Origin of the sequence: Paraburkholderia panacisoli (assembly GCF_008369935.1) — a bacterium.
Taxonomy (GTDB): Bacteria; Pseudomonadota; Gammaproteobacteria; order Burkholderiales; family Burkholderiaceae; genus Paraburkholderia; species Paraburkholderia panacisoli.
Genome location: NZ_VTUZ01000041.1, coordinates 1 through 57671, shown reverse-complemented (window position 1 = coordinate 57671; position 57671 = coordinate 1). Strand labels below are relative to the sequence as shown.

The 57671-nt window shown below is 61.3% G+C and carries 48 protein-coding genes and 4 pseudogenes (1 of these 52 running past the window's edge); 27 read left to right on the top strand and 25 right to left on the bottom strand.

Annotated elements, in window-relative coordinates:
- The 3 genes from FVF58_RS39105 to FVF58_RS39095 all read left to right on the top strand — a co-directional run.
- On the top strand, window positions 1-1464 hold the 3' portion of the coding sequence (locus tag FVF58_RS39105; RefSeq protein WP_149675020.1) for a B12-binding domain-containing radical SAM protein. 75 nt of this gene lie to the left of the window's left edge; the window shows 1464 of its 1539 coding nt (coding positions 76-1539); the start codon falls outside the window, past its left edge; the stop codon is at window positions 1462-1464.
- 68 nt (window positions 1465-1532) lie between these two features.
- On the top strand, window positions 1533-2957 hold the full coding sequence (locus FVF58_RS39100; RefSeq protein ID WP_149675019.1) for a tryptophanase: 1425 nt from the start codon (window positions 1533-1535) through the stop codon (window positions 2955-2957).
- A 9-nt stretch (window positions 2958-2966) separates the two neighbouring features.
- Entirely contained in the window at window positions 2967-3719 is a 753-nt protein-coding gene (locus FVF58_RS39095) for a dTMP kinase (protein WP_149675018.1), read from the top strand.
- Between the two features lie 26 nt (window positions 3720-3745).
- On the opposite strand, the gene FVF58_RS39090 is transcribed toward FVF58_RS39095, so the two are convergent.
- Window positions 3746-3991 (bottom strand): hypothetical protein, encoded by a 246-nt coding sequence (locus FVF58_RS39090; RefSeq protein ID WP_149675017.1) that lies wholly within the window; start codon window positions 3989-3991, stop codon window positions 3746-3748.
- A 159-nt stretch (window positions 3992-4150) separates the two neighbouring features.
- Complete coding sequence (locus tag FVF58_RS39085) at window positions 4151-5092, bottom strand: hypothetical protein (RefSeq protein WP_149675042.1); 942 nt, start codon at window positions 5090-5092, stop codon at window positions 4151-4153.
- A gap of 545 nt (window positions 5093-5637) precedes the next feature.
- Here FVF58_RS39085 and FVF58_RS39080 point away from each other — a divergent pair.
- The gene (locus FVF58_RS39080) at window positions 5638-9594 is read left to right on the top strand and encodes an AfsR/SARP family transcriptional regulator (RefSeq protein WP_149675016.1); all 3957 of its coding nucleotides are present in this window, start codon (window positions 5638-5640) and stop codon (window positions 9592-9594) included.
- Window positions 9595-9758: 164 nt separating this feature from the next.
- Here the strand turns inward: FVF58_RS39080 and FVF58_RS39075 are convergent, their stop codons facing one another.
- From FVF58_RS39075 to FVF58_RS39065, 3 genes are all read right to left on the bottom strand, one after another.
- Window positions 9759-10739, bottom strand: coding sequence for an NAD(P)H-dependent flavin oxidoreductase (locus FVF58_RS39075; protein ID WP_149675015.1), 981 nt, complete (start codon window positions 10737-10739; stop codon window positions 9759-9761).
- 142 nt (window positions 10740-10881) lie between these two features.
- Complete coding sequence (locus tag FVF58_RS39070) at window positions 10882-11670, bottom strand: crotonase/enoyl-CoA hydratase family protein (RefSeq protein ID WP_149675014.1); 789 nt, start codon at window positions 11668-11670, stop codon at window positions 10882-10884.
- A gap of 61 nt (window positions 11671-11731) precedes the next feature.
- A complete protein-coding gene (locus FVF58_RS39065; RefSeq protein ID WP_149675013.1) occupies window positions 11732-12514 on the bottom strand; it encodes an SDR family oxidoreductase in 783 nt (260 codons plus the stop codon).
- A 224-nt stretch (window positions 12515-12738) separates the two neighbouring features.
- Between FVF58_RS39065 and FVF58_RS39060 the strand changes: the two genes are divergently transcribed.
- Window positions 12739-13173, top strand: a complete 435-nt coding sequence (locus tag FVF58_RS39060) for a MarR family winged helix-turn-helix transcriptional regulator (RefSeq protein WP_149675012.1) — start codon at window positions 12739-12741, stop codon at window positions 13171-13173.
- Between the two features lie 35 nt (window positions 13174-13208).
- On the opposite strand, the gene FVF58_RS39055 is transcribed toward FVF58_RS39060, so the two are convergent.
- Window positions 13209-13988, bottom strand: coding sequence for an enoyl-CoA hydratase-related protein (locus tag FVF58_RS39055; RefSeq protein ID WP_149675011.1), 780 nt, complete (start codon window positions 13986-13988; stop codon window positions 13209-13211).
- Between the two features lie 1543 nt (window positions 13989-15531).
- On the opposite strand from FVF58_RS39055, the gene FVF58_RS39040 reads away from it, so the two are divergent.
- The 11 genes from FVF58_RS39040 (at window position 15532) to FVF58_RS38990 (ending at window position 27431) form a co-directional block, all read left to right on the top strand.
- Complete coding sequence (locus FVF58_RS39040; protein ID WP_149675010.1) at window positions 15532-16857, top strand: epoxide hydrolase family protein; 1326 nt, start codon at window positions 15532-15534, stop codon at window positions 16855-16857.
- Between the two features lie 440 nt (window positions 16858-17297).
- A complete protein-coding gene (locus FVF58_RS39035) occupies window positions 17298-18209 on the top strand; it encodes a LysR family transcriptional regulator (RefSeq protein ID WP_149675009.1) in 912 nt (303 codons plus the stop codon).
- A gap of 134 nt (window positions 18210-18343) precedes the next feature.
- On the top strand, window positions 18344-18538 hold the full coding sequence (locus FVF58_RS39030; RefSeq protein ID WP_149675008.1) for a hypothetical protein: 195 nt from the start codon (window positions 18344-18346) through the stop codon (window positions 18536-18538).
- A gap of 46 nt (window positions 18539-18584) precedes the next feature.
- Window positions 18585-19766 carry an acetyl-CoA C-acyltransferase gene (locus FVF58_RS39025; RefSeq protein WP_149675007.1) on the top strand — a complete coding sequence of 394 codons (1182 nt, stop codon included), beginning with the start codon at window positions 18585-18587 and terminating at the stop codon, window positions 19764-19766.
- Window positions 19767-19779: 13 nt separating this feature from the next.
- Window positions 19780-20988 carry an acyl-CoA dehydrogenase family protein gene (locus tag FVF58_RS39020; RefSeq protein WP_149675006.1) on the top strand — a complete coding sequence of 403 codons (1209 nt, stop codon included), beginning with the start codon at window positions 19780-19782 and terminating at the stop codon, window positions 20986-20988.
- A 10-nt stretch (window positions 20989-20998) separates the two neighbouring features.
- Window positions 20999-22141 carry an acyl-CoA dehydrogenase family protein gene (locus FVF58_RS39015; protein ID WP_149675005.1) on the top strand — a complete coding sequence of 381 codons (1143 nt, stop codon included), beginning with the start codon at window positions 20999-21001 and terminating at the stop codon, window positions 22139-22141.
- A complete protein-coding gene (locus FVF58_RS39010; RefSeq protein WP_149675004.1) occupies window positions 22134-22946 on the top strand; it encodes an oxepin-CoA hydrolase, alternative type in 813 nt (270 codons plus the stop codon). The genes FVF58_RS39015 and FVF58_RS39010 overlap by 8 nt, the downstream gene beginning before the upstream one ends.
- 42 nt (window positions 22947-22988) lie before the next feature.
- The gene (locus FVF58_RS39005) at window positions 22989-24197 is read left to right on the top strand and encodes a CaiB/BaiF CoA transferase family protein (RefSeq protein WP_149675003.1); all 1209 of its coding nucleotides are present in this window, start codon (window positions 22989-22991) and stop codon (window positions 24195-24197) included.
- Window positions 24198-24232: 35 nt separating this feature from the next.
- A complete protein-coding gene (locus tag FVF58_RS39000; RefSeq protein WP_149675002.1) occupies window positions 24233-25219 on the top strand; it encodes an NAD(P)H-dependent flavin oxidoreductase in 987 nt (328 codons plus the stop codon).
- Between the two features lie 206 nt (window positions 25220-25425).
- Window positions 25426-25743, top strand: coding sequence for a DUF485 domain-containing protein (locus FVF58_RS38995; protein WP_149675001.1), 318 nt, complete (start codon window positions 25426-25428; stop codon window positions 25741-25743).
- Window positions 25744-25745: 2 nt separating this feature from the next.
- Window positions 25746-27431, top strand: coding sequence for a cation acetate symporter (locus FVF58_RS38990; RefSeq protein ID WP_149675000.1), 1686 nt, complete (start codon window positions 25746-25748; stop codon window positions 27429-27431).
- Here the strand turns inward: FVF58_RS38990 and FVF58_RS51850 are convergent.
- Entirely contained in the window at window positions 27425-27787 is a 363-nt protein-coding gene (locus FVF58_RS51850) for a hypothetical protein (protein ID WP_188131072.1), read from the bottom strand. The genes FVF58_RS38990 and FVF58_RS51850 overlap by 7 nt on opposite strands.
- Window positions 27788-28331: 544 nt before the next feature.
- Between FVF58_RS51850 and FVF58_RS38980 the strand changes: the two genes are divergently transcribed.
- Window positions 28332-29213, top strand: a complete 882-nt coding sequence (locus tag FVF58_RS38980; RefSeq protein ID WP_149674999.1) for a hypothetical protein — start codon at window positions 28332-28334, stop codon at window positions 29211-29213.
- Window positions 29214-29448: 235 nt separating this feature from the next.
- Here the strand turns inward: FVF58_RS38980 and FVF58_RS38975 are convergent, their stop codons facing one another.
- From FVF58_RS38975 to FVF58_RS38950, 6 genes are all read right to left on the bottom strand, one after another.
- Complete coding sequence (locus FVF58_RS38975; protein WP_149674998.1) at window positions 29449-29940, bottom strand: lytic transglycosylase domain-containing protein; 492 nt, start codon at window positions 29938-29940, stop codon at window positions 29449-29451.
- Between the two features lie 23 nt (window positions 29941-29963).
- Window positions 29964-30320 carry a hypothetical protein gene (locus tag FVF58_RS38970; protein WP_149675041.1) on the bottom strand — a complete coding sequence of 119 codons (357 nt, stop codon included), beginning with the start codon at window positions 30318-30320 and terminating at the stop codon, window positions 29964-29966.
- Window positions 30321-30324: 4 nt separating this feature from the next.
- Window positions 30325-30699: a hypothetical protein gene (locus tag FVF58_RS38965; RefSeq protein ID WP_149674997.1), complete on the bottom strand. Its 375-nt coding sequence runs from the start codon at window positions 30697-30699 to the stop codon at window positions 30325-30327.
- A gap of 402 nt (window positions 30700-31101) precedes the next feature.
- Window positions 31102-32391: an IS110 family RNA-guided transposase gene (locus FVF58_RS38960; RefSeq protein WP_149675040.1), complete on the bottom strand. Its 1290-nt coding sequence runs from the start codon at window positions 32389-32391 to the stop codon at window positions 31102-31104.
- A gap of 770 nt (window positions 32392-33161) precedes the next feature.
- A complete protein-coding gene (locus FVF58_RS38955; protein ID WP_149674996.1) occupies window positions 33162-33941 on the bottom strand; it encodes an SDR family oxidoreductase in 780 nt (259 codons plus the stop codon).
- Entirely contained in the window at window positions 33941-34267 is a 327-nt protein-coding gene (locus FVF58_RS38950) for a nuclear transport factor 2 family protein (RefSeq protein ID WP_149674995.1), read from the bottom strand. Before FVF58_RS38950 ends, FVF58_RS38955 begins: the two co-directional genes overlap by 1 nt.
- 89 nt (window positions 34268-34356) lie before the next feature.
- Between FVF58_RS38950 and FVF58_RS38945 the strand changes: the two genes are divergently transcribed.
- The gene (locus tag FVF58_RS38945) at window positions 34357-34719 is read left to right on the top strand and encodes a winged helix-turn-helix transcriptional regulator (protein WP_149674994.1); all 363 of its coding nucleotides are present in this window, start codon (window positions 34357-34359) and stop codon (window positions 34717-34719) included.
- Window positions 34720-35475: 756 nt separating this feature from the next.
- A complete protein-coding gene (locus tag FVF58_RS38940; RefSeq protein WP_149674993.1) occupies window positions 35476-36099 on the top strand; it encodes an MlaC/ttg2D family ABC transporter substrate-binding protein in 624 nt (207 codons plus the stop codon).
- Between the two features lie 430 nt (window positions 36100-36529).
- On the opposite strand, the gene FVF58_RS38935 is transcribed toward FVF58_RS38940, so the two are convergent.
- Window positions 36530-37603 (bottom strand): NHL repeat-containing protein, encoded by a 1074-nt coding sequence (locus FVF58_RS38935; RefSeq protein ID WP_149674992.1) that lies wholly within the window; start codon window positions 37601-37603, stop codon window positions 36530-36532.
- A 1079-nt stretch (window positions 37604-38682) separates the two neighbouring features.
- Between FVF58_RS38935 and FVF58_RS38930 the strand changes: the two genes are divergently transcribed.
- Together FVF58_RS38930 and FVF58_RS38925 are read left to right on the top strand one after the other, a co-directional pair.
- A complete protein-coding gene (locus FVF58_RS38930) occupies window positions 38683-39561 on the top strand; it encodes an ATP-grasp fold amidoligase family protein (protein ID WP_149674991.1) in 879 nt (292 codons plus the stop codon).
- A gap of 68 nt (window positions 39562-39629) precedes the next feature.
- Window positions 39630-40158: pseudogene (locus FVF58_RS38925) on the top strand (tyrosine-type recombinase/integrase).
- Between the two features lie 341 nt (window positions 40159-40499).
- Here the strand turns inward: FVF58_RS38925 and FVF58_RS38920 are convergent.
- The 5 genes from FVF58_RS38920 to FVF58_RS38900 all read right to left on the bottom strand — a co-directional run bounded on the left by FVF58_RS38920 (window position 40500) and on the right by FVF58_RS38900 (window position 44213).
- The gene (locus FVF58_RS38920) at window positions 40500-41240 is read right to left on the bottom strand and encodes an SDR family NAD(P)-dependent oxidoreductase (protein ID WP_149674990.1); all 741 of its coding nucleotides are present in this window, start codon (window positions 41238-41240) and stop codon (window positions 40500-40502) included.
- A 224-nt stretch (window positions 41241-41464) separates the two neighbouring features.
- The gene (locus FVF58_RS38915; protein WP_149674989.1) at window positions 41465-41878 is read right to left on the bottom strand and encodes a DUF427 domain-containing protein; all 414 of its coding nucleotides are present in this window, start codon (window positions 41876-41878) and stop codon (window positions 41465-41467) included.
- Between the two features lie 69 nt (window positions 41879-41947).
- Window positions 41948-42595 carry a glutathione S-transferase family protein gene (locus tag FVF58_RS38910; protein WP_149674988.1) on the bottom strand — a complete coding sequence of 216 codons (648 nt, stop codon included), beginning with the start codon at window positions 42593-42595 and terminating at the stop codon, window positions 41948-41950.
- 93 nt (window positions 42596-42688) lie between these two features.
- Window positions 42689-43435, bottom strand: a complete 747-nt coding sequence (locus tag FVF58_RS38905) for an SDR family NAD(P)-dependent oxidoreductase (RefSeq protein ID WP_149674987.1) — start codon at window positions 43433-43435, stop codon at window positions 42689-42691.
- 31 nt (window positions 43436-43466) lie between these two features.
- A complete protein-coding gene (locus FVF58_RS38900) occupies window positions 43467-44213 on the bottom strand; it encodes an SDR family NAD(P)-dependent oxidoreductase (RefSeq protein WP_149674986.1) in 747 nt (248 codons plus the stop codon).
- A gap of 183 nt (window positions 44214-44396) precedes the next feature.
- Here FVF58_RS38900 and FVF58_RS38895 point away from each other — a divergent pair, with 183 nt between their 5' ends.
- On the top strand, window positions 44397-45296 hold the full coding sequence (locus FVF58_RS38895) for a LysR substrate-binding domain-containing protein (RefSeq protein ID WP_149674985.1): 900 nt from the start codon (window positions 44397-44399) through the stop codon (window positions 45294-45296).
- Between the two features lie 225 nt (window positions 45297-45521).
- On the opposite strand, the gene FVF58_RS38890 is transcribed toward FVF58_RS38895, so the two are convergent.
- Window positions 45522-47453 carry an SMP-30/gluconolactonase/LRE family protein gene (locus FVF58_RS38890; RefSeq protein WP_149674984.1) on the bottom strand — a complete coding sequence of 644 codons (1932 nt, stop codon included), beginning with the start codon at window positions 47451-47453 and terminating at the stop codon, window positions 45522-45524.
- Window positions 47454-47931: 478 nt separating this feature from the next.
- Here FVF58_RS38890 and FVF58_RS38885 point away from each other — a divergent pair, with 478 nt between their 5' ends.
- Window positions 47932-49896 carry a beta-galactosidase gene (locus tag FVF58_RS38885; protein WP_149674983.1) on the top strand — a complete coding sequence of 655 codons (1965 nt, stop codon included), beginning with the start codon at window positions 47932-47934 and terminating at the stop codon, window positions 49894-49896.
- A 44-nt stretch (window positions 49897-49940) separates the two neighbouring features.
- Here FVF58_RS38885 and FVF58_RS38880 read toward each other — a convergent pair whose 3' ends face one another.
- The gene (locus FVF58_RS38880; protein WP_149674982.1) at window positions 49941-51902 is read right to left on the bottom strand and encodes an alpha-galactosidase; all 1962 of its coding nucleotides are present in this window, start codon (window positions 51900-51902) and stop codon (window positions 49941-49943) included.
- Between the two features lie 85 nt (window positions 51903-51987).
- On the opposite strand from FVF58_RS38880, the pseudogene FVF58_RS38875 reads away from it, so the two are divergent.
- Window positions 51988-52095 (top strand): annotated as a pseudogene (locus tag FVF58_RS38875) (IS6 family transposase); the annotation flags it as partial.
- 215 nt (window positions 52096-52310) lie between these two features.
- On the opposite strand, the gene FVF58_RS38870 reads toward FVF58_RS38875, so the two are convergent.
- Window positions 52311-53330, bottom strand: a complete 1020-nt coding sequence (locus FVF58_RS38870) for an SDR family NAD(P)-dependent oxidoreductase (RefSeq protein WP_246217387.1) — start codon at window positions 53328-53330, stop codon at window positions 52311-52313.
- Between FVF58_RS38870 and FVF58_RS38865 the strand changes: the two genes are divergently transcribed.
- A complete protein-coding gene (locus tag FVF58_RS38865; protein ID WP_149674981.1) occupies window positions 53310-53891 on the top strand; it encodes a TetR/AcrR family transcriptional regulator in 582 nt (193 codons plus the stop codon). The genes FVF58_RS38870 and FVF58_RS38865 overlap by 21 nt on opposite strands.
- Window positions 53892-53940: 49 nt before the next feature.
- On the opposite strand, the pseudogene FVF58_RS53415 reads toward FVF58_RS38865, so the two are convergent.
- Window positions 53941-54138 (bottom strand): annotated as a pseudogene (locus FVF58_RS53415) (RES family NAD+ phosphorylase); the annotation flags it as partial.
- Window positions 54135-54338, bottom strand: a pseudogene (locus FVF58_RS38855) (antitoxin Xre/MbcA/ParS toxin-binding domain-containing protein); the annotation flags it as partial. The pseudogenes FVF58_RS53415 and FVF58_RS38855, both read right to left, overlap by 4 nt.
- A 410-nt stretch (window positions 54339-54748) precedes the next feature.
- Between FVF58_RS38855 and FVF58_RS38850 the strand changes: the two are divergent.
- Window positions 54749-55198 (top strand): hypothetical protein, encoded by a 450-nt coding sequence (locus FVF58_RS38850; RefSeq protein WP_149674978.1) that lies wholly within the window; start codon window positions 54749-54751, stop codon window positions 55196-55198.
- A 228-nt stretch (window positions 55199-55426) separates the two neighbouring features.
- Here the strand turns inward: FVF58_RS38850 and FVF58_RS38845 are convergent, their stop codons facing one another.
- Window positions 55427-56392 (bottom strand): homocysteine S-methyltransferase family protein, encoded by a 966-nt coding sequence (locus FVF58_RS38845; RefSeq protein ID WP_149674977.1) that lies wholly within the window; start codon window positions 56390-56392, stop codon window positions 55427-55429.
- Between the two features lie 233 nt (window positions 56393-56625).
- Between FVF58_RS38845 and FVF58_RS38840 the strand changes: the two genes are divergently transcribed.
- On the top strand, window positions 56626-57671 hold a 1046-nt coding region (locus FVF58_RS38840; RefSeq protein WP_149674976.1), incomplete at its 3' end, for a GlxA family transcriptional regulator.

Here is a 57671-nt window from a genome sequence, read left to right as displayed (position 1 = left end):
TCGGCGCCGATGGAGCGAGCGGGGTTCGAGCTCAATTTGCTCGACCTCTGCTTCTCCGACGACTGCGAGGCGGCCATTGCCGCGCACTGCCGCACGGCCGCACCGGATTTCTGGGGGGTGACGCTGCGAAATACCGACGACGTCTACTTTTCCAGCGGCTACAGCTTTCTTGAGAGAATCAGGGACATCGTCGCGCTGCTTCGGCGTGCGCGCGCGGTCCCGATCGTGATGGGGGGGGCGGGTTACTCGGTGATGCCGGAAAAATTGCTCGCCTACCTCGACGCCGACTTCGGCATCGTCAGGGAAGGCGAATTCAGCTTTCCCGAACTGCTGACCTGCCTCGAAGAAGGCAGGAGTTTCACGCATATACCCGGTGTGGTCTACCGCGATACGGCTGGCGTGCACGCTACGCCGCTCGCCCCGAACGGGTGCGGACCGCTAGCCACGCTAGGGCCCCACAAACGTGAGCTGGTCAACAACGAGCACTATTTCGCCAAAGGCGGCCAGATCGGCATCGAAACGAAGCGCGGCTGCAACCGCTCGTGCATCTATTGCGTCGAGCCGCTGATCAAAGGCCGCACGGTGCGCATGCGCGAACCCGATGATGTCGTCGCTGAGATGGCATCGCTGGTCGAGCGTGGGGTCAACGTCTTTCACATCAACGACTCGGAATTCAATCTGAGCGTCGCGCATCCTCTTGCGCTGTGCGCGGCCATCATTCGACACGGGCTCGCCGGCAAAATCCAGTGGTATGCATACGGTATGCCGCGGCCGTTTCCCGATGAGCTGGCGGCCGCGATGAAAGCAGCCGGTTGTGTCGGCATGAACTTCGGCGTCGACAGCGCCAGCGAAACGATGCTGAAGATACTCCGCCGCACTTTTGGCGCCCCCGACATCGAAGCTGCGGTCAATACGGCGAAGCGCCACGGCCTCGAGCACATCATCGAGCTGCTGTTCGGCGCGCCCGGCGAGACCCAGGAAACCGCGCGGGAGTCGATCGAGTTCATCAAGCGGGTCGATCCGGAGCGCGTTTCGGTGACGGTCGGGCTGAGGATTTTCCCGGGGACCGAACTCGAGCAGATGATCCGCAGCGAAGGCCTGAACGTCGGGAATCCGAATCTTCACGGCCATATCGAAGGGAACGACGATCTTTTGCATCCGGTGTTCTATCTGCCGACCTCATTGGGCCCGGATCCGCAGAAATTCATTGCCGATCTGATCGGCAATGACCGGCGGTTCTTCGGGACCAATGCGAGTCTCTTCAACTACAACGCGAATGACGCGCTGGTCGAAGCGATCGCGCAAGGCGAGCGCGGCGCGTATTGGTCGATTCTGAACCGGATCGAGAAGCGCTTCGAAGCGGCCCATGCCCACAACGGTCGCGGCCTTCACGGCGCAGGCGCGGATGGCGGCGCCCCGGAGCGGACCCCGATCGCGGTTTTGCCGATCGAGCAAACCGTCTGATGCGGTGTGCGATGCCCGAAGCGGCCAGTCATCCGATGGCCCGCGTACTTTCAACGCAGGAGGAGTGCATGCTTTCAGAAAGCCAACCTGAGCCGTACAGGATCAAGATGGTCGAGCCGATCAGGCTGATCGACCGCGATCAACGGCAAGCGCGGCTTGCCGCTGCCGGGTACAACGTGTTTCGCCTCGAAGCAGACGATGTCTACATCGATCTGATGACGGACAGCGGTACCTCGGCGATGAGCGCGAACCAGTGGGCAGGCATCATGACCGGCGATGAGTCGTATGCCGGTTCCCGCAGTTTTACGAAGTTGACGCAGGCCGTGCGGGACATGCTCGGCTTCGACTACGTATTGCCGACCCACCAGGGCCGGCCGGCCGAGCACTTCCTGTTTCGGACCCTCGTGCGCCCGGGGCAGGTGGTGCCGTTCAACGCGCCGTTCGATTCGACCGAAGCACATGTATCGATTGCCGGCGGTACCTCAATATCGTGCGTCGCCGAAATCAGCTACCAACCCGCTGTCGAGCACCCGTTCAAGGGCGACGTGGATGTGCAAAAGCTACGCAACGTGATCGAGAGCGAAGGGCGCGACAACGTTCCGCTGATCATGGTCTCGCTGACGAACAACGCGGGCGGCGGCCAGCCGGTATCGATGGCGAACCTGCGCGCGGTGAGGGCGTTGGCCGATGAGTTTGCGATTCCGGTGTACTTCGATGCGGCGCGCTGCGCAGAGAATGCCTACTTCATCCAGCAGCGCGAAAGCGGCTATGCGAACCGGTCGGTGGCAGACATTCTCAAGGAGCAGTTTTCCTATGCCGAGGGCTGCACGTTCAGTTGCAAAAAGGATGCGCTAGTCAACATCGGCGGCTTGCTCGCGACACGGTCGCGGACGCTTTACGAGCAGGTCGTGCCGCTCCTTGTGCTGCACGAAGGCTTCATCACCTACGGAGGGATGGCAGGCCGCGATCTTGAGGCGCTCGCGATCGGTCTGCGCGAGATGGTCGACGACGAATACCTTCAGCACCGCGTGCGTCAGGTCGAACGGCTAGGGGAGCGACTGCTTGCCGGTGGCGTTCCGATACTGAGGCCGACTGGTGGACACGGGGTGTATGTCGATGCGGCCGCCTTCCTGCCGCACCTGACGCGCTCGGAATTCCCGGCCGAGGCGCTGGCTGCCGAGCTTTATCTCGAGGGTGGTGTGCGCGCTGTCGGTCTGGGCTCATTGGCGTTCCTGAAAGAAGATCCGTCGACGGGGACGGTCAACCCCCCGAGGCTGGAACTGCTGAGGCTGGCTATTCCTCGCCGCGTTTACACCGATAGCCACCTCGCTGCGGTTGCCGCAGCGTTGATCCGGGTCTACGAGCGACGCGATGCGATTCGGGGCATGCGCATCGTCTCCGCACCACCGATGCTCAAGCACTTCACAGCGGTCCTCGCGCCGATCGAGGCGCGTGACGAGATGCTCGCGGAGTCACGCGAAGTTTTGGTCTGAGGTGATCACATGTCGACTGGTGTCTTCGAAGCGCTGAAGCTCAAACCGCACGTTTATCCGGGCGTGCTAATCACGTTGTGCGGTGTGGATGGAGCGGGGAAATCTTCACTCATGGAAAGCCTCGAAGGCGCGTGCACGCGTGCGGGACTCAACTGCGTGACGACGTTTACGCCGACCCGTCGGATCCGCAAAGATGCGGTGTTCCGACATCTGGTCGACAGCAGTTGGCATAGATCGGGCTCCGGTTCCGGACCCGACGGAGGCGGACGGCGCGTCGACATGCTGGGCATTCTGCTGTCCATCATGGGAGACCTCGTCCAGCATATGACCGACACGGTCATACCGGCACTGGAACGCGGCGACGTCGTTTTTTGCGACCGCTACGTGTTCACGTCTCAGGCTGAAATCGGTACGCGTTCCGATCCCGCTGAGACTGCACCTGTACTCCACAGCATCGCTGGCCATCTGTTGCGTCCCGACGTCGCCTTCGGCCTGAACGTTTCCGGCGCGACTTCACATCGCCGCGTGCGGGCAAGGAACGATGAGAACGACCAGCCGCCGCCGATGAGCTTTCTGATGCGTCAAGTGGCGGCCTATCGCGACGTGTTCGAGGTCAACGGCGTTGTCGCGCTGGATGCGGAGCGCAGTATCGACGAGACGTTCTGCACGGCACTCAGCCATATCGTGGCTATCGAACGTGTTGCGAGGCGGTCGGACTCCATCGCGGTGGGGCGCTTGACGCGAACGGTCGCGGCATGCTGACCTCTACTGTGGGTGTCTACGGGAGTTCATCGTCCGACGGGGTCCAGCCAGCACGAGACGCTCGCCGATGACTCATCGGCCTCGGGCTTCGTCGCAGCGTGTTCGGGAACGACGTCGACAACCTGATACGGGGACCCAGTTTCGACAGGTTCGATGATGGCCGAGAGGCCCGCTTCTGCCCTGGCATGGCGTTCGAACAAGGCGAGCAGTTCGGGGCGCAGCCCATCGCCGCGTTGGGCTGCGAGAGCGTGAAGGGAAAGAAATGGCAACATGATTAAACTCCATTTTGAGCGCCTCGCACGTCGCGCCGACTTGCGTCCATTGCGCTCAGGTTGACAAGGCTCGGTGCCGATTCGTCGAAAGCAATACATCGTCTCTGCGCTGGCGAGCGACCGCGACAAATGCAGGTCCCGGTCACTCGCGTGTCTGCGTCAACTCATGATTGGCGCCATCGCGGTTTCGATGCGAGCCGCCTGGCTTTCGGTGATCATGCTGCCGAGGATCTGTCTGAAGCGGGGTTCCTGCACGCCGGAAATAATGTATTGCCATCTATAGGCCGCAAGCAGACTTGTGCGCACGCATTCCTCGTCGCACTGCGAGAACGATCTTCCGCAGACTTTGAGGAAGTAGTCCGCGTCGGCGCGAGCCTGCATCTGCAGCAATCCATCGACGGCACCTACCAGTTCAATCAGATCAGTCACCGCCCGGTCGCGTTCCTCAGGAGAGAGTTGGGCGTGTTCGCGCCGCCACTCCATTTCGTCGAGAATCGCGTGCTGCGATTCCTCTCGCCAGTGGTATAGAAAGACGTCCTTCCACAATCCGGACGAATTTGCGCCAGCGCCGATGCTCTCGCGATAATGCGCCAGCACGAAGAGCTCGATATGACAGGTCAGGGCGAGCACGGCCCATGTGGACTTGGCGAGCACAACCGATGCGACGCTATTGGGCTCCGGTAAAAAGGCGTAGCCGTCCGGCATCCCCTCTGCGCACATGCGCTCGATGCGGCGAAACAGCTCCTGGTGCTTGAGCTCTTCATCACCGAACCGTACGAGTGCTTCCAGCGCGTTCTGGTCGCCCAGCCGGTAGTTGCCGCTCACCTCGAGTACTTTGGCCGCGATGAAGCGTTCCACCAGGCCGAACATGTTGGCGTAGGTCCGGCCCTGAATCTGACTGAGCAGGCGTTGCTCGTCAGCGGTCAGGACGAGGAGACGATCGACCTTCGAAAGACTGTCTGGCAGGAACTTCTCGGTAAAGTCAAAGGTTCGGCCGCGAATCACGTCGCGGTCGATGTCCCAGCGAACTCGCCTGGACGCTGCGATGCACCTGGCGTATCGGTCGGTGTCGATTTGATGCCAATCAGTTAGAACTTCCATTTCAACATCTCCAGTCATTTGAGTTTCAAGTACGGCTGACACGTTCGATGCGCCCCGGACATCAAACACTCGCCTTCCGGTCGGATACGTATAGGGCAGCCAGGCGACGAGCCTTCGGCCCGTAGGGTGCGCGCGGCGCGGTGCCTGGCTGGTCGCGTCGCAAAACTGCAAAAATTGATGTCCGCCCTCGGATTCGGGCTCGACGCGCGTCGCCATTCACCGACGTCATGCATGGTCACCGTGGTAACGCCGAAACCGTTCGCCGCAGCGAGTTCATCGCGTACAGCCTGGCTCGCATCGAGCTGATCATTTTCGGAAAACACGGCGCGCCATCCTTTCGCGCTGCGGAACATCTATTTGATGTGTGAAGTGTCCGTAGCCGACGTGATTGATCCGTGAATTGCGTGCTGAAACGCGTAAAAAAGCCGTCAAAAAACAAGGCAAGGCACGCGACACCACCGTGGGAGAACCGGCGCCGGGCTCGAATCCGGTGCGTCCGCGAGTAGTAGACTGTTTATGCCGCGACACTTCACCTCACACTTGACATGACCCGGCTCACGATCGCAGTCCTCGGTGGTCTGAACATTCAGGTCGCCGGGGCTGATACGCCGCTGGATTTTCCGACCCGGAAGAGCAAGGCCTTCCTGGCCTACCTCGCCCTGTCGCCCGGCATGCTGCGCTCACGCGAGCAACTGGCTGCAACGTTCTGGGACCGCAGCGCAGAAGAACAGGCGCGTGCGAGCCTGCGCCAGACCCTTTCGAGCCTGCGCAGGACGCTTTCGAGCGTGCTCGCCCTGCTCAATGCAGACTCAAATACTGTCTGGCTCGACGCGCGAGCTGTGGAAGTCGACGCGTTGCAATTCGCGCAACTCGCGGTTGAACGCTCCAGAGAATCCCTGGAGCAGGCAGTTGCACTCTACCGAGGTCAATTGCTCGACGGGTTCAGCCTGCGTGAAGAACACTTCGAGCAGTGGATGACGGCTGAGCGGCGGCGTTATCACGAGTGTGCGGTGCAGGCCTTTTCTGACCTCGTCAGCCACTACGAGCGAGTGGACCAATTCGATAGCGCGATCCCGGTTGCAGCGAGATTGCTGGCACTCGACCCCTTGCTCGAATGGGCTCATGCCGCGCTCATTCGCCTGTATTCGCGAACTGGACGACGAGATGCCGCCCTTCGTCAGTATCAGGAGTGCGCTCACATCCTGAGCGCCGAACTCGGGATTGCCCCAGCCGAGGAAACACGACGACTGGCGGCGGAAATCCCCCGCGCATTCGCCCTTCGCGGCGCGCCTCGCGCGACAACCGCTCCCCCGGCCGACCAGCGTCTCGCCGGACCATCAGAGACCGCCTTGGCCAGGGGCGACGGACCAGACGACCGTGTCCCGGTGCTTCCCGCCGAGCGCAAGCAGCTCACTGTGCTCTGCGCGCACATCCGTGAAGCCGTCGACGATCAGGACATCGAGGCGGCGCTCGAACGTATCGATCCTGTTCTTGAGGTCATGGTCGAGGCGGTCAAGCGTTTCGACGGCACGATCACCCATGTTCGAGGCGATGGGGTGACGGCATTGTTCGGCGCTCCTCTGGCACACGAGGACCATGCGGTTCGGGCTTGCTACGCGGCGCTCGCGATGCGGGAGAAGATCCCGTCGCGCGCTCATCGGCCCCTGGATGTACGGATCGGCATTCATTCTGGCGAGGCGGTCGTCCGCACGATCGACGACGGTCGGTCGCGCCACTACGACGCCGTCGGTCCCGTGCCGCAGCTCGCGAGCCACATCGACGCTGCACTCGCCGCCGGCGAGATTGGCCTTACTGCAGATGCCGTCCGATGCGCGGAGGGATTCGTCGAACTCTCGGGGCACGCGGCGAAGCTGCTCGAGGGCGGGCCGACTCCGGTGGAGCTCTTCACACTTCGCACTAAGTCCGCGCTGCGTCTGCGCTGGGACGCGCGCATTGCACGGGGCCTCACGCGGTTCGTCGGCCGCGACGCCGAAATGGCTCAACTCAGAGAGCTGCTCAGCTACGCCGCGCGCGGCTCTGGGCAGGTGAGCGCGATCGTCGGTGAACCGGGGATGGGAAAGTCGCGCCTCGTGCATGAGTTTGTCCATACCCGGTGCGCGGCCGGGTGGACGATACTGGAGACGGGCGCGACATCATTCGATTCGAGGGCGACCTACGGTCCCATTGCGAATCTGCTACGCACGCGGTTCAGGATCGGGGAACGCGACACGCAGGCGGAAGCGGGCGAAAAACTGCGTCGTGGCGTCGAAGTCCTCGACCGCGCGCTTGCACCCGCTCTTCCTGCGTTGGCTGCGCTGCTGGATCTCCCGCCGGACGACCCTCAGTGGTCGATGTTGAGCCCGCCGCAAAAGCGTAAGCGCACCCTGGAGGCGGTGACAGCGCTGATGATGCGCGAGAGCGAGGTGCAGCCCCTGATCCTGGTCGTGGAAGACATGCACTGGAGCGATGCCGGCACGCAGGCCGTGCTCGATCATCTGGTCGACACGCTCGCTGTCTCTCGCGTGCTGCTCCTCGTTACCCATCGACCAGAGTATCGGCACGAGTGGTTCTCGAAGAGCTACTTCTCCCAGCTGCGCATGAACGCTCTCAGCGCGGAAAATGCCGACCTTTTGCTGCGCACGTTGCTGGGTGACGATCGCCAGCTCGTTGAGCTTCGCAGACAACTGATCGAGCGCACGGGAACGACGCCGCTTTTCCTTGAAGAGTCGGTCCGTGCGCTCGCGGACACCGGTGCGCTTGCGGGCAGCCCCGGTGCATACCGCGCAGTCCGATCGTTCGAAACATTTGAGATTCCTTCCACGGTGCACGCGGTTCTCGCGTCGCGGATCGATCGCTTGCCGGCCGAGCAGAAGGCGCTGCTACAGATGGCAGCCGTGATTGGCCAGGACGTTCCTGTAGAGCTTTTGGAGCCGATCTCCAATCTTGATCGGGATCGACTTCTCGAACTCCTCGCCGACCTGCAGGCCGCGGAGTTCCTCTATCAGACCCGTTTGCTGCCGGAGCCGCAATACACGTTCAAGCATGCCCTCACGCATCGGGTCGCGTACGCGAGTGTGCTCAAGGAGCGGCGGCGCACGGTACATGTGCAGCTCGTCGAGACGCTCGAGGGGCTCTATGGGGAACGCCTGGACGAGCATGTGGAGCGCCTCGCACATCACGCCCTCGGCGGTGAGCAATGGGACAAGGCCGTTCCCTATCTCTATCGGTCAGCCGTCAAGGCGATTCAGCGCTCTGCATATCAGCAGGCGATCCAGTATTTGAACAAGGGGCTAGACATCATCGGAACCTTGCCCAGATCGCACGCGCGGCTCAGGCAGGAGCTCGACTATCAGAAAGCCATGGGCGTGACGATGATGGCGGCGAAGGGTTGGGCAGCCACGGAGGTTCTGAACGCGTACACGCGAGCGCGAGTGCTATGCGAAGAGCTGAAAGACCAGCGCGAGCTGTTCGCCGTCTTGCGCGGTGAGGGTCAATATCGCATGATCCGGGGCGAGTCGAAGATCGCGCGCGAACTTGGCGAACGGTGTGTCGAGCTGACCGCAGGCTCGAAGGATTTTGGCGCGCGCATCGAGACGCATCACCTCTTCTGGACGAACAGCTTCTTCATGGGCGAATACGCCAGTGCCCATTTCCACTCCACAGAGGGGATATCGCTTTACGAACGCGAGCGGGATCACGCACTGACCTACACCTATTCAGGCCACGATCCGGGCGTGTGCTGCCGGTGCTTCTCGGCCCTGACCCAGTGCCTCTGCGGGTATCCCGACCGGTCGCTCCTGATTTGCGAAGACGCTCTGACGCTCGCGCAGCAACTCGAGCACCCGCTCACGACCGCACTGGCACACTGGGCGTACAGTTTCGCGCACATGCTGCGCCGTGAACCGGAGCCCGCGAAGCATTGGGCGCAGCGCGAGATCGCGGTCTGCGAGGAGTATCTTTTGCCACTGCTCCTTTCCCAAGGGACTTTTCAGCTCGGCTGGGCTCTCGCGGAACTCGGCGATCTCGACGAAGGAATTGAGCGGATGCGCGAAGGCATCGCGGCAATCAGCGCGACCGGCGCGGAAATGGGACTGCCGTACTTCGTCGCGCTGCTCGGCGAAGCACTCGGCAAGGCAGGTAAACCCGACGCCGGACTCAAGGAGATCGACCGGGCACTGGTCACCGCAAACGAGCGCGGCGGACGGTTCCAGCTTCCCGAGATGCTGCGCCTGAAAGGCGAGCTTCTGGCGATGCTCGCGCGCTCCAGGCTCCCTGAAGCCGAAACGTGCTTTCGCGAGGCGATCGCGGCTGCCGATAAGCAAGGCTCGAAACTGCCGAAGCTCCGGGCGGCCATGAGCCTTGCGCGGCTGCTCGCCGACAGCGGCGAACCAGGAAAGGCGTGCTGCGTGTTGCAACCCGCCTACGAGGTGATCACGCAAGGCCGCGATTTGGCGGATCTCAAGGCGGCAAGAGCGCTGCTGGCAAATTTGAAGAATCAGTAGCCCGACGCTTACAACGGCCGATGAGTCGCCCATTGCCGTCCCCGCGCCGAATGTCCGCCCTCCTGATTGGACATTCCCGAGGACATCATGAGGGGCCGTTCATGGCCGGTTGTCCGCGTTCAGTCTCCCGCACCGTAAGCCTTCCTTGTCGGTATCACCCATGTTCATGCCTGCGACAGCATCCCGTGAAGCCGTTTCGCGACAATCTCTTCGGCCTGGTGCATGATTCGTTCGACCAGCTCGCCGACCTTGGGGATGTCATGAATGAGTCCGGCAACCATGCCGCACGACCAGGCGCCGGCGTCCAGGTCGCCGTCCTTCATGACACGCGGATAGACGCCACCTACCTCGTCCGCGATGTCCGGGAAGGCGATGTCGGCGCCGAGCCGCCTTTCCTTTTCCAGCAGGCGCTCGACCCCAGCGTTGTTCAGCACGCGTTCGGTATTGCGCAGCGGGCGCATGACGAGCCGCGTATCCAGTTCCGTTGCCGCGACGATGGCCTGCTTGACCTTCTGGTGGACCGGCGCTTCGTGGGTCGCCACGAAGCGCGTGCCCATGTTGATGCCGCCCGCGCCCATGGCAAGTGCCGCCACAAGCGAGCGACCATCGGCCATGCCGCCCGAGGCGACGAAAGGTACCTTGAGCTCGTCCGCGGCACGGGGCAGCAGGATGAAGTTGGGGACATCATCCTCGCCGGGATGGCCCCCGCATTCAAAGCCGTCCACGCTGACCGCATCGCAGCCGATGCTCTCGGCCTTCAGTGCATGCCGCACCGATGTGCATTTGTGAATCACCTTGATGCCGGCTTCCTGCAGCATGGGCAGCCACTTCTGCGGATTGTTCCCAGCGGTCTCGACGATTTTCACGCCGCCATCGATGATCGCGCGCACATAGCCGGGGTAGTCCGGCGGATTGCGTGCCGGAAGGAAAGTCAGGTTGACGCCGAATGGCTTGTCGGTCATGTCCCGGCAGCGCCGGATCTCGCCCGCCAGCGCCTCCGGGGTGGGCTGTGTCAGCGCCGTAATGACGCCCAGGCCGCCCGCATTGGACACCGCAGCCGCCAGTTCCGCGAATCCTACGTAGTGCATGCCGCCTTGGATGATGGGATGCTCGATGCCGAACAATTCCGTGATCTGCGTCTTCATTGCGAATCTCTCTTGAATGGATGGATAGTGGTACGGTGGGATACCCGTCCGAACCGGGCCGGCAATGCCATTAAGCCGCGCCCGTTGCCACGCGCTGCAGCAGGACCGGAACCAGTGGCAATTCACGTATGAACCATTAGGATCACCGCCCCGTGAAGCTCGCCTCGCGACGCTCGACAAAGGACTGGATCCCTTCCCTGAAGTCCTCCGACGCGAAGACCTCCTCTCGAATCTGCGGGATGACGGCAATCGCTGCCTGCTCGCCGTGCTCGATATAGGTCAGAGCCGCGGCCTTGGTCGCACGCAGGCCGATCGGCGCGACCTTGCTGATCGCCCGGGCGATCTCCATCGCACGCTCGCGGTGCCGCCCGTAGGGATGCACTTCCTGGACGAAGCCGCAGCGGTATGCCTCCTCGGCGGAGAATTCGTCACACAGGAACAGGTGGTACATCGCATTGCCCCAGCCCGTGCGGGTAAGGTAACGGTAGTGCGCGCCACCCAGCGGCGCGATGCCGCGTTTCGATTCCATCTGGCAGAAGCGAGCGGTGTCGGCTGCAATCACGATGTCCGAGGCCAGCATCTGCTCGAGGCCGATCGTGTAGGTAATGCCATGGACGACCGAGATCACCGGCTTGCGGCAGCGTTTGCCCAGACCGAACGGATCGACCTGGTCGTCGGGGATCGGCTTTGCCGTGGCGGTCGGGCCGAAGAACTTAGGCATGTCGAGGCCGGCAGTGGTGTGTTCGCCGGCGGGGTCGAGAACTGCCACCCACAGGTTGTCGTCGTCGTCGAACTCGGTCAGCCGCTGCGAGAGCTGCTGCATCATCTCCGGGGTGAAGGCGTTCTTCCTGGCCGTGTTATCGACCGAGATGATCGCGATATGATCCTCGATCGACATGCGGACTTCGGGCGTCGTTGCTGCGTTGCTCATGATCGTCTCCTTCGCTTAGGTGGATTGGCACTTCGGATGGATTGGATATAGCCGGATGAAATCAGACGGCAGTCACGCCGCCGTCCACGGCAAGAATCTGGCCGGTAATGTGCTTGCCTGCGTCACTGGCGAATAGCAGGGCTGCGCCCTTGAGATCGTCGTCATCACCGATGCGTTGCAGGGGCGCGCGCTCCGACAGTTTCTCGATGCCGACCTTCTCGATCGTTGCCCTGGTCATCTTCGACGGGAACATGCCCGGCGCGAGCGCATTGACGGTGATACCGTACGGCCCCCACTCGCCGGCGAGCGCACGGGTGAAATTGACGACCGCACCCTTGCTCGTGTTGTAAGCGATGGTCGGCTGGCCCCAGGGACCGTTGCCCTTGAGGCCGGCAATTGAGGCGAGGTTGATGACGCGGCCATAGCGATTGGGGATCATCGACAGCTTCCCGATCTGCTGCGTGAGCAGGAAGATCGCCCGTACGTTCAAGTTCATGACCTTGTCCCAGGCGGAAAGCGGATGGTTAGCCGTGGTTGCGCCCCACGTGGCGCCGGCATTGTTGACGAGGATGTCGACCTTGCCCAGTCGTTCCATCGCTTCGTTGGCAAGGCGCTCGACTTTATCCTCGCTGGCGTTGTCTGCCGCGATCCAGCTTGCGTCCACACCCAGGCCGGCCAGATGCGCCTGTGCGGACTGAAGCGCGTCCGCCTTGCGCGCCGAGATCACCACGCGGGCACCTTGCGTGCCAAGCGCCTCGGCAATCTGCAGGCCCAGGCCGCTGGACCCGCCGGTGACGAGGGCCGTTCGGCCCTTCAGGTTGAAAAGATCCGCCACAGCAGTCATTGCAGTTTCCTTGTTGATGGATGGAACGAACATCCTGCGGGATGTAGATGCCGGAGAAGGGCACCTCGTAGTCCCCCAGATCAATGCCAGGTTCGTCCGGTTCGGGCATTGCCGCCGTCGCTTCGCGCACGGGAATCCGGGGGTACGGCCCATGTTATATTTCGCACGCGAATTATTAATTTATTGACGCTCCTGCGACGGGAACGAAGAACGAGGTTTCGGAAATGGATCATCGGCTTGTCTATCTACTGAATGTGGGGCAGCGGCGCCTACATCGGTGGTCGCAGGCGAGGACAGCCGCCGGTGGAGTGACAGCAGCGCAGGCTGGTCTGCTCTTTTTTCTGGCAAAGAACGACGGTGCCCTCATGAATGAAGCGGCGGCAGCCCTTGACCTCAAGGCGCCGGGCATGAGTGGGTTGGTTGATCGAGCCGAACGGGCTGGTCTCATCGAGCGCCATGCGGATGAGTTCGATCGACGCGCGTCGCGGCTGTGGCTGACGGAAGACGGGCGCGCTGCACTCAAGCGTTCGAAGGCAGTTCTCGCTCGCTTGAATGCCCGGCTGACCGAAGGGTTTACAGCGTCCGAGATCGACATCGTAGTGCGATGGCTGACAAGTTTGCAGGAGAAGTTCCCGGCCATTGACGAGGACCCGCACTAGGGGACACCGACGGTGCCCCCTGGTGCGTACCGTTCCTATTGTCGAACGATTTTGGTGAAATCCGGCTGGCGCTTTTGGGCAAACGCCGCGAAGGCTTCTTTCGCTTCAGCGCTGGCTAGTCGTTCCACGAAGATGGCGCTTTCGCAATCCATCTGAGCGACCAGCTTCTCAGCGTCTCGCATTAGTCGCTTCATCGCGGTCAGCGATCCAATGGGCTTGGCAGCAATTTTCTCGGCAACACGGCGTGCCTCTGCACGGAGTTCCGCGTTGGAGACAGCCTTATTTGCAATACCCCATGCAACGGCAGCGTTTGCAGGAACGGCGTCCCCGAGGGCGAACATTTCGAATGCCTTGACATGCCCAATTCGCAAGGGAAGCAGGCAGCTTGAGGCAGCTTCGGGAACGAGTGCCAGATTCACGAAGGGGGTGATCAATTGCGCCTCTTCGGAGAGAAGCACATAGTCACAATGGAGCAACATGGTCGTTCCAACTCCGACGGCCTTGCCCTGGACTGCGGCAATGATCGGTTTCGTGGCATTCGCCAGGCTTCGCAGAAAGCGGGTGACGTTGCGTTCTTTCGGGCCGTTGCCTGTCGCCTGCGCTGCGAATTCCGAGACGTCGTTGCCGGCCGTGAATGTGTCTCCATCGGCCTGAATCAACAACACACGGATCTCGTCGTCGTCACTAGCTCTCGTGATGGCATCTGCAAGTGCGCCATACATATCGTTAGTGAGCGCGTTTTTCTTATCTGGTCGCGCAATCGTGACGGCCAGTACACCACTAACTGATAGTTCAACTTTGATTTCCGGGGTCATTAGCTTGTCTCCTAAAATTGGCGGCGTCGAGAGGTACCTCCTCTGGAACGCCATCGCGTTGAAATGTTCGCATGCGAAGTATAAATCCATTCGCGTGCGAGACGCATCCGTGAAGAGTTGACGAGCTGTCAACTGAAACTTGACATCAACGCGGCTGCGACACCTTGCCAGGTTGCACGAGCGATGGTATTTCGCGCACTCGCGCGTCATGGCGAGAGCCGCATAACCAAGGCGGTGCTGATCAGCGCTGTGCCGCCGCTCACGGTGCAGACAGCCGGCAACCCGGAAGGCCTGCCCAAGGACGTTTTTGGCGGGTTTCAGGCGCAGGTTGCCAACAACCGGTCACAGTTTTATCGGGACGTCATCAACGCGCCGATGGCAAGCGCGCAGCGGCAGCGCCACCGGTGTCGTCCCGACTCTGCGCCCGTCATGAGAGAAGGCCACGGGCGCACCGCTTGTCGCGTCGAGCTTCAGCCTGCCGGCACGGCCCGACCGTCACGCTGGCCGGCGACGCAGTGTTCGCAGGCTTGGGCGGCGTCGCGGGCAGGTTGCGCCTGTTGGCGCACTCACGACGTCGGGGAAGACGAGTGACTTAGCGAAGCACACGTCTCGTGCTCCTTATTGTCCTTATTTAGCACCCGACAGCGTTTGTTGCTATTGGATTGTTGACGCATGCTGCGCAACTGAATTTCAAAAAGTTGACCGCGAACTGGTTTGACCACGTGCATATGCACATGTAGACTGTGCCACATGGAGAAGCCGATATCTCACGACGATTGCAACTGGGTCGCGTTGCGTGACGCCGTCCGGTACGTCACGCAGATCCGCGAGCGCCGTCTCGTCAAGTAGCACCTCACGGCGGCCTGGTTCACGATCATCGCGAAGCTTGCGCGAAAGCCGGGACCGTCGATGATGGACCTGCCGATACGATGGTGATGGAGCACGCGATGAGATAGGGCGCAGACGTGATTCAACCAAAGGGGCGCGTGACCACATCGGACGTACCGAGGACGATAGATTGTCAAGTTCCAGTTAACCGTCCGTCAACTACTGATGAGATTGTCAATATCGTCGCTGTGACTAACAATCGATCGTCACGCGTTACATCAAAGCGGCTTGCAGCTGGCTAGATTGCTCATGAGTCGTCAGGCGGGAATGTTCAGTCATGTCCTTACTGTAGTCGTCGACGGCACCGGTTTGGAAAACTAGCCTCAACTTGCGGCGCGCGGCTCGCGCCGGCATCGAAGGCGCAAAGACGCATTCGTCCGTCGACGTGATCTTGGCCGTAGCCTCGTAGTGGAACCGGTGAGTTGGGGTTCCTGCAAGCTTTTTGAACAATCTGATAATCACCGCACCGAGCGACCACGCTTGCGCTGGACAACTGGCTGCGGAAAGACGCGTGCCGCTGCTCGTGCCACACGTCGTCTATCGCAAAGCAATCAGCAAAGATTAGTACCACCAAGGTCATTCGAGGTTGGTTGGTGAACGAGCAATCGCACCCGTATATCAAGGGTGCCCACGTGTAACTTCAGCAGGAGCTCGTATGCCAGACCTCAATCCTCCCCAGATTCCGTCGCGCCGCCGTTTCGTAGGTGTGGCGGCGGCGACCATAGCGGTGGCCTCACTAAGTCAGCTCGTTTTTGCGGAAGCGAGTCAAACGATCACTGAAGTTTCACACCCCAAGGGCGGTGACAAGAATGCTATTCGTGAACTTCATGTGCGCGTGCCGGAGTCCCAACTCGTCGATCTACGAAGGCGCATCAACGCGACAAGGTGGCCTGAACGCGAAACGGTAACGGATGCATCGCAAGGTGTTCAACTAGCGACGATGCAGAAGCTCGCGCGTTATTGGGCGACGGACTACGACTGGCGCAAGGTGGAAGCGAGGCTGAACGCATTGCCACAATTCGTCACTGAGATTGATGGACTCGACATCCATTTCATTCACGTTCGTTCGAAGCATCCGAATGCGTTGCCGATCATTGTCACGCATGGATGGCCCGGCTCGATCATCGAGCAGTTGAAGATCATCGATCCGCTGACCAATCCGACGGCTCATGGCGGAAGTGCATCGGACGCTTTCGATGTCGTGATTCCGTCGCTGCCCGGCTACGGGTTTTCAGGCAAGCCGAGCACGACCGGCTGGGATCCCGCGCGCATCGCACGCGCCTGGGTCTTACTGATGGAACGCCTTGGATACACGCGGTATGTAGCGCAAGGTGGCGATTGGGGGAACGCTGTCACGGAGCAGATGGCGCTCCTCACGCCACCGGGAATGCTCGGCATCCACACCAACATGCCGGCAACCGTGCCGGATAACGTCGCGAAGGCACTGAAGTTCGGCGATCCCGCTCCAGCCGGCCTTTCGCCTGATGAGAAGCACGCGTTCGATCAACTCGACTTCTTCTACAAGCACGGCCTCGGCTATGCGCAGGAAATGGCGAACCGGCCGCAGACGTTGTACGGTATCGAAGATTCTCCTATCGGCCTCGCGGCATGGATGCTCGACCACGATGCGTCCAGTGAGGCGCTGATCGCACGCGTGTTCGACGGACAGTCCGAAGGCCTTTCGCGCGACGACGTCCTCGACAACGTCACGCTCTATTGGCTGACCAATACGGGCATTTCATCGGCTCGCCTGTATTGGGAGAACAAGTTGCAGTTCTTCGCGCCTAAGCACGTCACCATCCCCGTCGCCGTCAGCGTCTTTCCTGACGAGTTGTACGCCGCGCCGCGAAGCTGGGCAGAGCGCGCGTATCCGAAGTTGATTCACTACAACCGTCTTCCGGAAGGCGGACATTTCGCCGCCTGGGAGCAGCCGCAAGCTTTCACGGAAGAGCTTCGCGCGAGCTTCAGGTCCCTGCGCTGAACTCGATCGGCGTCGGTCGCATCGCGTGCGATGACCATTTCGCGCGCCGCACGGCAGTCGCCGGCTCGCGAAACATGACAGCGATGCGCCGTTCCTTCAGGACGTTTGATCCGTGGCGGTTGAGGACATCGGCGTTCGACACTCCGCAGCGTGCGTCGATCTCGCCGTGCAACTCACGTGCGCGCGTGTTCTTGAAGCACTTCGCTACATCCCATCGTGCGTGGCTCCACGCGAGTACCGAAGCAGTTGACAGATTGACCATCACTACAATGCCAATTCGGCTAGAGTTGGCAGTGACACAATGCGCGAATCCGTATCAATGGCTCCCGCAATTTCGCTGCGTCGCGCAGACACCAACTCTGACTGGAGGGGCCGCGGCATTGAAGCGCTGCACGCACGTGTCGCATGCCCGCAAAACTTGAACAGCCCGGACACGGACCATGGACCTTAACCTCATCGGCCTGTTCGTCGAGATCGTCGAATCGCGCAGCCTCAGCGCCGCAGCGCGCAAGCTGGGCATGACGCGCGCGAACATCAGTCAGCGGCTAAAGTTGCTGGAACGTGAAACGGGCGCCCAACTACTGCGTCGCTCGACACGAAGCTTCGAACTCACGCAAGCCGGTCACATGCTGTACGACTGCGGCCAGCGCATGCTGGAAGACCTGAGCACGGCTCGGGCATCGATCGACAGCCTCGGGCAGACCTTGACCGGTCGTGTTCGCATCAGCGTGCCGACTGGTTTCGGCAGGATGTTCATCGGAGCGAAACTCCTCGAATTCGCGCACATGCATCCGGGTATCACGCTCAATGTCACGTTCAATAACCGGATCGAAGATCTGATCGAGGCGGAAGTCGACGTCGCGCTGAGAATCACTCGGACACCGCCGCTGGATTGTGTGGCACGCAATATCTGCGCAATCGACTGGCAACTGTATGCGTCCGCCGACTACGTGGAAAAACACGGCCCGATCGATTGCCCGGCGGACCTCGAAAGACAGACGCTGGTGGCATCGCCGCATCCTGACCGGCGCATCACGATGACGCTCACGCATCGACACGACGAGGCCGAGGTCCACGCCATCACGTTACGACCCGCGCTGCAGTCTTCGGACTATCCGTTTCTCACCGAGGCGGTATGTGACGGCATAGGAATTGGGCTTCTCCCTGCTTATGTGGCGTATGCGCCCACGAGCCCTCGACTGCTGCGTGTCCTGCCGCAATATCGTGTCGCGGGACCACAGAACGTGTTGTATATCGTGACACTGCCCAATCGCTATCCGTCGCCGGCGACGCAAGCACTCATCGACTATCTGCGCGCTGAGATTGTCTCGCTCGCGCAAACCTGGGCATGAAGAGGCCGTTGCTGAGCTTCATAGCCGATTGATCGTCAACTTATAGTTAACAGGTCGTCAAGCGCCACCTGGATTGTCAGCGCGATCGCTGCCTTCCACAATCGCCCTACACCAGACAGATGGAGACAAGGGCGATGACCCCAGAAATTTCCCGCGACGTGAATCGCGGCGGACCGATGAAGTATGCCCACACAATCGGCGTCGCGAAGATGCTCGCGGACATCCGCCAATTCGCACAAGACGATCGGGTCTCCTCGCGTCCGTCGCCGCTCATCGTCGATCTCGTGGAACCGGGCGTGACACTCCAAAGCCTCAACCTGGCCGCCTGAACCGTTCGACTCTTCCATCCCCCGTTTCAGCTTGAGGACCCAGATCATGCGAGAAGCCGTCATCGTTTCCACCGCACGCACGCCGATGACCAAAGCGCATCGCGGCGAATTCAACATCACACCCGGTCCCACGCTTGCGTCGTTCGCCGTGCGCGCCGCCGTGGAACGCTCGGGCATCGACCCGCAACTGATCGAGGACGCGATCCTCGGCTGCGGCTATCCGGAAGGCACTACCGGGCGCAACGTCGCGCGCCAGACTGTGATCCGTGCGGGCTTGCCGCTGTCGATCGCGGGTACCACCGTCAACCGCTTCTGCGCTTCGGGCCTTCAGGCCATCGCGATGGCTGCAGGTCGCATCGTTGTCGACGGTGCGCCTGCGATGATCGCTGGTGGCGTCGAGAGCATCTCGGGCATCCGCACGCGTGAAGACGGCGTGAGCGGGCTCGACCCGTGGATCGTCGAACACAAGCCGGCGCTCTACATGACGATGATCGACACCGCCGACATCGTCGCCAGGCGCTACGGCATTAGCCGCGAGGCGCAGGACAGTTTCTCGGTGGAAAGCCAGCGGCGGACCGCGGACGCGCAGCGCGCCGGCCGCTACACCGACGAGATCGTGCCGGTCACGACGACGATGGCCGTCACCGACAAGGAAACGGGCGTCGCGACATACCGCGAGGTGACGGTCTCTGCCGACACCTGCAATCGTCCCGGCACGACGTACGAAGCGCTCGCGAATCTTGTTCCGGTGAAGGGACCCGACCAGTTCATCACGGCGGGCAACTCATCGCAGAACTCAGATGGCGCCTCCGCCTGCGTGATGATGGAAGCGAGAGCCGCCGAACGGGCCAACGTTTCTCCCCTTGGTGCGTTTCGCGGCCTCGCGGTCGCGGGCTGCGAGCCGGATGAGATGGGCATCGGTCCGGTGCTCGCCGTGCCGAGGCTGCTCGCGCGTCATGGACTCACGATCGACGACATTGGCCTGTGGGAACTGAACGAAGCGTTCGCATCGCAGGCGGTCTATTGCCAGCGGCGTCTCGAGATTCCGACCGAGCGGCTCAACGTGAACGGCGGCGCGATCTCGATCGGGCATCCGTTTGGCATGACGGGTTCACGGCTCGCGGGACATGTCCTTATCGAAGGACGGCGGCGAGGGGTGAAGTACGCCGTCGTCACGATGTGCATGGCCGGCGGCATGGGCGCCGCCGGGCTCTTCGAAATCTATTGAGAGAAATGCAGTCATGGATCTGAAATTCACTTCTGAGGAAGAAGCCTTTCGCGCGTGCGTCGTGCGCTTCCTGAAAGAGAAGCTTCCCGAGAGGCTTTCCCGCAAGGTCCGCAGCGGCTTGCGCCTCACACGCGCCGACATGACCGAATGGCACGCCATCCTGAACGAACAGGGCTGGCTCGCGAATCACTGGCCCGAACAATATGGCGGTCCAGGATGGAATGCCGTGCAGAAGTTCATCTTCGAAAATGAATGCGCGCTTGCGGGCGCACCGCGCATCGTGCCGTTCGGCGTGAACATGCTTGGGCCTGTGCTCATCAAGTACGGCAGCGAAGCGCAGAGGCGCTACTGGCTGCCGCGCATCCTCGATGGCTCCGATTGGTGGTGCCAGGGCTATTCGGAGCCGGGTTCGGGTTCCGACCTCGCGTCGGTGAAGACGACCGCAGTGCGCGGCATCGACGGAGAAGGGGAGCACTACATCGTCAACGGCCAGAAGACATGGACCACGCTGGGCCAGCACGCGAACATGATCTTCTGCCTCGTGCGCACCGCAACCGACGTGCGCAAGCAGGAGGGCATCAGCTTCCTGCTCGTGGACATGAACAGCCCGGGCGTCGAAGTGCGTCCGATCATCACGCTCGAAGGCGAGCACGAGATCAACGAAGTGTTCTTCACCGATGTCCGCGTGCCGGCGGCCAATCTCGTGGGTGAGGAGAACAAGGGCTGGACGGTCGCGAAATATCTGCTCACGTATGAGCGCACGAACATCGCGGGCGTCGGGTTCTCGGTCGCGACGCTGGCGCGTTTGCGCCGGGCCGCGACAAAGGTCACGCGCGACGGCCGTCCGCTTGCCGACGATCCGCTTTTTTCGGCGCGCCTTGCCCGCGTCGAAATCGACCTGGAAAACATGAAGACGACGAATTTGCGCGTGATCGCCGCGGTGGCGGGTGGTGGCGTGCCGGGTGCGGAAAGTTCGATGCTCAAGATTCGCGGCACTGAGATTCGCCAGGAGCTCTCGTCGCTGATGCGCCGCGCGATGGGACCGCACGCGCAGCCGTTCATCGAGGAAGCACTGCACGAGGGCTATGACGAGGCGAGCGTCGGCCCCGAGGAAGCCGCGAGCGCCGCCGCGCTTTACTTCAACAACCGCAAGCTGTCGATCTTCGGCGGCTCCAACGAAATCCAGAAGAACATCATCTCGAAGATGATCCTGGGACTGTAAGAGGATCGCGATGAATTTCCAGCATACAGAAGACCGCCGCATGCTCGCGGATACGCTGAACCGGTTTGTGCATGAGCAGTATGGCTTCGCGACGCGTGACACGCTCGCGCGCAGCGACTCGGGTTTCAGCCGCGAACTGTGGGTCCGCTTTGCGGAACTGGGCATCGTCGGCGCGCTCTTCAAGGAGGCTGATGGCGGCTTCGGTGGAGCGGGCTTCGATATCGCCGTCGTTTTCGAGAGCCTCGGACGTGGCCTCGTCATCGAGCCGTTCCTGGGTGCGCTGGTGGTCGGACATGCGCTTGCCCATGCAGGCGGCGACGCGCAGAAGGCCCTCATTGCGAGTCTGATCGAGGGTCATGCCGTCACTGCACTCGCACATGACGAACCCGGCTCTCACTACGAACTGGCGAGGGTGTCGACGCGCGCAGTGCGCGGCTCGAACGGTTGGGTGCTGACGGGGGCCAAGAGCGTCGTGCAGCAGGGCGCTGAGGCCGACTTCTTCCTCGTCTCGGCGCGTACAAGTGGTACGTGCGACGCTGAAGAAGGGATCTCGCTTTTTGTCGTTCCGCGCGAGACAGCGGGCCTCGGTGTGCACGGCTATCGGAAGATCGACGGCGGACGGGCCGCGGAAATCTGTCTGAATGAAGTGTGTGTCGCCGACGACGCCTTGCTCGGCGAACGGGATGCGGGATTCGCGACGCTCGAAGCCAGCATCGGCGCCGGCGTGCTGGCGTTGTGCGCGGAGGCGCTTGGCGCGATGGAGGTGGCGAAGGAGCACACGCTCGAGTATCTGCGCACGCGTAAGCAGTTCGGCGTCGTCATTGGCAGCTTCCAGGCGCTGCAGCATCGCATGGCCGACCTGCTGCTGGAGGTCGAACAGGCTCGCTCGGCGGTGATCAACGCCGCCGCCGCGCTGAGCGCGGGCCGCGTTGCACGTGAACGCGCACTGTCAGCGGCAAAGTACACGATCGGGCGCATCGGTGCGCGCGTTGCTGAGGAATGCATTCAGATGCACGGCGGCATCGGCATGACGTGGGAGCTGCCGCTTGCCCACTACGCGAAGCGCCTTGTGATGATCGATCATCAACTCGGCGACGAAGATCACCATCTCGAACGCTATATCGCTCTGGGCAGGAGCCAACGTCATGAATGAACCGATCCTTGCGCACCGCGACGGCGCGGTGCAGGTGCTGTCGTTCAACAACCCGGCCGCGCGCAATGCGCTCACGCCCGAGGTGTATAAGGCTCTTCCGGCTGCGCTCGACGACGCGCAGCGCGATGCCGGCGTAGGCGCGATCGTGCTGACGGGCGTGGGCGGAGCCTTCTGCGCAGGCGGCGATCTGAACCGGCTCGCGCAACGGCGCGCCATGACACCACCCGAGCGGCGCGCGGGCATCGAAGGTCTGCATGACTTGATTCGCGCGATCCGCGACTGCAGCAAGCCCGTGATCGCGGCAGTCGAAGGACCGGCGGCCGGCGCGGGCCTGTCGATCGCACTGGCGTGCGACATGCTGTTCGCCGCTCCCAATGCGTCGTTCTCGGTGGCGTACGTCAAGGTCGGCCTTTCGCCCGATGGCGGCGCCACCGCGTTTCTGTCCGGGTTTGTCTCCCGGCAGCTGTTGACCGAATTCTGCCTGACGGGCAGACCGGTCACGGGCGAACGCATGCATACGCTCGGCGTTGTAAATCGCCTCGTCGAGCGAGGCAACGTACTCGTGGAGGCAATCGCCATGGCACAGTCGCTCGCGACCGGCCCGGAGCGCGCGATCGCCCGGATCAAGACCTTATGCCGTCACGCCGGTGAGAACACCCTCGAAGCCCAACTGGACCTTGAGGCCCGGTACATGACCGAGTCGCTCGGTGACGATGAGGCGGCCGAAGGCATTAGCGCCTTCTTCGAGAAACGCCCCGCCGATTTCTCCACCTTGCGTCGCACGCCGGCCGTGCATTCGCAGTAGACGTGCCGCGCTCGTCACTACCCTTGTCATTCTGGATTTGCCATGTCGAACCTGAATTCCTCTTTGCCGCTCGCCGGCGTTCGTGTTCTCGATCTATCCCGCGTGCTTGCCGGACCCTGGTGCGGCATGGTGCTCGGCGATTTCGGCGCGGAAGTCATCAAGGTCGAGCATCCAAAGCGCGGTGACGACACACGCGATTGGGGCTTGCGCGTCGGCGCCACCGAAACGACCTATTTCAACAGTGTGAACCGCAACAAGCGTTCGGTATGCCTCGACCTGCAAACCGCCGAGGGGCAGCAAATTGCACGGGAGCTGGCGCAGCAGAGCGATGTCGTGATTCAGAACTTCAAGTTCGGCGGCGCGGAAAAGCTCGGCCTCGGCTATGAGCGGCTCAAGGAAGGGCGCGAGGATCTGATCTACTGTTCGATCTCCGGCTACGACCGCCGCGGACCAGAAGCGGCACGTCCCGGCTACGATGTCGTCCTGCAGGGCGAGGCGGGGCTGATGGCGCTCAACGGCGAACGCGATCAGCCGCCGCTCAAATTCGGCGTGGCTGCGGTCGACCTGTTCACCGGCATGTACTCCGCGCAGGCAGTGCTCGCTGCGCTCTTCGAGCGTCGGAAGACCGGCAAGGGACGCCACATCGAGATGGCGCTCTTCGATTGCGGCTTGATGATCACGTCGTACTACGGGCTGGAGTCGATGATCATGGGCGAGGACCCGCCGCGCTACGGCAATGCGCATCCTTCGATCGTGCCCTACGGTGTATTCGACGCAGAGGACGGACCGCTCGTCATCGCGGTCGGCACCAACCGGCAGTACGAGCGCTTCTGTCGCGAAGTGATCGAACGCCCCGATCTGGTCGACGAGGACCGGTTCCGTACGAACATCGTGCGGGCCGCCAACCGCGAGGTACTCGTGCCGGAACTCAAGCGCGAGATTGCCAAAAGAAAACGCGAGGTCCTGCTGGAGCGTCTGGCCCGGGCCGGCATTCCCTGTGGCGAGGTGCTAGGCCTTCATGAGGCGCTCACTTCGCAGCGCGCGGCAGAGGCCGGGCTCGTGACGACTTACGCGCATCCCGAGGCCGGCAGCACGCACGTGCTCGCTCCGCCTTACCGCTTCGACGGCGCACGCTTGCCTGTGCGAAGCGCCCCGCCGCAGCTCGGGGAAGGCACGAACGAGGTTCTCCACTCGCTGCTCGGGTTGTCCCACGAACGACTTTCACAACTGAAGGCCGAAGGCGTCGTCTGACGGGGCGTAGCGCCTCACGATTAGAGGATCGTTTCATGAGCCAGAGTGTTTTTTCCAATGCCGTCACCGAGCTCTTCGGCACGCGTCTGCCGATTGTCGCCGGCGGCCTGATGTGGCTCGCCAATGCGGACTATGTCGCCGCCGCGGCGCGCGCCGGCATCATCGGCTTCATCACGGCCGCGAGCTTTCCGGAGCCGCACGCGCTGCGCGCCGAGATCCGGCGCTGCCGCGACCTGTGCGAAGGCGGCCCGTTCGGCGTCAACGTCTCGATGCTGCCAAAGCTCGTCCCCGGCGAGAAGACGCGGGAAGTGTTCGAGCTCGTCGTCGATGAAGGCGTGAAGTTTGTCGAGACCTCGGGGCGCAATCCCGAGGAGTTCATGCCGCTGCTGAAGCAGGCCGGCGTGAAGGTGCTCCACAAGGTGCCGTCGGTACGGTTTGCTGTCAAGGCGGCCTCGATCGGTGTCGATGCGGTCGCGATGGTCGGCGCCGAATGCGGAGGACATCCGGGGCTGGACATGGTGGGATCTTTTGTCAATGCCGCGTGGGCCGAAAGCCAGCTGGACATTCCTTATCTCATCGGCGGCGGCGTCGGTCGCGGTTCGCAACTCGCCGCGGCGCTCGCGATGGGCGCCTCGGGCGTGGTCGTCGGTACCCGCTTCGTCGTGGCCGAGGAGATCTGGGCACACGCCGACTACAAGCGCCGGCTGGTCGAAGCCGGCCCGACGGACACGGATCTGTGCATGCAGTCTGTGCGTAACACCGTGCGGACGCTGCGCAACGAGACCACAGCCGCCGTGAAGGAGTTCGAGGCACGGAACCCGGAGGTGACCATTCAGGATCTGATGCCTATGGTCGCCGGGAAGATCGGCCGCAATGCGTACGTCACGGGCGACTGGTCGAAGGGACTGCTCGCTGCAGGACAGTCGCTAGCGTTCGTCGACCGCATCGAACCGCTTGCCGACATCGTGAGCCGCTTCGAGAGCGACATGCGGCGGGCGCTGGCGCGGGTGGCGATCGCCTGATCGGGGCTCGTTGACGCCGTACGGCTCGTGCAGGCGTTGATCATTCATTCACGCAGCGTGAGGCGAAGGCTCCCGCGCCTGACGAACACCGCCCCAATCCAGAACAAGCGCGGCCTGAAGCAGCGCGCAACGCAGTTGCATCGAGCCGCAGGCTCGTTTCATTCTTCACCGAAGACGTCAGCAGACAACAGGCAGGAGACAAACCCATGCAGCAGGCCCACATCGATTCAATCAAGGCGAGCCCCGCGTTCCGGCGGCTCATCACGTCACGCCGCCGCATCAGTTTCACGCTGACAGCGCTGATGATCACCACCTACTACGGCTTTATCCTGTTCGTCGCCCTCGCACCGCAAGTGTTGGCCCGTCCGCTGTATGCGGGGGCCACGACGAGCATCGGCATCGTCGCAGGTGTCAGCATCATCCTGATCGCGATTGGGATGACCGGCTGGTACGTGCTGCACGCGAACCGCACGCTTGATCGGTCGATGAGTGCGCTTCTCGCCAACGCCTTGCAAGGAGACTGAAGATGAAACTCGTTCGCTTCATCTCCTGCGCGAGCCTTATTTCGATGGCCGCGCTCGCTCACGCCTCCTCCGTCGAAGGCCCGGTGCCGGATCATGTCGAACTGAATCCCGTCGCGATTGGCATGTTCCTGGTGTTCGTTCTCATCACACTCGGTATCACGCGCTGGGCGTCGCGCAGGACCCGCACGACCAGGGATTTCTACAGCGCGGGCGGCGGTATTACCGGCTTTCAGAACGGGCTCGCCATCGCCGGAGACTACATGTCCGCGGCCTCGTTTCTGGGTCTCTCCGGCATGGTGTTCATGTTCGGGTTCGATGGTCTGATCTACTCGATCGGTTTTCTCGTCGGCTGGCCGTTTGTGATGTTCCTGCTCGCTGAACCCTTGCGAAACCTCGGTAAGTTTACTTTCGTCGACGTGGTCGCCTACCGTTTCGAGCAGGCGCCGATTCGCCTTCTGACTGCGAGCGCGTCGCTCGTTGTCGTGATTTTCTATCTGGTCGTACAGATGGTTGGCGCGGGCAAGCTGATCCAGTTGCTGTTCGGATTGCAGTACTGGATGGCCGAAGTCATCGTCGGCGCGCTGATGGTGATCTACGTTTTTTTTGGGGGTATGACGGCAACCACCTGGGTGCAGATCATTAAAGCCGTGCTGCTGCTATGCGGCGCGACGTTCATGGCCGTCACCGCGCTTGCGCAATTTGGCTTCAGTCCCGAGGAGATGTTTCGACGCGCGGTCGACGCTCACCCCGGCGCACTCAGCATCATGGGCCCCGGCAAGCTGCTGAAGGATCCTCTCAACGCGCTTTCGCTTGGCATCGCGTTAATGTTCGGCACCGCGGGGTTCCCCCATATCCTGATGCGCTTCTTCACGGTGCCCAGTGCGAAGGAGGCGCGCAAGTCCGTGTTCGTGGCGACAGGATTTATTGGCTATTTCTATCTGCTGACCTTTATCATCGGCTTTTCTGCGATCGCACTGCTCGCCCAGCATCCTGAGTTCTTCAAGACTGCTGCCGACGGGCAGTTCAATCTCACGCGCGACCTGCTCGGTGGTTCGAACATGGTCGCCGTCAAGCTGGCGCAGGCGGTGGGCGGCAACCTTTTCTATGGCTTCATCGCCGCGGTGACCTTCGCGACGATCCTGGCCGTCGTGGCAGGTCTCACGCTGTCCGGCGCGACCACGGTTTCGCATGATCTCTACGCCTGCTGGCTCGCACACGGCAAAGCCGACGAAGCCCACGAAATGCGCATATCACGCATCGCGACATTGATCCTGAGCATGGTCGCGATCGGACTCGGCGTTCTCTTCGAACACGTCAACGTGGCGTTCCTGGTCGGCCTCGTCGCGGCGGTCGCGGCGAGCGCGAATTTTCCGGTGCTGGTATCGTCGATTTTCTGGCGTGGGATGACGACCCGCGGCGCTGTGATGGGCGGCAGTCTCGGGCTGATTTCCTCAGTGCTGCTGACGCTGTTTTCGAAATCGGTATGGGTCGACGTGCTGCATCGGGCGCACGCGCTGGTGTCTCTCGACAACCCCGCGCTGGTTTCAGTGCCGCTCGCGTTCGGAGGCATCTGGGTCTTCTCGATGCTGGATCGCGGTGCCCGTGCGCACCGAGAGCGGGAAGCGTTTGCGCTGCAGGAGTTTTATGGGCAGACAGGTATCCTGTCGGTGAAGGCAGTCGATCACTGAACACGATTCACGCAGACAACCAGAACGAATGCTTTCGCGGCTTGCACGCGCGAGCCGCGCCGCGTTTTGCGTAAATCGAAACGCGACTGGTCAGCGGTCTCCGAGGATACGACGGCGGCAGTTGCGAATGCTTCTGCATCGGTTGGTCCAAGATGCGCCATACAGGCAACGATTTCTATGTTCGGCAGTTGCGCGACATGTAGGGCACATTCGACTTCACTACTTTCGACGTTGAAGATCCCGGCGAATACGCGGTTTCCTGTGCCCCACGCGCTGGCCCATTCGATGGCGAAAGCGGGCGATCCCGCATTGCTTGGCGGATAGGTTGGAAAGTCGGGTGCGTTCGACGAAGCCATCGAGCGATTCGCGCTCGCTTATGCGGAACAGAATGAGGCTGACTGGACGGTTTTGAAAGCGGCAGTCACGGCGGGGCGCTTCCAGGTCATTCGTCAATTAGTTTGGAGCGCACCATCGGTTGTGCGCATCCGCATTTACTGATTCTCGATGGCATCGGCAGAAAAAAAGAAGCACCGCTGGTGCGGTCCGCCGCTGCGCACCAAACCGACCCGTATCGAAGGTGAAGAGGCTGCGACGCTCGCGGGTCCTTGCCGTTTGTTGTTGCGATAGCTGTCCGGGCCGACCGTGGCTCTATCGTTCGACGTTTCCTCGATCCCCCGTTTCGGGGATGGTCGTAGACCGCGTTTGTCCCGATGATTGACATATCGGGACGGCACTGCAGCCGAACGCAACGGTGAGCCTGTGTTCACCCGTCACGACGGTCTCGTCCATTGCGGCCTATGGCCAGCCTGTTTTGACCAACAGGACGTATGTCAAGGCCAATCGGTGGATCGCATTCGTCGGGATTGGATACCGGTTCGAATTGTCGGAGGAAATACGGTTATGAATATCGACGCCTCAAATCGTCACCTAAGAACAGCGAGGGAGCAAGGTGCGCTGCGATTCCTGCGCAACGTGAGCCTGAGGTTGCAGCTCCGGAGGGTGGCTACAGACAGGGACGCCTTCGCGGACACGCTTACTCCCGTCGAGGAGGCAGATGTCGCGGGTATTCCAGGGAAGCGTGGCTATCCTGACGGGCGGCAGATCTTGGGTCAAGAACTGGCTTTTCCCCAGGTGGTCACCATCCGCGAAGATGATGCTCGCGAAATCATATCCGCCTTGCTTGGCTGCTGGCCGGAACCGTCGCTTGCAGTTGCGAAACGCGTAGGCATGGCAAAAATTGAGCTCGATTCCTACCTTGCCGGGCAGGCGACTTTGTCCGACGCGGCATTGTCGCGTCTGATGGCAGTCTTCGGGCTTACGTCCGTACACCATGAGCGTTTGACCGGCGCGAAGCGCCCCGTGACGACCGTCGAGCACTACGTCCTCCTGGCGGGCAATGCGCCGGAGCGGGTTTCAACGGTCTACGACTTTCTGGTTGGAGAAGATCCGATCAGATCAAGCGTCGAGCTCGTGCCGGCTGGACATGCACCTGGCCACCGTTGGCGATACCTGCTCATCATGCGACAGCCGGACATTCCAAGTCTGATCTGTTTCTCGCGGATTGGGCGCAGTGCCCGGATGTTGGACGAAGGGCAACTGCCGCAGTTTCGCGGACAACTCGCAGTAGGTCTGGCCTTCTACGATGCTGTCGAGGCACTGCGCGCCGATGTCGAACAGCGGCCCGCTCGCGTTCTGGAAGCGATGCGCGGGTTGCATGGGACGTGGGAAGCCGATATTGGACAGATAGGCGCCCGGCTGCAACGTATCGGCAAGAAGCTGTGACGGATGTACCAGGAAGACAAAGGACGCGGCCATGTCCCACTAGCCGCCGCTCGCCATCTCCGTCAGGTGACTATTCGAGCGGTGGCTCCGCACTCGGAAGGGGCCACTGGCGCAATGTCGGTTCGAATGACGGCTCGAGGTCGCATTATGCCCTGTGCATAACTTGCGCCGTCAAGCTGCGCGGCTAGCGAGGCCGTTGCGCCGGCAACGACCTTGCCGGGGCTGCGCTTGAACCTCACCGCTGCGGCTGCAACTGCCCCCAGCTCACGAGAATCGCCTGGATGCTGCGCGCGTAGGCGTCGCGCTCGTGCGGCGATTCCGAGTGATACGCGCCGATTGCGCGCCATGTGTTGCCGAACCGCACCATCTTCTGCTTGAGCAGCCAAGCGGCCACAAAGATATTCACGCACGGGTCGGTGAGCGCGCGGTGCGGGATGCCCCGGCTCTTGAGTTCCGGAAAGTGGATCGAATTGATCTGCAATTGCCCCACGTCGATCGAACCGTTGGCGTTGCGGTTGATGGCGGTCGCGTCGCCTTTCGATTCGCGCCATGCGACGGCGCGCAGCACGAGCGGATTGACGCCCTGGTAAGCGCCGGCCTTGTCGAAGCAGTCGTCGGCGGGCGGGGTGGCTTGCGCGGCCGAACTGCCGAGCGCCAGCAGCGCCGCCAGGGCGCAGATGGCCCACGACCGCAAAGGGCGGAAGGCGTTGGTCTTGTGCTGGTGCATGGGTCGAGGCTCCAGATCCTGCTTTACTGCGCCAGCGCGGAATCGAGCTGCCGCTCGATGTCCTTGAGATAGGTGCGCGACGCATCGGAGACGACGAGGCGCGGCGTCGGCATCGCGCAGCGGCAATCGTGCTGGTGCGTCTTCTTCTTGTTGTGCGACGTCGAGCGTGGCGCGGGAAGGTCGTCGTCGTCGCCGGTGGAGGGCGGCAGCATGGCGAGCGTGGGCAGCGGCGGGTAGACCTTGTCCGCAGAGGCTGTGGTAGCAGCGGTAGCAGTGGCGGCAGTAGCAGCCGCAGTGGCAGGCGCGCTGGCCGCGGGCTGGCCCGCCCATGCGGCCGAACTTAAGCATAGCGATGCCGCGGCGAAAGCAATCAGGCGCATCGTGTCAGCTCCCCGCATGTAGCGTCTCGATCGAGACGCTGTACGTCTGGTTAGCGCCGGACGTAAGGTTTTCGAGCGTGGGTTTGAGCCCCTGCTGCGGCACGCCCCGCCAGATCGCCTGGTTGATGTACTTGAAGTCCTGGCCCAGCGCCGTCGTGCGGATCACGGTGGGCTGCTTTTGCGCGGCCGCGAGCGCGCCTGCCTTGGCGAGCACCGCAGTCAGTTGCGGATCGCGCGCGCCGAGTGCATCGGCGGGAATGTCGAACTTCATGATCACGTTCGACACCGCAGGTTTCTCGGCTTGAGCCGTATTGGGCTGCTGCAGTTGTGCGCAGCCTGTCACAAACATTACGGCAAGTAAGAGCACAACGCGCGTCACGTCGGATCTCCAAAGTTCCGTGGCGATGTACGCGTTTTCGGCTTGGGAAGCTGAGACTTGATACCGGGGTGGCAAACGTTTGCGAAAAAGAAAGAGTTCGCTCTCGCGGCGCCACTTCCCGGAAAGTCGCTGCGCACACCGCCGCCTTCGAGCAAAGAACTTCTTGCCCTGTCGGGTAAAGCCATAGTCATGAAGGCTCGTGAGACTGCAAGTGGCGAGCTTGGCTGTCATTTCGCTTCGTTTGCGGCGCCGACTCGTCCGATGACCTTTTAACTGCACTAAATAAGGAAGGCGCTAAGTGCGCAGTTGACCCCGGACATATGATTCGCGCAGAAGTAGTCATTCGTCGAAGGTGGTGAGCAATATGTGGCGGATAACCGCAACATGCCCTGAGCCACTCCGTCAAGTCGTTTCAGCTGAAAGCGCAACACTTCCAGGAAGCGTCGCGCTCCCGAGAAGCGGCGAGCCACGTCTCCTCAACGCGTTCAGATAGGCGCTCTCATTGTAGGGTTGTCCAGTCTGCCAGCAGCGGTAAAGGATGCGTATCCATTTGAATGCCAGCGCCCGCACCGCAGCCTGGTAGGAACTGCCTTTGGCACGCTGCTGCCGGTAGTACGCGCCGGCCCAGAACGATTTGTTGATCGTCTGGCCGGCCCATTCGACAAAGGTCTGGCGCAGGAAGGTCGGACATTGCCAGCGCCAGTGCACCCAGCTCTTCTTGCCGCTGCGCTCGGTGACCGGCGCGATGCCGGTGTACTGCTGCACTTCGAGCGCGCTGCGAAAGCGCTCGCGTTGCTCGCCGAAAGCCGCGAGCAGGCGCGGTGCCAGATGAGGGCCCGCGCCTGGCAGCGAGTCAAACAGCGCGAAGTCCGGTAGCGTGCGTGCGAGCGCGGCGATCTCTTCATCGAGCATGTCGATCGCGGCGAGTGTCGCGCGCAACTGTGCGACCAGCGCTACCGCCTGCAGCCGGTAGGGCATCACGATGCCGGGATCATCAGTCAGCGCCACTGCGCTGCGAATCGACTTCAGCCGCTGGTCAATCAGCCTGGCGCGACCGCAGTGGTGCGCACGGAAGAACGCTTCCAGCGTCTTGCTGCTGGCCCGCCTGAGCGCCGGCAGCGTCGGCCACCGGGTCAGGAAGTCACAGAACAGCATCGTGTCGATATGCTCGAACCAGTCGAGCGTCTGTGGAAAATACTGTTTGAGCGCACTGCGCAGGCGATTGGTGAAGCGGATCCTGTCGCCCACCAGCTCCCGACGCTGCTCGTTCAGACTCGTCAGCGACCGCATGGCTGCGCTCTGCGGCCTCAGCGGCGCAAACCGCTCGGGGTGACGCAACAGCAGGTCCAGCGCCAGCTCCGCGTCCGAGGGATCGTCCTTGGCGCGACCCGGCCTGAAGGCCTGGCGGTATTTGGCAAGGGTCGACGGGTTGATGGGAAACAGGGTGAAGAAATCATACTTCTGCAGGGCCGAGACGATCGGGCCTTTGGCCAGTTCGAGCGCGAGGGCAATCGGCCCCCCGAAGCGCTGATGCAACGCCCGGGCCCATTCGTCGATGCACTCCACCCGATGAGGGATGCAGCCGGACTCCACCCTATCCGCGCCGCTCGCCTGCAGGCAGAAGTCGTGTTTCGTATCCCCCCAGTCAATGCCGACAAAGGCAGCGAAGTACTGAGTCGTTAGCGTTGCCATCTGAACCTCCCCAGGTGGTAGATTAGCCAGCAGGGGCATGCATGCTTGAGCTCAGCGAAGTCATTATAGTGAGCCGGTGCCACGGCGAACCCTGAGAATTCGTCATTGAGCGCAAGCGCACCCGTGGGCTCGAAGATATTGCGGTAATCGTCCCGCCGATTGGCCGACTTATTCGTAGCCTACGGGTGCATGTCCCGCCACTGTCGGACTGGCAGCGAGCTGCCAGTCCGACAGTATCTATCGATAAAAGGCCAGGACGGACTATCTATAATGGCCGATCACTTGTCCGTGAGTGAACGTACCGAGCGACCGCTCGACTCTGATACCGTCCTTGCAACCCAAACGGCTCGACCGGCAGCAACGGGGCGCATTCTGCCTTGTGTATAACTCCCACCGGGAGCTCGCCTGAGGACTCAACTTGTGAGGCAGAGCGCGGCCAGTTTGAGCCATTCAGAGGGAGCTTTCGCGGGTCCGCTCCTGGCTCGACATGAGACGGTCGCTGATCACGCTCTGAGCTTGCCGTCCGCCATTCCAGGGCATCGCGAATTGCGGAAGAAGGGTGACCTGCTGTGTGACCTGACGTCCAGGTGCGATGACGCCCGTGAATAATGCCCGGCCCACCACAGGGGGCCGGGCTGCAGAAAAGCAGGTCCATTGGGCGGGCACACCACGTGAAGGCCGGCGCCTGAACGGGAACCGCGAACAGCTGCCTGCGAAACGCGCTTCGCGTACGCCGAAGCACGTCGACGTCCACCGACAAGCGGCTCAGATCACGCAGTCGGAACAGTTCCGCCGTCGATGACGTACTCAGTGCCGGTGATGGCGCTGGCCCGCGCGGAGACGAGGAAACCGATGAGTTCTGCCACTTCCTGGGGAGAGCATGGCCGGCCGAGAGGAATGCCCCCGAGCGAATCCATGATGATCTTGCGGGCGCCTTCCGTGTCGATGCCGTTCTGCCGGGCGATCTCAGCAACGAGACTCGCGGCGGCATCCGTCTCGACCCAGCCCGGGGAGACACGCACGACCCGAACGCCTTTCGGACTGACTTCCCTGGACAAGGCTTTACTGTAGTTCGACAGGGCAGCCTTGGCGGCGGCATAGGCAATCGTGGCTTCCGGCAACGGTATCTGCCGCTGGATCGACGTGACGTGGATGATGACGCCCGAGCGCTGCTCGACCATCGAGGGCAACAGCGCGCGATCGATCCGTACTGCCGGGAACAGGTTCAGGCTCAATGCCTTGTTCCATTCGTCGTCGTCGAGCACCCTGAAGCCACCCGCCGGCGCAGATGAGCCACCCACCACGTGCACGATTATATCGACGCCGCCGAGCCGGTCGAGCACGGCGTCGACAATGGTTTTACAGCCCTCTGCGGTCGTGATGTCCGCACCGATGAACCTTTCTTCTGCAAGGTCATCGGAACGCGAACGTGCCGTCGCGAGGACATTCGCGCCCGCCTCGCAAAGGTGTGCGACAACGGCTTTACCGACGCCTTTGGTCCCGCCTGTGACGAGCGCCCGAAGCCCCTGAAGTTCGGGTGCGGCGCTCATCAGCGAATCTCCAGAGACGCGATCTTGCCGCCGGCCAGGAGGAACGTGTAGGTCAGCTCGACCGGGCTACCGGGGAAGGTGCCGGTGAGCCTGGCGCGCATCGTCACGGCGGCGCCATCCTGGGAGAAGTCCAACGGCTCGACGTTGTACTGGTACCTGGCTTTGGCGTCTTTCTTCCAGGCCTGGATGGCTTCGAGGCCCTCGATAGTACGGCCCTCGTCGCGCACGACGGCATCGGCAGCGAAGCAGTTCGCCAGAGGAGCGGTGTCGCTGGTGGTTTCCGCGTTCAGATAGGCATCCAGTGGCGGCGGCAGGGTCATGTTCATCGGATTTTTCCTGAACGTCACGTTTGCATGTCCCAATGATGGCGCTATAGTTACCACATCGCAAGAACGCACTAAAAAGTAAGTAAGCCGTGCCCAACCGAAAAGCCTACACTCCCACGACCGCCGCGATCGACGTCGAAGCCGCATTCAAGCTGCTGGAAGGACGTTGGAAGCTGGTCATCCTGTTTCACCTATTCGGTGGTCAGGTACGACGCTTTTCGGACCTCGAGAGGCTAATTCCCGGCATCACGCAAAAGATGCTTGCCCAGCAGCTACGCCGCCTCGAAGAGGACGGCATTGTTACGCGCACGGTCTATCACCAGGTGCCGCCGAAGGTGGACTACCGCCTGACCGATTGGGGGCAGGCCCTGTGCCCGGCACTGGATGCGATCCTGAAATGGGCGGAGCGCCGTGAAGACTTTCCATCGGCTGCGTCGAGCATGCGTACCTAAGGCTGACTGACCTGTTTTCCTGAATTCGAATTCTGTGGATCGTCGACGAGGTGGCTGCTGCAAGTCAACGGATGCGTCTGCATCGGTTTGGGGTGCTCTCCCAACGTTTTCGGAGTCACGCCGTCGGGTCGCGGTATGGTCGGACCGCGTCAGCGATCCGCCACTTTCCGTGATGGCCGACGAGATAAAGGCCGACGCGTTATCCGCGGTCGTCTCATGTCGCTCCCGGAGCGGACGGTGGTAAATCCTGTCCGAGCGGCTCCATCGGGTCGCCAGGTGACCTCTGCCGGAGACGGCCATCCGTTGGCCGCATCGTGTTGGCGCGCGAACGTGGTGGAAGAGGCGCTATTGTGATAATCCGTTTTCACTGAGCGTTCATCCCAAGCGGGTCGCACCCGCGCCTCTCCTGTCGCAATACATTCACTCCGGGTCACCCACGTCGTAATGATTCGGGATGCTCATCCAGTCTGGCTCAACGTCGCTCAACTCAACGGGGTGTGTTCGCGGGTGAATCTGGTTCGCCTCAATCTCCCAACGTGGTGGTGACGTTCCAGAAACCAACTGCAGGGTCCGATCGGGTTGACTTGTGCCGCACTCGGACCAACGACCTTCGAACGACCTCGCCGATCGAACATCGGTCCTTGCTCGGCCAGTTTCGGGCTCGAAACAGCGATGAGTGCTGCCGCGACGCGTTCGGGCGAAGATGGAGGATACTTGCGTAGCAGCAAGCCAACCTATCCAGCCAGGATTCTGCACATGAAGACACTTTCTCTACTGACTCTTTGCGCTGCGTTGTTCTCGTTTGGCGGCGCGGCGTACGCGCAAGTCGACCAATCGGAGCCTCAGCTTCTGATCAAGACCGCGACGCAACAGATACTCGACGAGGTGCGCACCCAAGCGATCGCGCCAGACGATATTCCCCGCATCATGGATATCGTAAACCGGGACATTCTTCCCTACACCGATTTTCGCCGCACCACGTCACTGGCGATGGGCCGTTACTGGCGCACGACTACGCCCGCGCAGCAGCAGCAACTGGTCGAACAGTTCAAGATGCTCCTAATCCACACATATTCGGGCGCTATCGGTCAGCTCCGTCCAGACCAACGGATCGACTACCCGCCGATACACATCGCTCCAACCGATACGGACGTGGTGGTGCGCACGATTGCAACCAGGAACGGCGAACCAGCAGAGATCGACTACCGGCTGTACCGCACGCCGCAGGGCTGGCGGTTGTATGACCTGAATGTGCTCGGCGTCTGGCTAATCCAGACATACCGGCAGCAGTTCAGTGACAAGATCCACGAAAGTGGCGTTGACGGTTTGATCCAGTTTCTCGCTGAGCGCAACCAGCAGCTCGCTTCGGGCAAGCAGTAAGTGACCGCTGGGTATGATGGCGGCGGACGCCTGCAGCAGAATGCCGGTCGCGCAATGAACGTTGCGCGGACGTGGCCGAAAGTGGCTTGAGAGGCGCGCCGGCGAGAGCAGGGAGCCGGCGGATATACCCAGGGGCTGTGAAAGGCCGGAATCCGGCCACGAACTGTCGTTCGCGGTCGCATGACGAACGTCTGTTGATGAGCGGCACTCCGCCATTTGGCGAAGAGAAGACGCACGCAGTCGCATGCGCGCCCGGCATTGCGGCGACGTTGGCACACAGCAGCACGCTTTTCGCGTGACTTGCTCCGGCGACGCCCTGATGCCTTGCACGAAGGCACAAGGGCGACACAGACGTTCCGACGTATCAGTTGCCTGCGCCATGTCCACGAGCGCCTCCGATCGGCGTGATCAAGCATGCCGGAAGCGATGATCAGTCATTTGGGAACGTGATCTTTAAAATCTGCGCTCCGATTTCTCGCGTACCGGCATAAAGATTGCCACTGCTGTCGGTGACCAGTGAGGTAATAAAGTCCGTCGTGTTCGTGAGCGGATACGAAACAACGCTGCCGTCGCTAGTAATACGGTTGACCACCTGAAGACCCGACGTGTAGATGTTTCCCGACTTGTCTACGGCGATCGTGCCGGCTGTTTGCAACTGGCTGGCGATCGTTGTGACTGTGCCGTCCGGTGCGATTTTGCGAATGGTGTCGAGACTTCTTACATACAGGTTGTCGTTGCTGTCGATTGCAAGATCGGGCGTCGCATTGAACGTGAATGTGGCGGCAGTGCCTACCCCATCCTGATTGCCGCTGATGCCGCTGCCTGCAAAAACCGCCCAGGTGTTGCTGCCGACGTTAAACTCCACAATACGGTTGTTCACCGCGTCCGCTAGAAACAGAGCCCCTTTGCTGTTCATCACGAGACCGCCGTCGCCGTCTGACGGATTGGTGCTCGAGCTTTCCCAGTTCGCAAACAATTGCTGGTACGCGCCAGAAGCCGAGAACTCTTGCAGCAACGCTCCCCATGTGGCTGGCGAGGATGGAATTCTCAGGACGTCTCCCGATCCATAAATGTTGCCAGACGGATCGATTGCAACGCCGTCCCAGGAGCCTTGAGTCGTCAATGTGGTGACCACCCCTGACTGAGAGACCTTCCGAAGGGCGCCTCGATCGGACAGGATAACGTTGCCAGTCGAGTCCATCGCAAGATGGCCACCGCCCCAGAAAATGGCGGCTGCTCCCGCCCCGTCGACAGGATTCAGGTTTGTGGTGGCCGAACCGGCGAGGCTGGTAACCGACAACCTGGACGTCGACAGACCTGTGCCGGATGCCTGCCCGGTTGTGACAACATCGTTCGCCGGGCCTGTTGCACTGGCGGGTACGTGAACGAATGCACCTGCCTGCGTAATGACGGTATCTGATGACCCGCTAAGCGTAATGATCGTGCCGTTCGGTGCAGTAACGGTAGTCCCGGAAGGCACGTACACGGAGGTGTTTGCTGTCATGGTCGTGCTCGAGCCTGCCGCCAAGGTAGTAGGCGATGTCGAAGGTGGGGTCGAACTCGAACTGCCCGATCCGCCTCCGCAAGCACTTAAAAATAGGCCGCACCCCACCACCAAAATTGCGCGTGGAAAAAGCCGCATGTGTTGTCCCCTTTTATGATAATTCTGGACTCGGCGACGAGCCGTGTCGGCTTCGGTCGCTACAGCCTATGGTTCTTTGACGTGCAAAGCGCGCGTTTAACAATGTGGCAAGCCCCGCCATTCTGAATAACTGTCGCATTCACAACAAGCCACCAATTATTACGTCCTATGAAAATGGCCGCGTGTTAGCGGCGTGCTCTCGCGCTCGATAGAAGCACATTGATATGTGCGGATCAGATACGTACCTTACGTCTCCCTTTAGCACGGTTGATGTCGCGGATTTGTTGCTGGTGAACGCGACAAACAAAATGAGAGTGTCGCGGCGACGTTGACGATGCCTATGTTGATTGACGCTGGCAAGCGGTTGTTGATTGACTGGGGAGTGTCGCATCTGTTTGCGCGTCAGCCGATGTAGTCATGATTCGTTCTCCTGAGTCGGCGGCACGCCGACATTGTTCGGCGTGGCGAACATCTGGAATTTTTCTGAGCCGGCTGACACTGCACACCGACATCTGTCCGTTCGCCGGCAAGAGCGGGGCGAGTCCCGGAGCGCACAACAAAGCACTACTTGTCTCCGCGGTCCCGATGGCCGCGACGAAAGAAATCCTCAGCGGTCGGAATATCCAACCCACGTGGTCCGTTATCACGTCCATGTGCCACGTCGATCGAGCCTGGTTTTTCGTGCCTGGCTTGTATCGACTGGCCAGATCTTCTAGCGTCAAATATGAGGATTTCGCGGATGGGAAATGACAATACACACGCCGCACGTTATCGCTGACTGGCGGCGTGGCTATATTGATCACGCAGTCAGCCACTTGAAAACCTCTGACGTTATCTCCTTACGGAAGGATCGTAACCTCTGATGCCTGCGTCGAACATCTGTCAGTCGCGGCTTCAGGAATGCATAATACCCACGCGTAGTCATTGTTGGGAGACGTGCAATGCCTTATCCGTCTCACGCCATTGTTCAATGGACGAAAGACAGCGCGAAACAGCTTCTTCCCGATGCGGTTTTCCTCAGCTTGCTACATTGGAAGCGCATTGGGCGCTTCCCCAAACTCTTTCGCCCGACAACCTACAACGAGAAAATCCTGCTACGTTGCTTACGACCAGACCCACGATACAGCGCTTTGACCGACAAGCTGACCGCGCGCGATTACGTCAGAGACAAAATCGGTGAGAAATTCCTTATCCCCATGATCTCAGCGCCCTGCAACTTTACGCAAACGATCTTCGACATGCTGCCGAATTCCTTTGTTATGAAGGCAAATCATGGAAGCAGTTTTGTGGAGATCGTCCGGGACAAGTCGCAGTGTACTTTCGAACATCTTCAGTTTCTGGTCAGCCGATGGCTATCCACCAATTTCTACAGAAATGCGCGGGAACGGCACTACCGAGGAATTCAGCCACGCATTTTCTTCGAGAATCTGCTCCTCGACGAACACGGCGCGATTCCAGCCGACTACAAGGTCCACTGCTTCGCGAACAGGCCGGGGCGGCCTGTGATGTTTATCCTCGTCATCTCAGACCGTTTCGGAAGCAACACGCGCGGTGACACATACGATGCACAATGGAACCATCTCGACCTCGAGTTTGCTCCCTACCTTCGCAGCACGAGGCCGGCACCGCCGCCGAACAATCTGGAGCTGTTGCTCGATACAGCGGCGCTGTTGTCCGAGGACTTTGATTATGTCCGCGTCGACTTGTACGCGCCAACTGACGAGGTGTTCTTCGGCGAACTCACTTTTACGCCGGGGGCCGGCGTAAGTCCCATGCGACCCGATTGTGTCGATTTTGAATGGGGACGTCTTCTAAAATGAGCTATCTGGGATAGCTGGAATCGTCCCGTAATCTCCGGCCGGTGATCGAGCCACAGACCAGGTGGAGACTGACCTTGCCCCTGTTTCACGAACCCCTTAGCCGAGACTGTCAGGCCGCGATTTTCAACATTGAAAGCAAACTGCGCGAATGCGATTTGACCAAACTGCGAGTTTGCGATGTTTGCCATGGGCATCACGTCGCCGGCAGGGCTACGGTCATGCAGCAGAAAACGCAGCGACCCGTGCAGTTCGAGATTACGAAGCAGACGCGGGACGGCGTAGAAGCGTGGATCAAGGCGGCGACGCTGACTGCGCCCGACTTGCTGGTTCCCAAGCCGTCTCCACGGACCGCCGCATATCTCGACGCGTCAGTACTCGCGGCTAGTGCACCGGTGGATCGCATCGATCGGACTGGACGACTCCTCATACGGCACGCACACGATGCGTCGGACAAAGGCGTCGCTGATCTATCGCCGCACGAAAAACCTGCGCGCAGTTCAGTTGCTCCTTGGGCATGCCACGCTTGAGAGTAACGTGCGGTACCTTGGCATCGAAGTCGACAATGCGCTTGAAAGGGCAGAGCAGACCGAAGTTTAACGTTCGCCCAGCCGGGCAGCGATCGACCTTTGGTCGCTGTCCGGGCCAGCAGGAGCCATTCGACTGCGCCGCTTCGATCGTCGACAATCGAGCGACGATAAGTCCATTGGAGGGGCAAGCGCGCAATCCCGCACACCAAATTGATATTCCTGCGCGTTGGCCAATCATTTCTCGCGATTAGCGAGCCAGACACTGGCCGCGCCAGCGAATCTCTTGGGGGCGGCCTGGCGACTGTGCGGGGTCGTTAATGGAGAGCCGACTCCGTTAACTGATCGACTCCCCGTCGCGTCCGCACGGACGTCGCCCTTCTTCAAATCCGCAGGCCGAATATGTGCCCAGGCTCAGGCATTCATCCCACCATCCACCGTAAGATTCGCGCCGGAAATGTAAGAGGCCTCCGGGCCGGCGACGAAAGCCACCATGGCGGCGATCTCCTCAACGCGCCCATAGCGACCGAGGACTGTGGCCGCCTTCTGCGGCACCGCCCAATCGCCTGAGGCGGGATTCAGGTCTGTATCGATCGGACCCGGCTGGACGTTGTTAACCGTGATGCCCCGACCTCCCAACTCTCGAGACAGTGCCTGAGTGAACATCCTGACGGCTGCCTTCGTGGCCGCGTAGGGCACCAGCCCGGGCGCAATGGCTCGCTCGCCCACCGCCGAACCGATCATGATGATGCGGCCACCATCACCCAGGTGTTTCAACGCAGCCTTGGTGGTCGCGAACACGCCGCGGATGTTGATGTCGATCACTCGATCCATCTCCTCCAGTGTCGTGTCTTCGAACGGTTTCGGAATGGCCGTGCCGGCATTGTTCACCAGCACATCCAGCCGGCCGAAGGTCGCAAAAGTTTTTTCGACCGCCGCCTCGACAGCTTTGACGTCAGTAGCGTCCGCCTGGATCGCGATAGCCTTTCCGCCATTGAGTTCAATCTCTTTGACTACGGCCGAAGCCGCGCTGACGTCCTTCGCATAGGTAATGGCCACCCGCGCTCCATCCGCGGCGAGACGCTTCGCGATTGCCGCACCGATGCCGCGTGAACCGCCGGTAACGAGTGCCACTTTTTGAGCTAACTTCGACATGTGATTTCCTAAGGTTTCCGTGAGCGGTTCACCGCGTCACTAATCCAGTTAATGATTGACTGTTGTCGCTGTCCGAACCATTTTCCAAAGCGCTATTGGCGCGTACGGGCAACGGTTCGTGCCCTCTGGCTGAGGGCCTTGTGCTGTTCGGGCCTGGTGACAATCATGTCAATCTCCGTGAAAGGTCGAGCGTCGTGCGTACGATGGTGAGCGACTGCGGGCGCTCAATTGTCGGTCGAAGCGGCCGGCCGCTCGTCGATCGCATCCACGCGGTCCGCATAGAACGCGAGGTGATTGCGGATCCGTGCGACGGTCTCGTACGGGTTCTCGTAGGTCCAGGCGGCGTTGACCGCGCGCTCGCCGCCAGCCGGAATCGAGAAGTACGCGCAATCGCCCTTATATGGGCAATAGGTCGCGTGGTCGGTGCGCTCGAGCAACGTCATGTCGATATCCTTTCGCGGGACGTAGACGACTGCCGGGTAATGGGCCTCGCGCAACGTCAACGCATCCTGCGTATCGACGATGACTTTTCCGGCCACCGTGACCACCACCCGTGACGGATTGCGTTCGATGGTGATCGGATGGTCCTTGCCCGGAACCTTCACTGGCCGGGCGAGGGGAGTGGTGTTGCTGACCATGGGTTTCTCCTTGAGTTGGCGCTTCAGGGGCGTTCGTTTCTGCCAGCCAGTCAGCGCCGGTGTAGTGCGTTATGCGGCGGCGCTCGGCCGGGCAGATACCTCGTCGTACCATCGCTGAAACGCGGTGTGTTCGACTGGAATCGGCATCGTCAGCGCGTTGGCGGCGAAGTCGGCCGTCACGAGCGTCGTGATGTCCGCCGCGGAAAAATCATCGCCGGCGACGAACCGGACTGTCTCGAGCCGCTCGTTGAAGTCGGCGAAGAAGTCGGCTACGCGCTGTTTGCTTCGCGCGATCAGTTCGGGAATCTGCTCATAGGCATGCGGACCTGACAGCGCACGGCCTTTCAGGCCCGCGACCGCGTTACGCACGCCTTCCATGACCGGCGCGAAGCCGTCCAGTTCTGCGCGGCGTTCCCACATCGTGACGAGGGCCTTCGACTTTGCCGTGCTGCCGAGCAATGGGGTCTGCGGATACGCTTCTTCCAGATAACGCCAGATGGCGAGCACTTCTGCGATGACGGGGCCGTCGGCGAGGGCCAACGCCGGCACCTGGCTGCGCGGGTTGATTGCGCGGTAGGCATCGGAAAACTGTTCTTTCGCGCCCAGGTCGACAGGCTTCGTCGGGATGTCGATTCCCTTCTCCGCGATGAAGATGCGCACACGGCGTGCGTTCGGAGAGCCCTTCGATTCGTACAGTATGGGTGTAGCGGTTGTCATTTGAATCGTCCTCTCGGATGTTTTGGATAAGTATGGATATCTGATTAATCGGGCTTATCGAAGACACTGGAAACGGGCGCGAATCGGGTTGGGCTAGAGTTTCGAGCCGCCGTCGACACGCAGCGTTTCACCGGTAATCCAGCGCGCTGCGTCCGAGGCGAGAAACGCAACCGCTGCGCCGATGTCATCAGGTTGCGCGACGCGCTTTAACGCCTGCATGCCGAGTGCGACCTCGCGTCCCGCGTCGGTCCTGGTGAAGTTCGACATGTCGGTTTCGACGACGCCAGGCGCAACTGCATTCACGCGAATCTCGCGTTCACCAAGTGCCGAAGCGAAATGCTTGACGAGTGTATTGACCGCTCCCTTGGTAGCCGCGTACGCGGGGAACTCGCCGACCGCGGCATGCGCCGCGAGCGACGAGAGGAGGACTACGCTGCTGCCTTTGCACATCACGGGCAGTAACTGCTGCACGAGGAAATAAGGCGCACGCACATTCACGGCGAACAGGTCGTCGAAATCGTCGACGGTCGTTTCCTCGATGCTTGCGGCCTTTGAAATGCCGGCGTTCGCCACCAGAATGTCCAGACGATGGCCGACCACAGCGCGTACGCGTTTTGCGAGCGTATGCGGGCCGTCTGCGTCGCGCAGATCCGCGGCGATTTTCTGGGCGTTGCCGCCAGCCGCACGGATTTCGGCGACCACAGCATCCGCCGCCTTTTCCCCGCTGCTGTAGTGAACGAGCACCTGTGCGCCTGCTTTCGCGAGTGCGAGTGCACTGGCGCGGCCGATGCCGCGTGAGGCGCCCGTGACGAGGGCAGTCTTTCCGGCGAGGTCAGTCATGGCGGTTCTCCTGATCGCTGTGGGTGCGGCATCAGCCCGCCGTCTTGCCGCCGTCGACGGTGACGATCTGGCCCGTCACGAACGACGCCGCATCCGATGCGAGAAACAGGATCGCGCGGGCGATATCGTCAGGCTGCCCGATGCGGCCCAGCGGCACCGTTGACACAAGCGCCGCCTTGCGCTCGGCTGCGCCGGTGAAGCGGTCGAGCATCCCGGTGTCGGTCGGTCCCGGCGCGACCGCGTTGACGCGTACGCCTGACGCGGCGACTTCGAGCGCGGCGGACTTCGTCATGCCTTCGACCGCGTGTTTGCTGCCGGCGTAGACCGACGCGTAAGCCGCGCCTTCGTGGCCGTACGTCGACGACACATTGACGATGCTGCCGCGCTTCTGTGCCTGCATTACGCGCAGTTCGTGCTTCATGCTGAGCAGCGTGCCGAGCACGTTGGTATCAAAGGTCGCGGCGTAGCTTTCCGCACTCTGGTTGACGACCGCACCAGGTTGGCCCTCCGTGCCGGCATTGTTGACGGCCACGTCGATGCGGCCAAAGCGGGCGACGGCCTGATCGATGAGGCCACGAACCTCATCGTCGTGACGGACGTCGGCGCGGACAAAGACGGCATCTGCGCCGAGTTCGCGAAGTTCGGCTTCGAGCCCTTTGCCTTCGGCTTCACGGCGGCCGGAAATGACGAGATGCGCGCCGCTGTGCGCGAAGGCGAGCGCCGTGGCACGGCCGATGCCCGTCAGCGCACCGGTAATCACAACAACTGGGCGGTCCATTTCAGAATCTCCAACGATATAGATGAGAGGTATGGGGCGAAGGCGGCTATCAGTCCGCCGGGGTTTGCTGGTAGACGCTACGTCGCTGCCTGATTGCTAATCTAGTGGTCGATTGCGAAAAGCAAAAAGACTTTGTAGGCTGGTGGGTATGCCTATGAGGCATAGGATGCGAGCGAGGAGCATATGGAACTTCGACATCTGCGGTATTTCGTTGCCGTCGCGGAGACGGGCAGCCTCACGGTTGCGGCCGAACAGCGTCTGCACACGTCGCAGCCCTCTCTTAGCCGACAGATTCGCGATCTGGAAGACGAGGTCCGCGCGGAACTGTTCAGCCGCAGTGCGCGCGGCGTCGAACTGACTGCATCGGGCAAGGCTTTCCTCGACCATGCGCGGTTGGCGCTCGCGCAGGTCGACGCCGCGACCGAGGCAGCGCGCCGCGCCGCGCAGCCGGCGAAACAGGCCTTCGCGCTCGGCTTTCAGACCGGCGAGGAAATAACCTGGCTGCCGCGCGCGATGCAGGTTCTGCGCGATGAGTTGCCGAATATCGACGTCACCGTATCGAGCAGCTATTCGCCGGACCTCGCCGATGCGCTAGCGCGTGGCCGACTCGACCTCGCGTTTCTGCGGGCCGAACCGGGATTCGATCTCGACTATCGCGTCGTCAGCAGGGAGAGGCTCATTGTGCTGATGCCGAGCGACCACCGGCTGACCGCACGAACAGCAATCCGCCCGGAGGATCTCGTGGGCGAGACGTTCATCATGGCGTCGAACAAGGCGAGGGTGCTGCACGACGTGATCGAGCGGTATCTGCAACAGAGCGGGGTCGATATCACGCCCGACCACGGCGTCGACAATCTCGCGATGGCGATGTCGCTCGTGGCGTCCACGCGTGGGCTGGCGTTGATGCCGGAGTACGCGAACAATCTGCTGCCGTGGTCGGTCGTCAGCCGGCCCCTCGAAGGCGATGCACCCACGGTTGATCTCGTCATTGGCTACAGCAGGTCGAACACCTCTCCAGTCCTGAAGCTCTTTCTCTCGAGAGCGGAAGAACTCCTGGCACCGTTCACTACACGATCCTCATGAGGAACAGCCCGACGTGGTGCCCTCGTGCCGCGCGAATACGTGTCCTGCCCTCGCCGGGACGCCGGACGTTGTCCGATTGTCAGTCGCACTCAGCCAGATGATGGGCGTCGTAGGTCGCCCCCCAGCGGCCAGTTGACTTTCCCCAACGCAGCCGTTCACTCGTGAGTATGCTCCGCAGCGCATAAAGGGGTATAACCAGGCCTCTCTCACTGACGAAACGCACGATCAGGGCGTCCAGCGATAAACGGTGATGCTGGAACCCTTGACGTTGTTCTTCGTGACCACGTACTCGCCCGTCGATCGAAGGTATGCCCTGATGCCGTACATCGAATCGATGGCGCTGCTGGCGTCGACGGTACCTGTACTGGTGTTGACCAGCGTTGCGTCGAGGTTGCCTGTAGCGAGATTGAAGGCGTCGATGTTCGGCAAAGCTTGCCCGCTGCCGAACCAGTAGCCGACGAATAGATAGCTGCCGGCCGCGTCAATCGACTTGGCGCCGGCATGGGTGAGGTTCATCACCGGATTGGGTGCCGTGGTGTTGCCCGCGCTCCAGCCGTGATATACCTCGATCCGCGTGCCTATCGACGTCCAGTCCGTACTCCCAACAATGCCCCGTCCGAGAATCATGGTGTCGCTGTCCGCGAGGTAGACGATGCGCGTCAACGGCTTGATGCTCTCGGGAATGCGAATGGGGATACCGGATCCCCATGTTGGCTTGCCGCTGGCGTCGAAGCCGATCAGCGGATAGTGGTAGATGTAACCAGTCTTGTCCAGGCCGGCCCACACGCCCCCCTTGCTGTCGATGCAGAATCCGTCCCTGACCGATGCGGTCGTCTTGAACGCCGCACCGGGAAGCGTGGCGTCCGGTATTGCGATGTAGCCATTCGCGGCATTGAAGTGGAAGAAGTAGTAGGTATCGGGATTCTGGCCGGACGCCACGAGGATCCGGTTTGCGCCGACGGTGGCAAGTTGACCGAAGTGCTCGTCCCGTGAGCGATCGTTGATGTTGATGCGTGGATCGGATGGATAGTCGATCGGATCGACAGTGTTCGCTACGAAGGTTCCCCCAGCGATGCCGGTGTAGATGTGGGTGCCTCCATAGAAGTAGACGCCGTCGGTACCCGGGTCCGGAGCGGCGATCCCCTCAAAGTTGAGAGACTGAAGCTTCCATTGCAGGCGACCAGAACTGTTGTAAGAGTGAATGTCGGTGCCGCCGTCGCGGCCGAGGTCCCAGCTTCCGCCCCACGGGTTGTTGAGCACATAGAGGTTGCCTGCGGTGTCCTTGCCGATGCCTGTGACGCGGGTGAAGCGCTTGTCTCCAACCTGTCCTTTGATTCCGGTCGTGGTGTCGAGATAACCGCCCTGAATGCCGAATGTACCGGCCAGCGCCGGTGTGCCCGAGAGCTTGTAGCGCTTGATGTTCATGTCGGGGCCTTCGTCCCCAACCATGAGCTGCCCCGATGACGCATCGAAATAGAGCGCCGATGGCTGCGACCCGCCCGGCATCCGGATGGTGTTCAACAGCGCGCCGGTTGGACTGAACTCGACGATCGAGCCCTCACCCTTCTGTGCGACCCAGACGTTGCCTGCGCCATCCAGTGCGAGGGCGCCCGGGCCCGTGACGTTGATGTCCCGCTTCCAGACACCATCGGTAGTGAAGATCCGGACGCGATTGCCATAGAAGTCGCTCGCGTAGAGGAGCGAGGCCGCCGTGGCCAGTCCAGTGACGACGTCGAACCGCGGCAGGTTGTTAAACGCACTGACCTGAAGCAAAAGATCGCGAGTCTTGGTGGTGCGGTTGTATCGTCCCACTGCACCGCTTCCGTACGTCCCGCCGGGCTGCAGTGCCACGAAGATCGACGTTGCGTTGCCCGTGATCGCGCCGCCCTGAAACTCGCCGTGCGCGCCGATCGAGCCGAGGCTCTTGTTGGCCTGATAGATAGCGACCCCACCCTCGTACTCGTCCCACATGGAGGCCGTATAGATGACGCCTTCGGGCGCGACCCACATGGAACGCGCGGTGTTACCCACGTGGGCGGCGAGGGTGCCATAGGTGTTCGCCAGCCAGTCGGTGGTGTTTTCCGACTGACACGCCGGTGCGATCGTGGCGATCGCTGCGAAGAGGAGCACAGCATGAATCCGTTTTTTCTCGACCATGACTGATGTTCTCCAGAATGTAGCGATCATCCACGTGAATGATCGGTCAGCCAGATTTCAAATTCGTGATCGGTGACCCACGTATGAACATATGCAACCCATTGCGCCTTTACAAGCCGCACTGCGACTTTGCATACGGACGTGAATTGCAGTCTTAAGTGAAGCTCGACCGTCTCCTGTTGGGCCGCCTGATGCCTCATGCATGTCGCTCGAAGCTGCCGTGGCGAATCCAAACATTATCTTGTACAGTCGAATCCGCCCCGACAACATGACGGACCCGCAAACGCTCATGGTATCTATGGCCTCGACGTTCCAATGTCTAGTGACTCCGTGATCGAAGGCCGCACGAGAGTCTTCGCAGAGTAGGGGACGTCGCATCCGGACATCACTAACAGGCCACCGCGGGCGGTCCGTGCTCCGTCGTCGTCCGTGTATTCCGCTGCACCACTTCCCGGTAGCATCGAGGGACATGCAATCAATGGACACAAGAGAATCCTCGTCATTCACCGCGCTCCTGCCAGTGGGGGCGGCACGCGATGGCGGCAACGACCCGAACAGCGGCCTTACTGGACCTCACGCGGTCGACATCCCAGCCTCAACAGGGAAAGGCACACATACCTTTTCTTTCAGCCAGGACGGCGAAAGCTTCCTGCTCGACGGCGAGCCTTTCCAGATCCGCAGCGCAGAGATGCATCCCGCCCGCATCCCCGCCGGCTACTGGCAGCATCGCATCCTGATGGCCAAGGCGATGGGGATGAACTGCATCGCCCTCTACGTCATGTGGAATTACCACGAAACGAGTCCAGGCATTTTCAATTTCCGCACAGGGAACCGCGACATCGAAGCATTCATTCGACTGTGTCAGCAGGAGGGGATGTGGGTGTTGCTGCGGCCGGGTCCCTATATTTGCGGCGAATGGGATCTGGGCGGCATTCCGTCGTACCTGTTGAGTTACCCGGACATCCAGCTCAGGACCGACTCCGCTCACGATCCTCGCTACATGTCGGCGGTAGCTCGTTACATCAGGGAGCTGAGCCCGCGCATCGAACCACTGTTGGTGATTCGCGGTGGACCGATCCTGATGATTCAGATCGAGAATGAATTCGGCTCATACGCCAGCAACCCGGCTTACCTCGAAGAGATACGGCAGCTCTGGCTTCAGGAAGGAGTGCAGGGGCCGTTCTATACCGAAGATGGCATCAGGCAGCTTGAGCAGAATCGCACGAACGTCACCGGCGGCGCGATTGCATTGAGCAATGGCGATGCGCAGCAAATCGCGGCCGTCCGTCAGGAATTTCCGGCCGTTCCGGCGATGGCCGGTGAAGTGTATCCAGGCTGGCTCACCCATTGGGGCGACGAGACTTTCAACGGTACGGCCGCAGATATTTCCGGCACGCTGGACGCGTTCATGCAACGGAAGCTGTCGTTCAACCTCTATGTCATTCACGGCGGCACCAGCTTCGGCTTCTATGCCGGCGCAAATGTGGATGCCGATTCAGGCGAATATCAACCCGACATTACCAGCTACGATTACGCGGCACCCATCAGCGAGCAAGGCGTGGCGACGTCGAAGTACATGAAGTACCGCGGCGTCATAGCCCGCTATCTCTCGACACCGCTTCCTGATATACCCAAACCCGTTCCGACGATCAGCCGCAAAGGACGCCATGCCTTGATGCCGGAACTTTACGCGTCCGTTTGGGACAACCTGCCTGCCGCGCTCCCGGCCGTACAAACCGTCGACCCACAGCCATTCGAGATGTATGGCCAGGCGTTTGGTTTCGCGCTGTATCGCAAGACACTGCAGGGCTACCGCGGTGGTGTGCTGGATATCAAGGATGTTCACGATTACGCGACCGTTTTCGTCGGCGAGCAATACGTAGGCGGTGTGTCCAGAGCTTTCATGCCGGAGCATCGCGCGCAGCCACTGAATGTCATGCACCACGCGCCGCTTACGGTTCCGCTCGTGTCGTCGTCGCCGGACAGCGACGTATCATTGGAGATCCTCGTCGAGGGCATGGGGCGTATCAACTATGGCTACCCGATGATCGACCGCAAAGGCATTCTCGAACCGGTCACGCTGCAGAATGCGGGAGGCTCGAGCGACACGCTCACTGGCTGGGAAGTCTTCCTGTTGCCGATGGATACCGCGTTTATCGCGAACTTGCGCGCCGTCTGCGCGAACCCTCGTAAGGCGGGACTATTCTTCAAGGCGACTCTGTCGCTGGATACAATCGGCGATACCTATCTCGACATGCGTAACTGGACCAAAGGTGTGGTCTGGGTCAACGGGCACAATCTGGGTCGCTACTGGAACATCGGTCCGCAAAAGTGCCTGTATTGTCCTGCTCCGTGGCTGAGGCTGGGTGACAACGAGGTCATCATTTTCGATCTGCATCAGATAGAAGCCAAACCGGTAGAACTCGCGCGCACGCTATCGTAAAGAGGGCACCGGCAGCCAACACGGGGAATCCGCGGCAACTTCGATTACCCTTCGCCATCGGCCGGGACCAGCTCCAAAGTGAGCACTTCGAAAGGCGCGAGTGAGATAGTCTGCGGCCGGTCCGCGTCCAGTACCGGCGGAACCTGCGAGGCAGGGCCGTGCCATAAGCTGCGCGTCTGGAATCGTTCCGCCGCGCCGGCTGGCAATTCCAGTTGCCGCTGCAATTCGAGCACGAAGCGCTTCGCCTGGCTGTCGGGATTGCGCAACGTGATGATCGCCTTGACCGGCGACCATGCAGCCCAGCCGTACACCTCGAGCCCATCCGGCGCACCGCCAATCCAGTGGCTGTCGCGCAGCACCTCGGCGTTGGCCCGGGCCCATCTGGCAGATTCGGCGAGAACGTCCCAGTCGCCGTCGCCGAGCAGCGACGGCGTGATGTACAACTCCTGCAGTTGCGCGCCGCTACCGAAGTACGAATGCACTTCATTTGCGAAGTCCTGGCCTTGAGCGGTGTTCAACCGATCGTTGAACTGCGCGTAGATGATGCCATGGAGCATCAGCGAGTTGAGCGGAAACAGCGGACTCCTGACTACGACATTGCGGTAAGTCTGTGCATCACGGTAGGTCATCCAGCGTTCGCGATTGCTGCCAACGCCGGCCAGGTCGTCATCCTTGCCGCCGCGCCAGATCGAATCAGCGTAGCGTAGCCAGAACGGCGATGGATAGGTGCCGACGGTGAGGTTGACGAAGGTTTCGGGCCTGGCCTCGCGGATGTCCTCGATCAACTGGATCGCCGCGTCCCAGTCGCTGCTGAAGCGGCTGCCCGGGACCACCTTGTCAAAATTACCGGTGCCATCGAATTTGAACTGATTGATGCCGTGCTGTGTGAGCAGTTCCATCACGGCCTCATGGAAGCGTCGGTAGTATTTCGGCCCGGACAGCGCGAAGCAACCATCGATGATCTCGTATCCGGCGGTGTGGCCTCGCGTCACGCGTTCCTGCCGCGTCGAGCCATAGCCGCCCCACGGTGACAGCCACACGCCGGGCGACGCGCCGTAGCGGGCGGCGGCGTCGCGCAGCGGCACGAATCCATGCGGGAAATCCTTGCCGAAATGCCAACTGCCGCTGTAGTCGTCCCAGCCGTCATCAAACAGGAAGGAGTCGAGTTGTACGCCGCGCTTGTCGTGCAACTCGCGGCCGATCTCGTCGATGCGTTCGAGCGCTTGCTGCTGCGTGTACGGCACGAGGTAACCGATGTCATACCAACAGTTGTAGTGCAGGAACGGGCGGTACGGATGGGCCCGTTCGCGTTCGAGATAGGCCGCGAAATCGCGGCGTAGCTGGCCGTCGCGAGCCACACCGGCCACCGCCGAGAAGACACTGGTCTTGCCCTTTTCCAGCGGCAACGCCCGCGACACGGTGAAGCTGACGGTGTCCCCGCGTACCCGGCCTTCCGACAACGGAAGCTCGAAACCAAGGTAAACGTTGCCCGCGACCACAGGTGCTCCCTTGAACTCTCCGCTGGTTTGCGCACCGCACGCCTGCGTCTCCAACAGCGAAACGGTGGCAACGTGCTCGTCCTTGCTGATCGCGGTGATCGCCACCTGCAAGCGCAAGTACTGCGAGCTTTCGCGTTGCTCTACGCTCCACTCCACCCGCAGGCGATCCTGTTCGTCACCGAGGATGGCACGCACACGTCTGCCCGCGATCCGTTCGGCCAGTCGAGACGCTTCTGGATTTGCCGCCAGTATTTCTTCGCGCAACGGCGCAAGCAGTTTCAGCTCGGCAATGCCCAGTGTGTGACCGTCGGCCAGCGATAGCGCAAACGGCGCGGTGACCCGCAGGGTACGCATGTGCACGCGGTCGGTCAGGGCGAAATCGGCCAGATGCTGGTGCCTGACGGTCCAGTTCAAGGCGATCGCCGCGTTACCGAAAGAATGCCGGTCACCGTTCGTCTGGAACACGGGCATGCCCGGATGCGTTGACGCAGTTTCTTTGGCGTGCATGGATCAAGCCTCAGGATGAGGAGGGTGTCTGATCCATAGAGTACTTCGGGCGGATTCAGCAAGTGCATGAATTTTTACAGTTTGCCTTCTCGGCGGAATTGAACTCACGCATATGATTGCCAAAGGACAAATGAAGTGCTCTCACCGAATCCATCCGTCTACCGCTGATCAATTCTACGACTTGGTAACATAAGTACTACTTCGCATAGCGAGTGAATTTTCTTCACGCTTCTCATCGCGACAAAATCGGACCGTCTCCTCTATCGAAGAGATCCTGGCGAAGGAACTCAGTCGTCATCCGTAGTTTGCTACCGTCGAATTGTCGGGCGGTCGCAAATTAGCCGGCAGCTTAGGACGGCGCGTCGCGGTCCTAAGCTGGTCGAGCTGCAACCGGAAAGTCGAGCCCCTTCACCCCTTGCGAAACACGGGCGCGCCCCACGGCGCACCGATCGTGCCGCCGTCGACGACGATTTCCGCCGCCGTGATTCCCGAAGCATCGTCGGACGCGAGGAAAAGCACGGCCTTGGCCACTTCTTCTGGTGTAGCGAGGCGAGCCATCGGAATGCGCGGCGCGAACGCTTCTTCGGTCCCGTCGATCGTTGCGCCGGCCCGTGCGCCGCGCGTCCAGATCGGTGTGCGCGTGCCGCCAGGGATCACAGTGTTGACGCGAATGCCACGCTGCACGAGTTCAGACGCAAACACCTTCGCCATGCCGGTGACGCCCGCCTTCGTAGCGGAATAAGCGGCTGACCCAGGTGTGCCCAATTCGCGCATCACGGAGCCGTTCAATACGATCGAGCCTCCCGCGCTCATCAACGGAAGAGCCGATTGAACAGTGAGAAAGACTGCGGTGAGATTGGTGCGAAGAATCGCCTCAAATGCAGCAGCGGTCGTGCCGCCGAGCGGCGTCGGACCGGAGATCCCGGCGTTGGCGAACACGATGTCGAGGGATCCGAATGTTTGCTGGATCTGCTTGAACATCGATTCGATCGCGGTTTCATCATCGAGATCGGCCTGAATGCCAAGCGCGTTTTCACCGAGTTCGGATACTGCCTGATCCAGTTTTGCGGGATCGCGGCCGGAGATCGCAACACGGGCGCCTTCGGCGATCAAAAGCTTCGCTGCAGTAAAACCAATGCCGCTGTTGCCGCCAGTGACGAGCGCTGTCTTTCCAGTAAAACGCATATCCTTCTCCTGTGTATTACGCCGTGAGGTGACGTCCAAAGCCGCGCCTGGTGACGGCGCGAAAACCTCGCAAAAATCTCTGTTAAGCAGCGCAGCGCAGCACAGCCGCCGCATCCGAACGGGCATGAGCATCGCCAACAGTTCATTCTGTATGTTGAACATCATGCAGAAAATCAGTATTATACTCATCATGCAGATTGTCAAGCGTGATGAGGCGGAAAAATGGGTTATTCGCAGGCACAAAAGGCTGAGAGCAGGCAGCGGGTTCTGGAGAACGCGTCACGGCAGATTCGCGAACACGGCATCGAGGCGCTCGGCGTCGCCGATTGCATGCGTAGCGCGGGGCTCACACACGGCGCGTTCTACGGCCATTTTTCGTCGCGTGATGCGTTGATCCTGGAAGCGCTCGAGCACGCGGTTAGCCAGAGCGAGAAGCGCATTGCGTCTCTCGCAACCGGTGCGGGAAAGCGTGGGGAAACGCCTCTGCAGTCTATCGCCGAGGCTTTCCTCAACGAGCGTCACGTGAAGAATCCCGGCAATGGATGTGCGCTGTGCGCACTCGCCGGGGAAGCGCGGCATGCGAATCCGGACGTCAGGGAACGGCTTACGGGTTACGTGCGCAAACTGGCGTCACAAATAGCGCAAACCGCATCCAGTGATAGCAAAGACGCTGGGCTGGGTATCGTCGCGACCATCGTGGGGGCCATCACGCTCGCGCGCGCGGTGGATGACGACAAGCTGGCGAAATCGATTCTCTCCGCGTCACTCTCGCTGGTGATGATGCAGGACGGCGGTGCACGATAGCCTTGCAGCAGCTTGTTTGGCTGCGTCGGCTACGTGGCGTCGCGACCCACTTTAGCAACCGGTAAGTATCCGGGAGATCACCGGTACTGCTGATCTCCTCGTGCACCAGTGTTTCCAGAAGGGCGCCTGCCGGGTGTTCTGCTAAGTGGACCACTGGCTGGCCTGCAAAATGCCACCGACCGGGCGCGCGAAGACCGCCGAGTCCTTTCAGATCGGCGCAATTGCTAATCCTCCAAAGAACCATCAGGCGAAATACCCTTCGTCGATCTGGATCAGGGCATCTTCGACGAGGCGGCCGCCGTGTTCAGTGCTGGTCATGTCCAGCGCACTGCGCCCCGCGAAGCGCTTTTGTGGATTCCGAAGCCGATGCATTGCCTTTTCGGTGTTTCCGAAGGCTGCCATAGCCTGAGCAACGATACGCGCCAGCCGGATCGCCCGGTGCTTCTGAAAACGCAGGTTGGAGTCGGCTGTGGATAGAAGAAACGTTCTGCTATTCGCGAACAGTGATTCGGTTCCCGCGAATTAGTCTGGGTTGGCGCACAGACTGTAGTTGTAGAAAAGAGCTAGAACGGAACGACCTCAAGGCCTGCAGCGGCAGTATCGCCCTGGACCACCGTCAGGAAGCATGCAATGCCACGCCTCGCGTAGGACAGCGCAGCCGGCTGCGGCTCCGCGTCCCCGCAAGGCTTGAAGTCTTGCGCGGCAGAGGCGCTGCGCATGTGATGGCGGTGGGTCTTGGTGGTACGGTAAATGCTTGAGGTTGGTGAGGCCTGGGGACTCCATGAATCGTGGTCGACCGTCGCCGACCGGTGATGACCCGGTAGCCATCCTTTGGACCGATTTTAAGGAAGTGTGCCATGCGGTTAATCTCCGGGCTTCTGGCAATCATTGCAGTTTTTCCAACGCCGGCGTCCAGCTACGCGCTGGACGATCAACTGGCGTGCGCGGAAACAGCACATGATTTCGTCGTCCGTCTCGTTGAGGCACATTCGATCAAAACCCCACCAATGCGCGTTGAGTCCAATTCAGTGAACGCGTTCCGCCCCGCCAACGACGCCAGCTTGACTGCATTCGGCCTTCCCGTTCATGCTGTCTTTGGATATCAGCCGGATGACCCGCTTTTTAAAGGTGGCGGAGGCAAAGCTTCATCAGGCCCGGTTTACGGCGCGGTGGTGCTGGGTTCGGCGGATTCGGTCAAGCGTCTTCTCGTAGACGCGGGGAGCACCGCCGTCGTGCATCCGGTCATTCCGTTGGTGCTGACCGCGATCGTATGCAGGCAGCCATCGAGCGAACGCATCAAACAGTGACGCATGCGGCCGTGGCCCGATGCACATAGCGAAGCCGGTCGTCAGTTTGGCCATCCGATACCGGCTGCTCGGCGGTGTCGTAGTCAAACAAAGGTCACGGTTCATGTCTGTACCTGAACGATACGTGACCGACGACGTCATCGGAGGTGTCTGTTGCTGCCCGACACCCACCGAACGTGCCGCAGCAATCAAACGCTTTCCGAGGCCGGCCGATGCGCAATGACACCATCACGCGCTCGCATACTGTGCTCTCACGCCCTTTATTGCGCTACAGATCGCGCTGACATGGCGGTGATCCGTGCCACAGCATCCGCCCACCACGTTCATGCGCGGCAACAAAGCGTTCAGCGCCCGATACTGTGCGCCGAGTTCCTCCGGGTTGCCGTCGTCGAGGTCGGCGGATTCGTCGAGTTCGGCGTGGCTGCGCCGCGACGCGTTCGCGCGGATGCCGTGAATGCGTTCGAGCCACGCGCCTCCATCGCCCAGCACGGTTTCGAAATGCGATGGATGCGCGCAATTGATCATGTAATACGCGGCATAGGCGCCGGTTTCCGCGTCGACGCGCTCGATAACATCACGCAACGCGTCGCCCGCCGGCAAGCGCCCGTCCGTTTCGAGCGTGAACGAAACCGCCACGGGCATGCGGGCTTGCCTCGCGGCATCGATCACGCCGATGCCTTCTTCCGGATAGGTGATCGTGAAGGCCGCGACCATGTCCGCCTCGGTCGCCGCCAGAGTGTCGATCTGCGGCTGGTGATAGGCTCGCGCCTCGTCGCGGGTCATGCGTGAATCGATCCGGTAAGCATCGCCGCGCGGACCTAGACAACCGCTGATGACAATCTGCGTGTCCGGCGTTTCGAACTCGGCGCGCACGTGCACGAGCAGTTCGATCGCCTTCCGGTTTGCCTGCGCGAGCGCGGCGTCGGAATAGCCCAGCTTGCGGCCCCAGTCCGCATTCGCGCGCCAGGTCGGAGCTTCGAGCACGAGACCGATACCCTCCCTGCTCGCAAGACTCGCATAGCGCCGGAAATAAGCTTCGAGGCGCGCGGTGCCCGCGGCGTCCTTCAGCAGATCGAACGCGGCGAAGCAAGGCAACGCTATGCCATCGTGAAAGATCAGCGTCGTCTCGATGCCGCCGTCGGTCATGAAAAGCGCGTCATCGAGTTGCGGAAGGTGAGTGCGGTACTGGCTCATGGTCATGCTCCGTCAAAGAAGTCCACGTCTGGGAAGTCGTCGGCAAGGCATCGGCGGGGCATCCGCCGAGTGAAAGAAGGAGATAAAACATGAGCGTCCGGGCGCCCGTTCCTGCGGGGCGTGCTGGCGCCAACGCCTTCCTTACACTTTAATTACATTGCGACGGAGCCACGATACGGCGAGCGTGCGCCCGAAGCCAAAGCCATTTCGGCAACTTACCGGACAAAACGGCCATGAACGACCGCTCACCCGTGCGCATCTGCATCCTCGCGCTGCCCGAGACGTCCGCATCCGTCGTGTACGGCATGTACGACATGTTCATGTCGGCGGGGCGCGACTGGGGTCTCATCGTCGAGGGCAAGCCGGGGCGCGCGCCCATCGCGCCCTGCGTCGTGTCGCGCCACGTAGCCCCGTTCGTGGCCGGCAATAACGTGCGCATCACGGCGGACGCGCCGCTCGATGCGTGCGCGGATGCCGACGTCATCTGCGTGCCCGAGCTGCTGGTCCCGCCCGGCGAGCCGCTCGCGGGCCGCTTCGACCACGAAATCGCCTGCCTCAGACGCTGTTTCGCGCAGGGCAAGATTCTCGCAACGGCGTGCTCGGGCGCGATCCTGCTCGCAGAAGCCGGCCTGCTCGACGGCCTCGACGCGACGACGCACTGGGCGTACTGCGATTTCATGGCACGGCGCTATCCGTCGATCAAGATACGCGCGCATCGGGCGCTAGTCGCATCGGGCGAGGGCGAGCGGCTCATCATGGCCGGCGGCGGCACGTCGTGGCTGGATCTGGCGTTGTATCTGATCGCGCGGCTGGCGGGCATCGAAACCGCGATGCAGACGGCGCGCATCAATCTCGTCGACTGGCACGATGTCGGCCAGCAGCCGTTCGCGCGGCTCGCGCGCACGCGGCAGGCGGAAGATGCCGTCATCGCGCGCTGTCAGTCGTGGATCTCCGATCACTACGCGCAGCCCTCGCCAGTCAGCAAGATGATGCAAATGAGCGGCTTGCCCGAGCGCTCATTCAAACGCCGCTTTCAGCAGGCGACAGGCATGGCGCCGCTCGCTTACGTGCATACGCTGCGGCTGGAAGAAGCCAAGCAGATGCTCGAAACCGACACTCAGCCGATTGAAGCCATTGCCAATGAAGTCGGCTACGAAGTCCGTCCTGAACAATTCGGTTCGCGTTGCCGCCGACGTCACACCATCACATCGGCGGCAACGCTGGGGTTGAACAAGGCAGCGAGAACGAAGACGCAAAGAAGCCGCAGCTTCCTCAGGAT

Bases quoted from the DNA above. Each gene is read 5' to 3' on its own strand.
- FVF58_RS39100 (WP_149675019.1), top strand. From the start codon at position 1,533: ATGCTTTCAGAAAGCCAACCTGAGCCGTACAGGATCAAGATGGTCGAG.
- FVF58_RS39095 (WP_149675018.1), top strand. From the start codon at position 2,967: ATGTCGACTGGTGTCTTCGAAGCGCTGAAGCTCAAACCGCACGTTTAT.
- FVF58_RS39090 (WP_149675017.1), bottom strand. From the start codon at position 3,991: ATGTTGCCATTTCTTTCCCTTCACGCTCTCGCAGCCCAACGCGGCGAT.
- FVF58_RS39085 (WP_149675042.1), bottom strand. From the start codon at position 5,092: ATGGAAGTTCTAACTGATTGGCATCAAATCGACACCGACCGATACGCC.
- FVF58_RS39080 (WP_149675016.1), top strand. From the start codon at position 5,638: ATGACCCGGCTCACGATCGCAGTCCTCGGTGGTCTGAACATTCAGGTC.
- FVF58_RS39075 (WP_149675015.1), bottom strand. From the start codon at position 10,739: ATGAAGACGCAGATCACGGAATTGTTCGGCATCGAGCATCCCATCATC.
- FVF58_RS39070 (WP_149675014.1), bottom strand. From the start codon at position 11,670: ATGAGCAACGCAGCAACGACGCCCGAAGTCCGCATGTCGATCGAGGAT.
- FVF58_RS39065 (WP_149675013.1), bottom strand. From the start codon at position 12,514: ATGACTGCTGTGGCGGATCTTTTCAACCTGAAGGGCCGAACGGCCCTC.
- FVF58_RS39060 (WP_149675012.1), top strand. From the start codon at position 12,739: ATGGATCATCGGCTTGTCTATCTACTGAATGTGGGGCAGCGGCGCCTA.
- FVF58_RS39055 (WP_149675011.1), bottom strand. From the start codon at position 13,988: ATGACCCCGGAAATCAAAGTTGAACTATCAGTTAGTGGTGTACTGGCC.
- FVF58_RS39040 (WP_149675010.1), top strand. From the start codon at position 15,532: ATGCCAGACCTCAATCCTCCCCAGATTCCGTCGCGCCGCCGTTTCGTA.
- FVF58_RS39035 (WP_149675009.1), top strand. From the start codon at position 17,298: ATGGACCTTAACCTCATCGGCCTGTTCGTCGAGATCGTCGAATCGCGC.
- FVF58_RS39030 (WP_149675008.1), top strand. From the start codon at position 18,344: ATGACCCCAGAAATTTCCCGCGACGTGAATCGCGGCGGACCGATGAAG.
- FVF58_RS39025 (WP_149675007.1), top strand. From the start codon at position 18,585: ATGCGAGAAGCCGTCATCGTTTCCACCGCACGCACGCCGATGACCAAA.
- FVF58_RS39020 (WP_149675006.1), top strand. From the start codon at position 19,780: ATGGATCTGAAATTCACTTCTGAGGAAGAAGCCTTTCGCGCGTGCGTC.
- FVF58_RS39015 (WP_149675005.1), top strand. From the start codon at position 20,999: ATGAATTTCCAGCATACAGAAGACCGCCGCATGCTCGCGGATACGCTG.
- FVF58_RS39010 (WP_149675004.1), top strand. From the start codon at position 22,134: ATGAATGAACCGATCCTTGCGCACCGCGACGGCGCGGTGCAGGTGCTG.
- FVF58_RS39005 (WP_149675003.1), top strand. From the start codon at position 22,989: ATGTCGAACCTGAATTCCTCTTTGCCGCTCGCCGGCGTTCGTGTTCTC.
- FVF58_RS39000 (WP_149675002.1), top strand. From the start codon at position 24,233: ATGAGCCAGAGTGTTTTTTCCAATGCCGTCACCGAGCTCTTCGGCACG.
- FVF58_RS38995 (WP_149675001.1), top strand. From the start codon at position 25,426: ATGCAGCAGGCCCACATCGATTCAATCAAGGCGAGCCCCGCGTTCCGG.
- FVF58_RS38990 (WP_149675000.1), top strand. From the start codon at position 25,746: ATGAAACTCGTTCGCTTCATCTCCTGCGCGAGCCTTATTTCGATGGCC.
- FVF58_RS51850 (WP_188131072.1), bottom strand. From the start codon at position 27,787: ATGGCTTCGTCGAACGCACCCGACTTTCCAACCTATCCGCCAAGCAAT.
- FVF58_RS38980 (WP_149674999.1), top strand. From the start codon at position 28,332: ATGAATATCGACGCCTCAAATCGTCACCTAAGAACAGCGAGGGAGCAA.
- FVF58_RS38975 (WP_149674998.1), bottom strand. From the start codon at position 29,940: ATGCACCAGCACAAGACCAACGCCTTCCGCCCTTTGCGGTCGTGGGCC.
- FVF58_RS38970 (WP_149675041.1), bottom strand. From the start codon at position 30,320: ATGCGCCTGATTGCTTTCGCCGCGGCATCGCTATGCTTAAGTTCGGCC.
- FVF58_RS38960 (WP_149675040.1), bottom strand. From the start codon at position 32,391: ATGGCAACGCTAACGACTCAGTACTTCGCTGCCTTTGTCGGCATTGAC.
- FVF58_RS38955 (WP_149674996.1), bottom strand. From the start codon at position 33,941: ATGAGCGCCGCACCCGAACTTCAGGGGCTTCGGGCGCTCGTCACAGGC.
- FVF58_RS38950 (WP_149674995.1), bottom strand. From the start codon at position 34,267: ATGAACATGACCCTGCCGCCGCCACTGGATGCCTATCTGAACGCGGAA.
- FVF58_RS38940 (WP_149674993.1), top strand. From the start codon at position 35,476: ATGAAGACACTTTCTCTACTGACTCTTTGCGCTGCGTTGTTCTCGTTT.
- FVF58_RS38935 (WP_149674992.1), bottom strand. From the start codon at position 37,603: ATGACAGCAAACACCTCCGTGTACGTGCCTTCCGGGACTACCGTTACT.
- FVF58_RS38930 (WP_149674991.1), top strand. From the start codon at position 38,683: ATGCCTTATCCGTCTCACGCCATTGTTCAATGGACGAAAGACAGCGCG.
- FVF58_RS38920 (WP_149674990.1), bottom strand. From the start codon at position 41,240: ATGTCGAAGTTAGCTCAAAAAGTGGCACTCGTTACCGGCGGTTCACGC.
- FVF58_RS38915 (WP_149674989.1), bottom strand. From the start codon at position 41,878: ATGGTCAGCAACACCACTCCCCTCGCCCGGCCAGTGAAGGTTCCGGGC.
- FVF58_RS38910 (WP_149674988.1), bottom strand. From the start codon at position 42,595: ATGACAACCGCTACACCCATACTGTACGAATCGAAGGGCTCTCCGAAC.
- FVF58_RS38905 (WP_149674987.1), bottom strand. From the start codon at position 43,435: ATGACTGACCTCGCCGGAAAGACTGCCCTCGTCACGGGCGCCTCACGC.
- FVF58_RS38900 (WP_149674986.1), bottom strand. From the start codon at position 44,213: ATGGACCGCCCAGTTGTTGTGATTACCGGTGCGCTGACGGGCATCGGC.
- FVF58_RS38895 (WP_149674985.1), top strand. From the start codon at position 44,397: ATGGAACTTCGACATCTGCGGTATTTCGTTGCCGTCGCGGAGACGGGC.
- FVF58_RS38890 (WP_149674984.1), bottom strand. From the start codon at position 47,453: ATGGTCGAGAAAAAACGGATTCATGCTGTGCTCCTCTTCGCAGCGATC.
- FVF58_RS38885 (WP_149674983.1), top strand. From the start codon at position 47,932: ATGGACACAAGAGAATCCTCGTCATTCACCGCGCTCCTGCCAGTGGGG.
- FVF58_RS38880 (WP_149674982.1), bottom strand. From the start codon at position 51,902: ATGCACGCCAAAGAAACTGCGTCAACGCATCCGGGCATGCCCGTGTTC.
- FVF58_RS38865 (WP_149674981.1), top strand. From the start codon at position 53,310: ATGGGTTATTCGCAGGCACAAAAGGCTGAGAGCAGGCAGCGGGTTCTG.
- FVF58_RS38850 (WP_149674978.1), top strand. From the start codon at position 54,749: ATGCGGTTAATCTCCGGGCTTCTGGCAATCATTGCAGTTTTTCCAACG.
- FVF58_RS38845 (WP_149674977.1), bottom strand. From the start codon at position 56,392: ATGAGCCAGTACCGCACTCACCTTCCGCAACTCGATGACGCGCTTTTC.